This window comes from Rhodoferax sp. BAB1 (assembly GCF_013334205.1).
Lineage (GTDB): Bacteria > Pseudomonadota > Gammaproteobacteria > Burkholderiales > Burkholderiaceae_C > Hylemonella.
In genome coordinates this window covers 77,672-133,238 of sequence record NZ_CP054424.1, presented here as the reverse complement: position 1 = coordinate 133,238, position 55,567 = coordinate 77,672, and the positions used below count along the sequence as shown (strand labels likewise).

The 55,567-nt window shown below is 66.5% G+C and carries 53 protein-coding genes (2 of these 53 cut by a window edge); 18 read left to right on the top strand and 35 right to left on the bottom strand.

Going from position 1 to position 55,567, the window contains the following annotated elements:
• From HTY51_RS00595 to HTY51_RS00585, 3 genes are all read left to right on the top strand, one after another.
• On the top strand, positions 1-122 hold the end of the coding sequence (locus HTY51_RS00595; RefSeq protein WP_174250912.1) for a c-type cytochrome. The gene continues 205 nt to the left of window position 1, outside the view; only the last 122 of its 327 coding nucleotides appear in the window; the start codon falls outside the window, past its left edge; its stop codon occupies positions 120-122.
• A gap of 16 nt (positions 123-138) precedes the next feature.
• Positions 139-1,422: an NAD(P)/FAD-dependent oxidoreductase gene (locus tag HTY51_RS00590; RefSeq protein ID WP_174250911.1), complete on the top strand. Its 1,284-nt coding sequence runs from the start codon at positions 139-141 to the stop codon at positions 1,420-1,422.
• Positions 1,423-1,505: 83 nt separating this feature from the next.
• Complete coding sequence (locus HTY51_RS00585; RefSeq protein WP_174250910.1) at positions 1,506-1,943, top strand: DsrE family protein; 438 nt, start codon at positions 1,506-1,508, stop codon at positions 1,941-1,943.
• 63 nt (positions 1,944-2,006) lie between these two features.
• Here the strand turns inward: HTY51_RS00585 and HTY51_RS00580 are convergent, their stop codons facing one another.
• Complete coding sequence (locus HTY51_RS00580) at positions 2,007-2,381, bottom strand: metalloregulator ArsR/SmtB family transcription factor (protein ID WP_174250909.1); 375 nt, start codon at positions 2,379-2,381, stop codon at positions 2,007-2,009.
• A gap of 67 nt (positions 2,382-2,448) precedes the next feature.
• The gene (locus HTY51_RS00575; protein WP_174250908.1) at positions 2,449-4,086 is read right to left on the bottom strand and encodes an iron ABC transporter permease; all 1,638 of its coding nucleotides are present in this window, start codon (positions 4,084-4,086) and stop codon (positions 2,449-2,451) included.
• A gap of 97 nt (positions 4,087-4,183) precedes the next feature.
• Here HTY51_RS00575 and HTY51_RS00570 point away from each other — a divergent pair, with 97 nt between their 5' ends.
• Positions 4,184-5,320 carry an ABC transporter ATP-binding protein gene (locus HTY51_RS00570; RefSeq protein WP_174250907.1) on the top strand — a complete coding sequence of 379 codons (1,137 nt, stop codon included), beginning with the start codon at positions 4,184-4,186 and terminating at the stop codon, positions 5,318-5,320.
• Positions 5,321-5,324: 4 nt separating this feature from the next.
• On the opposite strand, the gene HTY51_RS00565 is transcribed toward HTY51_RS00570, so the two are convergent.
• From HTY51_RS00565 to HTY51_RS00540, 6 genes are read right to left on the bottom strand one after another with little or no spacing between them, the layout of a single operon-like run.
• Positions 5,325-6,098 (bottom strand): 1-acyl-sn-glycerol-3-phosphate acyltransferase, encoded by a 774-nt coding sequence (locus tag HTY51_RS00565; RefSeq protein ID WP_174250906.1) that lies wholly within the window; start codon positions 6,096-6,098, stop codon positions 5,325-5,327.
• Positions 6,079-7,374 (bottom strand): dihydroorotase, encoded by a 1,296-nt coding sequence (locus HTY51_RS00560; RefSeq protein WP_174250905.1) that lies wholly within the window; start codon positions 7,372-7,374, stop codon positions 6,079-6,081. Before HTY51_RS00560 ends, HTY51_RS00565 begins: the two co-directional genes overlap by 20 nt.
• Positions 7,375-7,390: 16 nt before the next feature.
• Complete coding sequence (locus HTY51_RS00555) at positions 7,391-8,353, bottom strand: aspartate carbamoyltransferase catalytic subunit (RefSeq protein WP_174250904.1); 963 nt, start codon at positions 8,351-8,353, stop codon at positions 7,391-7,393.
• Positions 8,354-8,381: 28 nt separating this feature from the next.
• Positions 8,382-8,879 (bottom strand): bifunctional pyr operon transcriptional regulator/uracil phosphoribosyltransferase PyrR, encoded by a 498-nt coding sequence (gene pyrR, locus HTY51_RS00550; RefSeq protein WP_174250903.1) that lies wholly within the window; start codon positions 8,877-8,879, stop codon positions 8,382-8,384.
• Positions 8,876-9,277 (bottom strand): Holliday junction resolvase RuvX, encoded by a 402-nt coding sequence (ruvX, locus tag HTY51_RS00545; RefSeq protein ID WP_371733845.1) that lies wholly within the window; start codon positions 9,275-9,277, stop codon positions 8,876-8,878. The genes pyrR and ruvX overlap by 4 nt, the downstream gene beginning before the upstream one ends.
• Before the next feature lie 14 nt (positions 9,278-9,291).
• Positions 9,292-9,891, bottom strand: coding sequence for a YqgE/AlgH family protein (locus HTY51_RS00540; RefSeq protein WP_174250901.1), 600 nt, complete (start codon positions 9,889-9,891; stop codon positions 9,292-9,294).
• A gap of 20 nt (positions 9,892-9,911) precedes the next feature.
• Between HTY51_RS00540 and HTY51_RS00535 the strand changes: the two genes are divergently transcribed.
• Positions 9,912-11,396 carry a deoxyribodipyrimidine photo-lyase gene (locus tag HTY51_RS00535; RefSeq protein WP_174250900.1) on the top strand — a complete coding sequence of 495 codons (1,485 nt, stop codon included), beginning with the start codon at positions 9,912-9,914 and terminating at the stop codon, positions 11,394-11,396.
• Positions 11,397-11,428: 32 nt separating this feature from the next.
• On the opposite strand, the gene HTY51_RS00530 is transcribed toward HTY51_RS00535, so the two are convergent.
• The 6 genes from HTY51_RS00530 to HTY51_RS00505 all read right to left on the bottom strand — a co-directional run bounded on the left by HTY51_RS00530 (position 11,429) and on the right by HTY51_RS00505 (position 21,200).
• The gene (locus HTY51_RS00530) at positions 11,429-17,368 is read right to left on the bottom strand and encodes an Hpt domain-containing protein (protein WP_174250899.1); all 5,940 of its coding nucleotides are present in this window, start codon (positions 17,366-17,368) and stop codon (positions 11,429-11,431) included.
• Positions 17,369-17,401: 33 nt separating this feature from the next.
• Positions 17,402-19,648, bottom strand: a complete 2,247-nt coding sequence (locus HTY51_RS00525; RefSeq protein ID WP_174250898.1) for a methyl-accepting chemotaxis protein — start codon at positions 19,646-19,648, stop codon at positions 17,402-17,404.
• Between the two features lie 35 nt (positions 19,649-19,683).
• Complete coding sequence (locus tag HTY51_RS00520; RefSeq protein WP_174250897.1) at positions 19,684-20,211, bottom strand: chemotaxis protein CheW; 528 nt, start codon at positions 20,209-20,211, stop codon at positions 19,684-19,686.
• Positions 20,212-20,221: 10 nt separating this feature from the next.
• The gene (locus HTY51_RS00515) at positions 20,222-20,587 is read right to left on the bottom strand and encodes a PleD family two-component system response regulator (RefSeq protein WP_057674732.1); all 366 of its coding nucleotides are present in this window, start codon (positions 20,585-20,587) and stop codon (positions 20,222-20,224) included.
• Positions 20,587-20,985 (bottom strand): PleD family two-component system response regulator, encoded by a 399-nt coding sequence (locus tag HTY51_RS00510; RefSeq protein ID WP_174250896.1) that lies wholly within the window; start codon positions 20,983-20,985, stop codon positions 20,587-20,589. The genes HTY51_RS00515 and HTY51_RS00510 overlap by 1 nt, the downstream gene beginning before the upstream one ends.
• Positions 20,986-21,047: 62 nt before the next feature.
• Positions 21,048-21,200, bottom strand: coding sequence for a rubredoxin (locus tag HTY51_RS00505; RefSeq protein WP_174254106.1), 153 nt, complete (start codon positions 21,198-21,200; stop codon positions 21,048-21,050).
• A gap of 135 nt (positions 21,201-21,335) precedes the next feature.
• Between HTY51_RS00505 and HTY51_RS00500 the strand changes: the two genes are divergently transcribed.
• Both HTY51_RS00500 and hemL read left to right on the top strand, forming a co-directional pair.
• A complete protein-coding gene (locus HTY51_RS00500) occupies positions 21,336-22,256 on the top strand; it encodes a bifunctional hydroxymethylpyrimidine kinase/phosphomethylpyrimidine kinase (protein WP_254606939.1) in 921 nt (306 codons plus the stop codon).
• Positions 22,240-23,550 carry a glutamate-1-semialdehyde 2,1-aminomutase gene (hemL, locus tag HTY51_RS00495; RefSeq protein WP_174250894.1) on the top strand — a complete coding sequence of 437 codons (1,311 nt, stop codon included), beginning with the start codon at positions 22,240-22,242 and terminating at the stop codon, positions 23,548-23,550. Before HTY51_RS00500 ends, hemL begins: the two co-directional genes overlap by 17 nt.
• 61 nt (positions 23,551-23,611) lie before the next feature.
• Here the strand turns inward: hemL and purH are convergent, their stop codons facing one another.
• The 3 genes from purH to dusB are packed head-to-tail and all read right to left on the bottom strand — an operon-like array spanning position 23,612 to position 26,485.
• A complete protein-coding gene (gene purH, locus HTY51_RS00490; RefSeq protein WP_174250893.1) occupies positions 23,612-25,192 on the bottom strand; it encodes a bifunctional phosphoribosylaminoimidazolecarboxamide formyltransferase/IMP cyclohydrolase in 1,581 nt (526 codons plus the stop codon).
• A gap of 7 nt (positions 25,193-25,199) precedes the next feature.
• Positions 25,200-25,436, bottom strand: a complete 237-nt coding sequence (locus HTY51_RS00485; protein ID WP_174250892.1) for a Fis family transcriptional regulator — start codon at positions 25,434-25,436, stop codon at positions 25,200-25,202.
• Complete coding sequence (gene dusB, locus HTY51_RS00480; RefSeq protein WP_174250891.1) at positions 25,433-26,485, bottom strand: tRNA dihydrouridine synthase DusB; 1,053 nt, start codon at positions 26,483-26,485, stop codon at positions 25,433-25,435. Before dusB ends, HTY51_RS00485 begins: the two co-directional genes overlap by 4 nt.
• Before the next feature lie 142 nt (positions 26,486-26,627).
• Here dusB and HTY51_RS00475 point away from each other — a divergent pair, with 142 nt between their 5' ends.
• Positions 26,628-27,110 (top strand): YqaA family protein, encoded by a 483-nt coding sequence (locus tag HTY51_RS00475; RefSeq protein ID WP_174250890.1) that lies wholly within the window; start codon positions 26,628-26,630, stop codon positions 27,108-27,110.
• On the opposite strand, the gene HTY51_RS00470 is transcribed toward HTY51_RS00475, so the two are convergent.
• The 3 genes from HTY51_RS00470 to HTY51_RS00460 are packed head-to-tail and all read right to left on the bottom strand — an operon-like array spanning position 27,107 to position 30,054.
• Entirely contained in the window at positions 27,107-28,603 is a 1,497-nt protein-coding gene (locus tag HTY51_RS00470; RefSeq protein WP_174250889.1) for a tripartite tricarboxylate transporter permease, read from the bottom strand. The two genes, HTY51_RS00475 and HTY51_RS00470, sit on opposite strands and share 4 nt — an antisense overlap.
• Positions 28,604-28,630: 27 nt before the next feature.
• Positions 28,631-29,095 (bottom strand): tripartite tricarboxylate transporter TctB family protein, encoded by a 465-nt coding sequence (locus HTY51_RS00465; RefSeq protein ID WP_174250888.1) that lies wholly within the window; start codon positions 29,093-29,095, stop codon positions 28,631-28,633.
• Entirely contained in the window at positions 29,092-30,054 is a 963-nt protein-coding gene (locus tag HTY51_RS00460; RefSeq protein WP_174250887.1) for a tripartite tricarboxylate transporter substrate binding protein, read from the bottom strand. The genes HTY51_RS00465 and HTY51_RS00460 overlap by 4 nt, the downstream gene beginning before the upstream one ends.
• Positions 30,055-30,200: 146 nt before the next feature.
• On the opposite strand from HTY51_RS00460, the gene HTY51_RS00455 reads away from it, so the two are divergent.
• Positions 30,201-30,920: a response regulator transcription factor gene (locus HTY51_RS00455; protein WP_254606938.1), complete on the top strand. Its 720-nt coding sequence runs from the start codon at positions 30,201-30,203 to the stop codon at positions 30,918-30,920.
• 2 nt (positions 30,921-30,922) lie between these two features.
• Positions 30,923-32,296, top strand: coding sequence for a sensor histidine kinase (locus HTY51_RS00450; RefSeq protein WP_174250886.1), 1,374 nt, complete (start codon positions 30,923-30,925; stop codon positions 32,294-32,296).
• Between the two features lie 9 nt (positions 32,297-32,305).
• Here the strand turns inward: HTY51_RS00450 and ychF are convergent, their stop codons facing one another.
• Both ychF and HTY51_RS00440 read right to left on the bottom strand, forming a co-directional pair.
• Positions 32,306-33,397 (bottom strand): redox-regulated ATPase YchF, encoded by a 1,092-nt coding sequence (gene ychF / locus HTY51_RS00445; RefSeq protein WP_174250885.1) that lies wholly within the window; start codon positions 33,395-33,397, stop codon positions 32,306-32,308.
• 221 nt (positions 33,398-33,618) lie between these two features.
• Positions 33,619-35,667: a 4-oxalomesaconate tautomerase gene (locus tag HTY51_RS00440; protein ID WP_174250884.1), complete on the bottom strand. Its 2,049-nt coding sequence runs from the start codon at positions 35,665-35,667 to the stop codon at positions 33,619-33,621.
• 95 nt (positions 35,668-35,762) lie between these two features.
• Between HTY51_RS00440 and HTY51_RS00435 the strand changes: the two genes are divergently transcribed.
• Positions 35,763-36,698 (top strand): LysR family transcriptional regulator, encoded by a 936-nt coding sequence (locus HTY51_RS00435; RefSeq protein WP_174250883.1) that lies wholly within the window; start codon positions 35,763-35,765, stop codon positions 36,696-36,698.
• Here the strand turns inward: HTY51_RS00435 and HTY51_RS00430 are convergent.
• Positions 36,683-37,597, bottom strand: a complete 915-nt coding sequence (locus HTY51_RS00430) for an MOSC domain-containing protein (protein WP_174250882.1) — start codon at positions 37,595-37,597, stop codon at positions 36,683-36,685. The two genes, HTY51_RS00435 and HTY51_RS00430, sit on opposite strands and share 16 nt — an antisense overlap.
• A gap of 63 nt (positions 37,598-37,660) precedes the next feature.
• Between HTY51_RS00430 and HTY51_RS00425 the strand changes: the two genes are divergently transcribed.
• From HTY51_RS00425 to HTY51_RS00415, 3 genes are read left to right on the top strand one after another with little or no spacing between them, the layout of a single operon-like run.
• Complete coding sequence (locus HTY51_RS00425; RefSeq protein WP_174250881.1) at positions 37,661-38,782, top strand: FAD-dependent monooxygenase; 1,122 nt, start codon at positions 37,661-37,663, stop codon at positions 38,780-38,782.
• A 14-nt stretch (positions 38,783-38,796) separates the two neighbouring features.
• Positions 38,797-39,510 (top strand): DsbC family protein, encoded by a 714-nt coding sequence (locus tag HTY51_RS00420; RefSeq protein WP_174254104.1) that lies wholly within the window; start codon positions 38,797-38,799, stop codon positions 39,508-39,510.
• Positions 39,511-39,531: 21 nt separating this feature from the next.
• Entirely contained in the window at positions 39,532-41,325 is a 1,794-nt protein-coding gene (locus HTY51_RS00415) for a M61 family metallopeptidase (protein ID WP_174250880.1), read from the top strand.
• Positions 41,326-41,327: 2 nt separating this feature from the next.
• On the opposite strand, the gene HTY51_RS00410 is transcribed toward HTY51_RS00415, so the two are convergent.
• Positions 41,328-41,807 (bottom strand): hypothetical protein, encoded by a 480-nt coding sequence (locus tag HTY51_RS00410; protein ID WP_174250879.1) that lies wholly within the window; start codon positions 41,805-41,807, stop codon positions 41,328-41,330.
• Between the two features lie 122 nt (positions 41,808-41,929).
• Entirely contained in the window at positions 41,930-43,168 is a 1,239-nt protein-coding gene (gene tyrS, locus HTY51_RS00405) for a tyrosine--tRNA ligase (RefSeq protein ID WP_174250878.1), read from the bottom strand.
• Positions 43,169-43,287: 119 nt separating this feature from the next.
• On the opposite strand from tyrS, the gene HTY51_RS00400 reads away from it, so the two are divergent.
• Complete coding sequence (locus tag HTY51_RS00400) at positions 43,288-44,688, top strand: M23 family metallopeptidase (protein WP_254606937.1); 1,401 nt, start codon at positions 43,288-43,290, stop codon at positions 44,686-44,688.
• A 7-nt stretch (positions 44,689-44,695) separates the two neighbouring features.
• Positions 44,696-45,802, top strand: coding sequence for an anhydro-N-acetylmuramic acid kinase (locus tag HTY51_RS00395; protein WP_174250877.1), 1,107 nt, complete (start codon positions 44,696-44,698; stop codon positions 45,800-45,802).
• A 16-nt stretch (positions 45,803-45,818) separates the two neighbouring features.
• On the opposite strand, the gene erpA is transcribed toward HTY51_RS00395, so the two are convergent.
• The 7 genes from erpA to HTY51_RS00360 all read right to left on the bottom strand — a co-directional run bounded on the left by erpA (position 45,819) and on the right by HTY51_RS00360 (position 51,873).
• Entirely contained in the window at positions 45,819-46,184 is a 366-nt protein-coding gene (gene erpA, locus HTY51_RS00390; RefSeq protein ID WP_057674712.1) for an iron-sulfur cluster insertion protein ErpA, read from the bottom strand.
• 63 nt (positions 46,185-46,247) lie between these two features.
• Positions 46,248-46,643, bottom strand: a complete 396-nt coding sequence (locus tag HTY51_RS00385; RefSeq protein ID WP_174250876.1) for a polymer-forming cytoskeletal protein — start codon at positions 46,641-46,643, stop codon at positions 46,248-46,250.
• 24 nt (positions 46,644-46,667) lie between these two features.
• Positions 46,668-47,396 carry a DUF6776 family protein gene (locus HTY51_RS00380; RefSeq protein ID WP_174250875.1) on the bottom strand — a complete coding sequence of 243 codons (729 nt, stop codon included), beginning with the start codon at positions 47,394-47,396 and terminating at the stop codon, positions 46,668-46,670.
• A gap of 104 nt (positions 47,397-47,500) precedes the next feature.
• A complete protein-coding gene (gene rpsI / locus HTY51_RS00375; RefSeq protein ID WP_174250874.1) occupies positions 47,501-47,893 on the bottom strand; it encodes a 30S ribosomal protein S9 in 393 nt (130 codons plus the stop codon).
• An 11-nt stretch (positions 47,894-47,904) separates the two neighbouring features.
• Entirely contained in the window at positions 47,905-48,336 is a 432-nt protein-coding gene (gene rplM / locus HTY51_RS00370) for a 50S ribosomal protein L13 (protein WP_174250873.1), read from the bottom strand.
• 244 nt (positions 48,337-48,580) lie between these two features.
• On the bottom strand, positions 48,581-50,086 hold the full coding sequence (locus tag HTY51_RS00365; RefSeq protein WP_174250872.1) for a serine/threonine-protein kinase: 1,506 nt from the start codon (positions 50,084-50,086) through the stop codon (positions 48,581-48,583).
• A gap of 95 nt (positions 50,087-50,181) precedes the next feature.
• Positions 50,182-51,873 (bottom strand): protein kinase, encoded by a 1,692-nt coding sequence (locus HTY51_RS00360; RefSeq protein ID WP_174250871.1) that lies wholly within the window; start codon positions 51,871-51,873, stop codon positions 50,182-50,184.
• Positions 51,874-51,942: 69 nt separating this feature from the next.
• On the opposite strand from HTY51_RS00360, the gene HTY51_RS00355 reads away from it, so the two are divergent.
• Both HTY51_RS00355 and HTY51_RS00350 read left to right on the top strand, forming a co-directional pair.
• Entirely contained in the window at positions 51,943-52,833 is an 891-nt protein-coding gene (locus HTY51_RS00355) for a 23S rRNA (adenine(2030)-N(6))-methyltransferase RlmJ (RefSeq protein ID WP_174250870.1), read from the top strand.
• A gap of 19 nt (positions 52,834-52,852) precedes the next feature.
• Positions 52,853-53,749, top strand: coding sequence for a DMT family transporter (locus HTY51_RS00350; protein ID WP_174250869.1), 897 nt, complete (start codon positions 52,853-52,855; stop codon positions 53,747-53,749).
• Between the two features lie 6 nt (positions 53,750-53,755).
• On the opposite strand, the gene metF is transcribed toward HTY51_RS00350, so the two are convergent.
• The 3 genes in view from metF to ahcY are tightly spaced (at most 10 nt apart) and all read right to left on the bottom strand, a layout consistent with a single transcriptional unit that may run on beyond the window.
• Positions 53,756-54,592, bottom strand: a complete 837-nt coding sequence (gene metF / locus HTY51_RS00345; RefSeq protein WP_174250868.1) for a methylenetetrahydrofolate reductase [NAD(P)H] — start codon at positions 54,590-54,592, stop codon at positions 53,756-53,758.
• A gap of 10 nt (positions 54,593-54,602) precedes the next feature.
• A complete protein-coding gene (locus HTY51_RS00340) occupies positions 54,603-55,361 on the bottom strand; it encodes a TlyA family RNA methyltransferase (protein ID WP_174250867.1) in 759 nt (252 codons plus the stop codon).
• A protein-coding gene (gene ahcY, locus HTY51_RS00335) for an adenosylhomocysteinase (RefSeq protein ID WP_174250866.1) crosses the window boundary here: on the bottom strand, positions 55,361-55,567 show its 3' end. Its footprint extends 1,224 nt past the window's final position; 207 of the gene's 1,431 nt are visible here — the last part of the coding sequence; the start codon falls outside the window, past its right edge — the gene reads right to left on this strand; its stop codon occupies positions 55,361-55,363. The genes HTY51_RS00340 and ahcY overlap by 1 nt, the downstream gene beginning before the upstream one ends.

The window sequence follows — 55,567 nt, the reverse complement described above, 5'->3', positions numbered from 1 at the left end:
CGCAGATGAAGGCCTTCCGTGAAGGCACGCGTCCGGCCACGGTGATGCACCAGCTGACCAAGGGACTGACCGATGAACAGATCGAGTCCGTCTCCACTTATTTCTCGACGCTCAAGCGCTGAGCAGGAGGCAAGAACCATGAAACGACGCAGTTTTGTACAAGCCTCGCTGGCACTCGGCACCGTGGGCTCCCTGTCCATGGTGGGTTGCGCCACCACCGCCCCCATCCCGACCAAGGCCAAGGTCGTCGTGATCGGCGGCGGCTATGGTGGTGCCACCGCCGCCAAATACGTGCGCATGCTCTCCAACTACCAGATCGACGTGGTGCTGGTGGAGCCCAACGACAGCTTCATCTCCTGCCCGATCTCCAACCTGGTGATCGGCGGCTCCAAGACCATGGGCGACATCACCACGCCCTATGACAACCTCAAGGGCAAACATGGCGTGATCCATGCGCGCGACCGTGTCATGGAAATCGACCGCGGCAAAAAGACGGTGGCGCTGGCTGGCGGGGCCACCATCGGCTATGACAAGCTGATCGTCTCGCCTGGCGTCGACATGATGTGGGGCAGCATCGCCGGCCTGAAAGACGCCAGCGCCTCGGGCCAGATCCTGCAGGCCTGGAAGGCCGGCCCGGAAACGGCGGCCCTGCGCCGCCAGCTCGAAGCCATGCCCGACGGCGGCGTCTACGCCATCTCGGTACCGCTGGCGCCCTACCGCTGCCCGCCCGGCCCCTACGAGCGCGCCAGCCAGGTGGCCAGCTACTTCAAGAAGGCCAAGCCGAAATCCAAGGTACTGATCCTGGACGCCAATCCGGACGTGACCTCCAAGGGCCCGCTGTTCAAGAAGTTCTGGGCCGAGAACTACGCCGGCATGCTGGAGTTCCGCGGCAACCACAAGGCCATCGCGGTCGACGCAAAAACCAGGACCGTCAAGTTCGAGACCTCGGATGACGTGAAGGCCGATGTGCTCAACGTACTGCCGGACATGAGCGCAGGCCTCATCGCCATGCAGTCGGGCCTGGCCAACGCCAACGGCCGCTGGTGCAACGTCAACTACCAGACCTTCGAGTCCACCGCTGCCAAGGACGTGCACGTGATCGGCGACTCGGTGCTGGCCGCGCCGCTGATGCCCAAGTCCGGCCACATGGCCAACTCGCACGGCAAGGTGGTGGCCGCCGCCGTGGTGGCCCAGCTCTCGGGCATGGAGGTCAACCCGCAACCGCTGCTGACCAACACCTGCTACAGCTTCGTCAACGACAAGCTGGTGGTGCACGTGGCATCCATCCATCAGTACGTGGCGGCCGAGAAGACCTTCAAGACCGTGGCGGGCTCGGGCGGCGTCTCCAGCGCCCCCAACGAGCTTGAGGGCATCTACGCCTGGAACTGGGCGCAGAACATCTGGGCGGATACACTGCTCTGATGCTGCCGGGCCCGGTCTCGCACCGGGCTCCGCCTTGCCGGCACTCGCCGGCTTTTTCTCGCCACCGAATTCAGGAGTTGCTCATGTACAAATTCATCACCACCCTCGCCCTGGTCTGCGCCGCCACCCTGGGTTTCGCCTCGACGGCCCAGGCGCAAGCCACGCAGCAGGTCAAGGCGGTCTACCACATCAACACCGATGTCAACACGGTGCCGGCCGTCCTGAACAACATCCGCAACCACATGGCCGCGGACCCGAAGGCCAAGATCGTGGTGGTGACGCACGGCGCGGGCATCAACTTCCTGCTGCAGGACGCCAAGGACAGCCAGGGCCGCGAGTTCAGCGGTGCCGTGAGCGACCTGGCCGGCAAGGGTGTCGAGTTCCGCGTCTGCAACAACACCCTGACGGTGCGCAACATCAACCCGGATCGCCTGCTGATGGAAACCAAGATCGTGCCCTCGGGCGTGGCCGAGGTGGCGCGTCTGCAAGCGCTGGAGGGTTACGTCTACCTGAAGCCCTGAGCGCAAAGATACGCAGCGAAAAGGGGCCTGTCAGGCCCCTTTTCTTTGGTCGTGTGCCAGCGCTCAGGTCGCCGGCGAGGCCGTAGGTTCGGCCATGGGAGACTCGAAGTCCGCATCCATGGCGATCTGGGTGCACACGGCACGGCACAGCGATGAAACGCGGTCGTCGATGATGCGGTAATAGATCTGCACACCTTCACGGCGCTTGCCCAGCACACCCGCCTGGTACAGCGTGGTCAGGTGCTGGGACATATTGGGCTGGGTGGTGTCGATCTTGCTCAGCAGATAGCTGACATTGCGCTCGCCATCACAGAGGTGGCTGATGATCTTGAGCCGCATGGGCGCCGACATGACACGGAAAACCTCCGCTGCCAGTTCGAAAACCTGATCCGGTTCGGTCACGGTGGCCGGGCTTGCCTGGATGGAACGCTTGCTCATGACTTGTCAGTTCCTAATATAAATACATTCTCATTTTATACAGGCCTACCCTTATGGATGTTGCGTTTTAACCCTCATCCTGCGCATTGCGGCTGCGCAGTGTGCGGCTGAGCAACAGTACCGGGATCAAGCCCACCAGCACCAGGGCCAGCGAAGGCAGCGCCGCCTCGCCCAGGCGCTCGTCGCGTGCCAGCTGGTAGGCCACCACGGCCAGGGTGTCGCTGTCAAAGGGCCGCAGCACCAGGGTGGCCGGCAATTCCTTCATGACGTCGACAAACACCAGCAGGGTGGCTGCCATGACCGAGCGGCGCAGCAGCGGCCAGTGCACCCGGTGCAGCAGGCCGAAGCCGCTGCTACCCAGCATGCGGGCACTGTCGTCCAGGCTGGCCGGAATGCGGGCATAACCGCTTTGCACCGACTGCAGGGCCACGGCCACGAAGCGCACCAGATAGGCCCAGACCAGGCCCAGCGAGGTAGCCGTGACCCAGTAGGCTGCACCGGCCTCGGGCCAGCGGGCCTGCACCCAGCCCACCGGCAGCAGCAGGCCCACCACGATGACCGCGCCGGGCACGGCATACCCCAGGCCGGCCAGCCAGACCACGGCGCGCGTCAGCACATCCGGCAGGCGCCGCAGGGCATAGGCCAGCAGCAGGGCCAGAGCCACGGCCAGCGCGGCACTGAGCAGGCCCAGGCGCACGCTGTTGCCGGCCCAGCCCAGGAAACGGTCCCAGGGCAGTTCGCCCCAGTCGGCCAGCAGGGGACGGAACATGAAAAGCACCGGCGCCACGAAACCCATGACGAGCGGCAGGCCGCAGACCCCCCAGGCTGCCGCCAGGCGCAGGCCGCGCAAGGGCACCGGCCGTGCTTCCGCACCGGCCTGGCGCGCGGTACGCGAGCTGACGAAACGCAGGCGCTGGCGCGAGCGGTGCTCCAGCCACAGCAGCCCGGCCACCAGTGCCAGCAGCAGGGTGGCCAGCTGGGCGGCGGCGATGCGGTTGTCCATGGCCAGCCAGGCCTTGTAGATGCCGGCAGTGAAGGTCTGGATGCCGAAGTAGCTGGCCACGCCGAAGTCGGCCAGCGTTTCCATCAAGGCCAGCGCCACACCGGCGGCCACGGCCGGCCGCGCCAGCGGCAGGGCCACCTCGCGGATGCGGCGCGACAGGGGCGCGCCCAGCAGGCGGGCCGCCTCCATGAGGTGGCTGGCGCGCTCGGCCAGGGCCGTGCGCGCCAGCAGGTAGACGTAGGGGTAGAGCGCGAAGGTCAGCACCCAGGCCGCGCCGGCGGTGTTGCGGATCTCGGGAAACAGGCGTCCCTGCAGGCCGGTAGCCGCGCGCAGCCAGCTCTGCAGCGGGCCGCTGTACTGCAGGAAGTCGGTATAGGCATAAGCCACCACATAGGCCGGCATGGCCAGAGGCAGCAGCAGCGCCCATTCAAAAAAACGCCGGCCGGGAAAGTCGAACAGCGTGACCGCGGCGGCCGAAGACAGGCCGACCGTGATGACACCGACCGTCACCAGCAGACAGAGCCAGAAGGTGGTGGCCAGGTAGTCAGGCAAGACGGTGCGGGCCATCTCGAGCAGGATCTCCGTGGCCTGGGTACCGGGCACGCCGCCGGGCAGCCAGGCCCCCAGCAGGGCCAGCACGGGGAGCATCAGGGCGGCGGTGAAGAGCAGCAGGAAAAGATGACGGAGCCGGCGCAGGGGCATGAAGTGACCCGGGAAGGGTTAAGAGGCGTAATGAGAATTGTAAGCATCTACAATAAGGCTCCGTCTCACGCACTCCAAGTGTGAACAGGTCCTCATCATGTTCCTCGAAGTCTCCCAGCTCGAAGTCCGTTATCCCGGCGCCGCCCAGGCTGCCGTACAGGGCGTGTCCCTGGGCCTGCGCGCCGGCGACATCGGTGTGCTGATCGGTCCCTCGGGCTGCGGCAAGACCACGCTCTTGCGCGCGGTGGCCGGGCTGGAGCCGGTCAGCGGCGGCGAGATCCGCCTCTCGGGCCAGGTGGTGGGCAGCGCCAGCACCCAGCTGGCGCCGGAAGAGCGCCGCATCGGCATGGTGTTCCAGGACTACGCCCTGTTCCCGCACCTGGACGTGGGACGCAACGTGGCCTTCGGCATCGCCCATCTGCCCAAAGCCGAGCGCGCGCTACGCGTGCGCGAGGTGCTGGCCCTGGTGGGCCTGGAAGGCAGCGAGTCGCGCTACCCGCACGAACTCTCGGGCGGCCAGCAGCAGCGCGTGGCCTTGGCGCGCGCCTTGGCCCCGCGCCCGCAGCTGCTGCTGCTGGACGAACCCTTTTCCAACCTCGACGTCGAGCTGCGCGAGCGCCTGGCGCACGAGGTGCGCAACATCCTCAAGGCCGCCCAGGCCACGGCCCTGTTCGTCACACACGACCAGCTCGAGGCCTTTGCCATCGGCGACACCATCGGCGTCATGCACCAGGGCCGCCTGCACCAGTGGGACGACGCCTACACGCTCTACCACCGGCCGGCCACACGTTTCGTGGCCGACTTCATAGGGCACGGCGTGTTCGCGCCGGCCACCATCCGCGAGGTAAACCGGCAGATCGTGGTGCAGACGCCGCTGGGTGAGCTGACCGACGTGGCCGAGTGTCCCCTGCCCTGTGCTTTTTCCGGCGGCGAATGCGACGTGCTGCTACGCGCCGATGACATCGTGCACGACGACGATGCCCCGGTGAAAGCCGAGATCGTGCGCAAGGCCTTCCGCGGTTCGGAGTTCCTCTACACCCTGCGCCTGGCCGGCGGCCAGACCGTGCTGGCCCATGTGCCCAGCCACCACGACCACCGGATCGGGGAATGGATCGGCATCCGCCCCGAGGTGGACCACGTGGTGACCTTCAACCGCTCATGCTCCCTGCGCGATGGTGCGATGTGCGAGAAGCCCTGCTCCGGGCAGACGGTCGCCTGCGAAGACTTGCGCTGAGTCCTCAGCGCGATGCCGGCGGCTGGCGCAATTGCGCGATGGTCTCGCGCAGACCGGCCGCCCAGGTCCGGCGCTCGCGCCCCTGAGCTGCCTGCGGCTCACCGAAGACGATGCGCACCGTGATGCCTCGTGCGCGCACGGTGCGCCAGACCGAACCCAGCAAGGTGTCGTCCCCCACATAACAGGGCGCCAGGCTGCGCTCGCCGCTACGGGTGTCGATGAACTGCAGGGCCACAGGCTGCACCGGCGCATCAGCCGCGATGGCCGCCTGCAGCAGGTTGGCATGGAAGGGCAGCAGCTCGACGCCTTCGCCAGTCGTGCCTTCAGGAAACACGGCCAGCACATCACCGGCACGCAGGCTGTCGGCCATGTGGTGCACCACGCGCATGGCGTCGCGGCGCGACTCGCGCTGGATGAAGAGTGTGCCCACGCCGCTGGCGAGGGCGCCGATCAGCGGCCAGGCCTGGACGTCGGCCTTGGAGACGAAGCGGCAGAAGCGCGCCGCATGCAGGGAAGTGATGTCCAGCCACGAGATGTGGTTGGCCACCAGCAGCAGCGGACCGGGCAAGGCGGCATTGCCCTGCACTTCGAGCCGGATGTCCAGGCGAGCGAGCATCGCGCGCGACCAGACCTGCACACGGAGGGCACGCTGCTCCTCACTCAGGCGCGGGAAACGCAGCAGGATGGTCAGCAGGCCCGCGACGATGTGCGTGAGCGCGCGCCCCAGGCGCCAGATGGCGCGCCAGACAGCGGCTTTTTCAGGCTGCCTGGTATGCAATCTGCCCACCGACGATGGTGCAGCGCACGCGCGCGGGCAATTCGTAACCGGCAAAGGGTGTGTGCTTGCCCTGGCTGCGCAGGGCCTGCGGCGACACCGTCCACTCGGCCTGCGGGTCGAACACGCAGACATCGGCCACACCACCCACCACCAGTTGGCCAGCGCTGGCCTGCAGGGTGCCCAGGGCACTGCCCAGCACGCGCGCCGGTTCGCTGGTCAGCACCGCCAGGGCGCGCGTGAGGCCCACGCCGCTTTCCTGGCCCCACTTGAGCGCCAGGCTCAGCAGCAACTCCACGCCGGTAGCACCGGGCTCGCTCTCGGCAAAGGGCAGCATCTTGGCGTCCTCGTCGACCGGCGTGTGGTCGGACACCAGCGCGTCGATCGTCCCGTCGGCCAGGCCCTCGCGCAAGGCGTCGCGATCGGCCTGTTGCCGCAAGGGCGGATTGAGTCGCATGCGGCTGTCGAAATAGCCGATGTCGTTATCGGTCAGGTGCAGGGAGTTGATGCTCACGTCGCAGGTCACGGGCAGGCCCGCGTCCTTGGCCCCTCTGACCAGGGCCAGACCAGCGGCGCTGCTGAGACGGCACAGGTGCACGCGCGCGCCGGTGCTGCGCATCAACTCGAAGATGGTGTGCAAGGCGATGGTCTCGGCCGCCACCGGCACGCCCGAGAGGCCCAGGCGCGTGGCCAGCGCGCCGCTGGCCGCCACGCCCTGGCCCAGGTAGTGGTCGTTCGGGCGCAGCCAGACGGCGTAACCGAAGGTGCTGGCGTACTGGAAGGCGCGCTGCAGGATCTGGGTGTTGACCAGGGGCACGTCGGCCTGGCCGAAGGCCACGCAGCCGGACTCGGTGAGCTCGACCATCTCGGTCAGGATCTCGCCCTGCAGGTTGCGCGTGAGCGCACCGATGGGGAAGACACGCGCCTGGTGCAGTTTCTCGGCGCGGAACTTGAGCATCTCGACCAGACCCGGCTCATCGAGCACGGGGTCGGTGTCCGGCGGGCAGGCCAGGCTGGTGACACCGCCGGCGACCGTGGCGGCCATCTCGGATTCGAGCATGCCCTCATGCTCGTGGCCGGGCTCGCGCAGGCGCACGGTCAGGTCCATCAGGCCGGGAGCCACGACGCAGCCGCCCGCCTCGACCACACGATTGGGCGCGAAATCGGCCGGCACCTTGCCGATGGCGACGATGCGGCCGGCGGCAATGGCCACATCGGCGATCTCGTCACGGTTGCTGGCGGGATCGATGACACGGCCGCCCTTGATCAACAGTTTCATTCTGGTTTTCTCCCGCTCACGCCTCGTTGCCGGCCACGATGCTCATCACCGCCATGCGCACCGCGATGCCGAAGGTGACCTGCGGCAGGATCACGCTCTGCTTGCCGTCCACCACATTGGAGTCGATCTCGACGCCACGGTTGATCGGGCCCGGGTGCATGACGATGGCGTCCGGCTTGGCCAGCTGCAGCTTCTCGGGCGTGAGGCCGAAGCTCTTGAAATATTCCTGGCTGGAAGGCAGCAAGGCCCCGCTCATGCGCTCGTTCTGCAGGCGCAGCATGATGATGACGTCCGCTCCCTTGATACCCTCCTCCAGCGTGTGGCAGACGCGCACACCCATGGGCGCCATGGTGGCGGGCACCAGGGTCTTGGGGCCGACCACACGCACTTCGGCGCAGCCCAGGGTGGTGAGCGCATGGATGTCGGAGCGCGCCACGCGCGAGTGCAGCACGTCACCGACGATGGCCACCGTGAGGTTGGAAAAATCCTTCTTGTAGTGCCGGATGGTGTACATGTCCAGCAGCCCTTGGGTGGGGTGGGCGTGGCGACCGTCGCCGGCATTGACCACGTGCACGTGCGGTGCGACGTGCTGGGCGATCAGGTAGGGCGCGCCGGACTCGCTGTGGCGCACCACAAAGAGGTCGGCCGCCATCGCGCTCAGGTTGGCGATGGTGTCCAGCAGCGACTCGCCTTTGGAGGCCGAGGAGCGCGCGATGTCGAGGTTGATGACATCGGCCGACAGGCGCGTGGCGGCGATCTCGAAGGTGGTGCGTGTGCGGGTGGAGTTCTCGAAGAACAGGTTGAACACGCTCTTGCCACGCAGCAGCGGCACCTTTTTCACTTCGCGGTCGCTGACGCTGACGAAGTTGGCCGCCGTGTCCAGGATGTGCGTGAGGATGTCGCGCGGCAGTCCTTCGGTGGACAGCAGGTGGATCAGCTCGCCGTGCTTGTTGAGTTGGGGGTTGCGTTTGTAGAGCATGGTGTGGGCCTTGTGTTCGATCGCCGGCTCAGGCAGCCTCTACCCGGAAGTGGAAACGGTCGTCCGCGTCGCGTGCCAGTTCCAGCAACTGGTTGGGCGGCAAGGCGACACGCGCCGCGGCATAGTCGGCCTGGATGGGCAACTCGCGGCCACCACGGTCCACCAGCACCGCCAACTGGATCGAGGCCGGACGGCCGTAGTCGAACAGCTCGTTGATGACGGCGCGGATCGTACGCCCGGTGTAGAGCACATCGTCAAGGATGATGATCTGCGCCGCGTTGACGTCAAAAGGCAGAACCGTCTGGCCGCCGCTGGCCAGGCCGCGCTGCGCGAAATCATCGCGGTGCATGGCTGAGGAGATCGTGCCGTGCTCACCCTCGAGCCTGAGGTCGCGCTGCAGGCGCTCGGCCAGCCAGGCCCCGCCCGAGGTCACGCCGACCAGGCGGGTTTCTGCGGAGCAAAGGCCACGCACGCCGCGTTGCAGTTCGCCGTAGAGGGCTTCGGCGTCCAGGGTGAGTACGCTCATTCCAGGTTCCTCAAGAATTGTTCCAGGATCACGCAGGCCGCACCCGCATCGGCGTCGGCTGCGCCAGCCGCCAGGGCCTCGGTGGTGCTGTAGCGTTCGTCGACCTCGTAGACCGGCAGGCCGAAACGGCCACGCAACTGGCGCGCGAATTTCTGCGCCCGTGCCGTATTCTCATGCGGCGCGCCGTCGGGGTGGAAGGGCACGCCAACCACCAGCGCATCGGGCTGCCACTCCTTGAGCCGCTCGGCAACGCGCTCAAAACGGGCATCCCCTTCGGCGCGGATGGTCGGCTGGGGCAGGGCCTGGCGCAGCATGCGGTTTCCGACCGCGACGCCAGTGCGCTTGAGACCGAAATCCAGGGCGAGAAAGCTTTGCTGAGTGAGAGGGACGGCAGTCATGGCTGCTACCGTGTTCATGCATGCCCCACATCGGGCGAGAGCATCCAGGCCTGCAAGCCCAGCAGGGACAGCGCCTTGTCGTAGCGTTGCGCCACCGGTGTCTCGAAGATCACGATGGGGTCGGCGTGGACGATCAGCCAACTGTTCTCCCCGATTTCCGACTCCAGCTGGCCCTGGCCCCAGGCAGAATAGCCCAACGAGACCAGCACACGGCTGGGGCCGGCACCGGTGGACAGGGCCTCGAGCACGTCGCGCGAGGTGGTCATCTCCAGCCCGCCGGGAATCATCATGGTGGAGGCATAGACCGGTTCAGGTTTTTCGGCCGCCGGCTCCTGCAAGGCTTCGTGCAACACAAAACCACGTTCGGTCTGCACGGGCCCACCGTGGAAGACGGGGGCGTCCTTGAGGTCGGCGCGTCCCAGCGGCAGCTCGACCTTGTCAAACAGGCCCTGCAGCTTGATGTCTGTGGGTTTGTTGATCATCAGGCCCAGCGCCCCGCGCTCGCTGTGCTCGCAGAGGTAGACCACACTTTTGGAAAAAGTCTCGTCGTCCAGGCCGGGCATGGCGATCAGGAAATGATTCGTGAGATTGATGGGTGCAGAATCATCGGCCATGCTTTGATTTTAACGGTGATATGCAAAAACCCCTGGATTCCGGTCTGGTCTGGTTCCGGCGCGACCTGCGGGTCGACGACCATCCGGCCCTGCACCTGGCCCTGCAACAGTGCCAGCGCGTCTATTGCGCCTTCATTTTCGACCGGGACATCCTGGATCCGCTGCCACGCAGCGACCGCCGCGTGGCGTTCATCCGCGCCTCCCTGGTGGAACTGGATACGGACTTGCGCGCGCTGGCCGGCCAGGATAATGCCGGCCTGATCGTGCACCATGGCCACGCCACCGAAGCCCTGCCCGCCCTGGCGCAGGCACTGGGGGTGCAGGCCGTGTACGCCGCACACGATTACGAGCCGCAGGCCCAGGGGCGGGATGCCCAGGTGCGTGGCACGCTGGCCAGCCTGGGCATCGCCCTGCACACCTGCAAGGACCACGTGATCTTCGAGGGCCGCGAAGTCCTCACTGGCGGCGGCACGCCCTACACCGTCTTCACGCCTTACAAGAAGGCCTGGCTGGCGCGGCTGGCTGCCACGCAGCTGCCGGTGTTCGACTGCGCCCCGCTGGCCGCTGGCCTGGCCCCGCGGCCCGAGTCCCTGTGCCATGCCGTGCCGACCCTGGCCGAACTCGGCTTCGAACCCAGCAACCTGACCCAGCTCAGGATACCCACCGGCAGCAGTGGCGCGCGCCAGCTGTTTGCGGATTTTTTCGAGCGCATGGACCAGTACCAGGACACCCGCGATTTCCCGGCCCTCAAGGGCCCGAGTTACCTTGGCGTGCACCTGCGTTTTGGCACGGTGTCCCTGCGTCGTCTCGTGAACGCGGCACAGCAGCGCAGCCAGCAAGGCAGTGCCGGCGCTGCGACCTGGCTCAGCGAGCTGGTCTGGCGCGATTTCTACTTCCAGATCCTGGCCAATTTCCCGCACGTGGCGGCGCAGGCCTTCAGGCCGGCCTATGACGCGATCCAATGGGAACAGGGCGCCCATGGCCAGGCCCTCTACGCCGCCTGGTGCGAGGGCCGCACGGGGTATCCCATCGTCGACGCGGCCATGGCGCAGCTCAACCAGAGCGGCTACATGCACAACCGCCTGCGCATGGTGGCGGGCAGCTTCCTGGTGAAAGACCTGGGCATCCACTGGCAATGGGGCGAGCGCTACTTTGCCGAAAAATTGAACGACTTCGAGCTGGCGTCCAACAACGGTGGCTGGCAGTGGGTGGCCTCCAGTGGCTGTGATGCGCAACCCTGGTTCCGGATCTTCAACCCGATCAGCCAGAGCAAGAAGTTCGACCCGCAGGGCCGTTTCATCCGCCGTTACCTGCCGCAGCTCGCGGCCCTGCCCGATGCCGCGCTGCACGCACCCTGGCTGGCTGGCCCGGTCGAGCTGGCCGCCGCCGGCGTGACCCTGGGCAGCGGCTACCCCCTGCCCCTGGTCGCCCACGACGAGGCGCGCGCGCAGACGCTGGCGCGCTACGCCGTGGTGCGCAAAAGCGGGGAGAAGGAAGAAGGCTGAGCCACGCAGCAACGCCGCGTGGCTCGCACGGATCAGGCCGGGACAGCCTGCGTGCAGTAGTGCTTCACGAGGCCCAGCAACTCGTCTTCGCCATAGGGCTTGCCCAGGTAGTGGTTCACACCCAGCTCCTTGGCATGCTCACGATGCTTTTCGGCAATACGCGAGGTGATCATGATGATGGGCAGGTCGCGCAGCTTGGCATCGGCGCGGATGTTGCGTGCCAGGTCGAAGCCGTCCATGCGCGGCATCTCGATGTCGGACAGCACCACCGCCGGACGCTCCTCGGCCAGGCGCTCGAGCGCCTGCAGACCGTCGGCCGCCATGGCCACACGGTAACCTTCGCGACGCAGCAGACGCTGCGTGACACGACGCACGGTGATGGAGTCGTCCACCACGAGCACGAGCGGCAGATCGCCACCGGTGCCCGGGGCCACCTGCTCGGCCACCGGCAGGCGGGGTTGACCCGCCGTCGACGGCTCGCTGCTGGCCTGTTGAAGCTCGTAGGCCTTGTCGCCGAACACGGTCGCCAGAGCCACCGGGTTGTAGATCAGCACCACCGCACCCGAGGCCAGCACGGACATGCCGGCCAGACCCGGCAGGCGCGACAGCTGCGGCCCGAGGTTCTTCACCACGACTTCCTGGTTGCCCAGCACTTCGTCGACGTGGATGGCCAGACGCTGGCCCGCACTGCGCAGCACCACCACCGGCTGGGTCTTGCCCACGTGTTCATGGCTGCGGGTTGACGCCTGCAGGAGCGCGCCGGACCAGAAGAACGGCACCGTCTCGCCGCCGTAGTCGATGCTGCCCTGGGCATAGGCCTGCTCCAGTTCAGCGTAGCTGAGACGGCGCACGATCTCGACCAGATTGGCCGGCACGCCGATGTTCAACTCGCCCATGCGCAACATGATCACCTGCGTGACGGCCGTCGTCAGGGGCAGGACCAGCTTGAAGCTGGTACCGGCGCCGGCCGTGCTGGCGGTCTCGATACGCCCGCCCAGGGCCTGCACCTCCGAACGCACCACGTCCATGCCGATGCCACGTCCGGACAGTTCGGTCACGCTGGACGCGGTGGAGAAGCCCGGCATGAAGATCATGTTGGCCGCGTCCGCATCGCTGAGTGGCTGGCCAGGCGCCACCAAACCCTGGGCCAGCGCCTTTTCGCGGATGCGCGGCAGGTTCAGGCCGGCACCGTTGTCGCTGAAGACGACCGAAACGTCATTGCCTTCCTGGTGCAGGCTGATGGTGATGGTACCGGCGGCAGGTTTGCCCGCGGCCTCCCGCTGCTGGGGAGGCTCGATGCCGTGCGCCACGGAATTGCGCAGCATGTGTTCGAAGGCCGGTGTCATGCGGTCCAGCACGCCACGGTCGATTTCCATCGAACCACCGGTGATGTCGAGCTTGACCTGCTTGCCGGCGTCCTTGGCCGCCTGCCGCACCACGCCGTAAAGGCGCTCGGAGATGCCTTCGAATTCCATCATGCGCGTGCGCAACAGGTCACGCTGCAACTCGCGCGTCTGGCGCGCCTGGGCGATCAGGTCGTCCTCGGTGCCGCTGATGGTCTGTTGCAGGTTGCGCTGCACGGTGGCCACGTCATTGACAGACTCGGCCATCATGCGGGTGAGTTCCTGCACGCGGGTGAAACGGTCGAATTCCAGCGGGTCGAAACCCTGCGCCGTGTCCTTGGCCTGCGCCAGGCGCGACTGCATCTGCGACTCCGCCTGCAGTTCGACGTCGCGCAGGTGGGTGCGCAGGCGGTCCAGGTTGGCCGTCAGCTCGGAGAGTGAGCCATTGAGCTGGCCCAGACGCTGGTCCAGGCGGCTGCGGGTGATCATGACTTCACCGGCCTGGTTGACCAGGCGGTCGAGCAGTTGCGAGCGCACACGCACGGTCTGGCCCGACGTGGATCGGGCCGTGGCCGACGGCAGCTTGGCCGGCAGGGCGGGTGCCGCCACGGCCGGCCGCGCAGCCACGGGCGGACGCTGAGCCACCTTGACCGGCTCGGGCGCAGGTGCCGCAGCCGGTGTGGCGACAGCGGCAGATACAGGGTGGGGCGCCGGGGCTTGCGGAACGTAGGCCTCTTCCACCGGTCCTCGGCAGAGCTCGTCAAATATCTGCTGCAGGCGGTCATACCGTGTGAGCAGGGGATCGATCTGCGCAGCCTGGATGAATTCGCTGCCCATCTGTTCGATGGCCGATTCCATGCGGTGCGCCATTTCGCCCAGGCGCATGGCGCCGGCCAGACGCGCACTGCCCTTGAGAGTGTGCAGCACACGCAGCACATCCAGGCGTGCACCACCATGGTCGGGCTGTTCCGACCACTGGCGCAGCGCGGCGGCCAGCTGGGGCATGAGTTCGGCGGCCTCTTCCTCGAAGATCGGGAACAGGTCGGCATCGATCACGTCGACGGCGTCGATTTCTTCGTCGCTGTCGTCGACCACGATCTTGGCGGCACCAGGCAAGGCCGAGACGGCAGGCATCGCTGCCGGCATGACCGGCGCGATGGACTTGGGCGCAGGGGCGCTTGCGGGCGGCGCTGGCTCGGCCGGCTCGAATTCGAAGTTCAGATCACCCAGATCCAGCTCGGGGACCTCGGTCACGGTGAGCGCCGGCCGACCGCTGTCGGACTCGAGGGTGTCGAGCTGGGCGAACTCGGTCGTGTGGATCGCATTCAGCGCCTCGACCAGGCCAGGCTCCGGCGCCTTCAGGAAACCAGCGGCGAACTGGTGTAGCAGATGGCGGATATTGTCGGCAGCCGCGACAAAAACCTGGGCATGCCCAGCCTGCCCCTGACCGTGCAGCTGCACGTGTTGCATGGCCTGCTCAAGTGCCCGGGCAATCTCGGACAGGGCGGAGAATCCGACCGTCGCGGAACTGCCGCCCAGCGAGTGCGCCAATGCAATCGCGGTGTCAGGAACCGGATTGTGCAACTCCAGCGACCACTCGTTGAGTTCGGTCAGCAGGCGTCGCGACCATTCGTCAGCCTCATTCAGGAAGACGTTATACAGCGGGATGCCGATGCGCAGCGTACCGATCACCTTGACCTGCTCGTCCGCCGTTTCAGCGGGCGTGGCGGTCGCAGGCAGTTCAAGTTCGAAACCTTCGATGTTCCCCGCACGGGTATCGGGCTCATCCGGCACATCGTGGATGGCGCCGGTGGATGTATCGGCCCAATTGTTCTGCAATTCCGGCAGTTCAAAAGCAGATAGTTCGGCCGGCTCGGCCATACGGGTCGCCGCCCAGTCCGGGTCCGTGCCTTTTTGAGGCGGCGCCAGGTCCTCGGGGCCAGCCATGCTGGTGGGCGCCCAATCCTGGCTCGCCCCTTTGCCCGAAAGCGGCATCCGATCTTCCGGGCCGGCCAGGCTGGTGGCCGCCCAGTCGATGGACAGATCAGCTGCCGGCGCGTCTTCACGCGCAGGCGTGGAAGCCACCGGAGGCACCCCGGCCAGACTGCTGAAATCGATATCACCGAAATCTGCCAGCGACGAAGGCTGCCTGACTTCGGCCGGCGCGGCCGGCTTGCTCAGGGCCTGGGCATCCGCCAACTCGAAGTCGAACATCTGGGTCGACTCGAAATCGATCTGGGGCAGCTCCTGGGCTGGCGCCGGCAGTTCCGGCACCGGGACAGACACGGGCGCAACCGGTTCAGGCACAGCGGCCTGTGTCGCCGGCGCTGCTGGCAGTTCCAGGGCGAGGAATTTGTTGTCCAGTCGCATCGCATCGGCTGACTGGCGGAAAGGCACGGCACTCCAACCGGCATCGCTGCCGGCAGCAATATCCTCGACCCACTGACCCAGGCCTTGCAGCGCGGCATTGGAGAGTTGCAGCAGTTCGGGGCGAGCCGGCTTCTGCTCGGCCAGCCAGCTGTTCATCATCTGCTCCATCGCCCATCCGGCTTCGCCGAACTCGGTGAAGCCGACCATGCGCGAGCTGCCCTTGAGGGTGTGGAAGGCGCGGCGCAATGTGGTCTGGTGCGACAGGTCGGCCGGATCTCCGAGCAAGGCCAGCACGGCATCCTGGCCGTTGTGGATCACCTCCCGGGCCTCATCGAGGAAGATGTCTCGCAGTTCGGCACCATCGTCCTCGGAGACATCGGCAGAGACTGCGGGCGCAGGGGCAGGTGTCGGTGCGGCCTGGGGCACGGGACGGGGGGTGGGAGCAGGAGTGGGTACCGGCGCGGCCGGTGGCTCGGGGGCCACAGCGGCAGCCTCGCGCTCCCGGCCCATCAGGGGCTTGAACTCCCCCAACTCCTCGTCGTAAACAAACAGCTTCTTGGCCAGGGTGCGCTGATAACTCAGCATGTCGATCAGGAAACCGAGGGCACCCAGGCTGTTGCCGAATTTCTCGAAGACACCAGTCCGCGCCGCATCTTCGTCGATGTTGTCGACCAGGAACTTCTCGACGGTATCGCGCATGCGCACGGTGGCCAGCGAGGCCTGGTCCAAACCCAGCACCGAGAACACACCGCGCATTTGCGCCAGCTGGTTGGGCACATCGTTGAGCGGCGCCTTTTCCTTGGGATTGCGGAAGAAGGTGTCGAGCGACTTCTCGATCTCGGTCAGGCTGGTGCGAAGTTCCTCGACCACGCTTCCCATGGTCTGGCGATCGCTCACGCGGCGATACAGCTCCTCCATCCAGGGCTCCAGCGCCTCGGGCTGCCCACCGGCCACGACGTGGTCCAGCCGGCGCGCCAGACGGTCGCTGCGCTCGCTCATGCTGGACTCGGTGGGATCCATGTCCTCGTAGGCCGCATCCAGATAGAGGATGGAGGTAGCCACTTCCATGGCCACCGGCGTGGTGGGCGGCTCACCCGAGCGCACCGTACCATCCACGGCCTTGAGCAGGGCACGTGCCAACGCCTTGTTCTCCGGATGCAGTTTCAGCAGCGACTCACCCACCAGGGTGAACTGCTCGGACACCACCTTGAGGCGGTTGGTGTCGCCACCGGAGAGGGCCGACCAGGTCTCGGTCGCCGTGGCGATACGCTTGCGCGCCTGAACCAGCACCGCCGGGTCGAAACGGCCATACTGCGGCGTTTCGTAGTTGACAGGTTTCTCCTGCGCCAGGCCATAAGCCTGCCTGACCGCGGCCAGCACCGGGGCCGCCTGGGCATCCGCCGGAACGGCCTGGGCACAGAAAAAAAGCAGATCCTGGGCCAGACGGTCCGAGACCTCGCTCTTGCCACGTGCCAGCGTGGTGAACTGCATCAGGATGCGCGAAGCCGCGCGCTTGACATAAACATCCGGCGCGCAAAGCTTGAGCGCCAGGGCTTCGAAATACGCCGCACAGATCTTCCAGAAGGAACGCGCATCCAGCGCCTGCTGGCCGGCTGCCAGGCCAAGGCAGAGGTCGCACAAGGTCTTGGCCGACGATACGCTGCCCGTCTTGACCACCTTGAGCACAGCCGAATCCAGCTGGGAGCGCACCGCCGGGTCATACCCCAGTGCCTCAGCCGGCACGGGGATGTCGGCATCGATCCAGCGCCAGGCATGTCCCCAAAGTTCGGCCGGGTGCACGCGCTCCTCGCCGACCAGTTCCAGCACGTCCCGGTACTGCGGAAACAGGGCTACTGCCGAGGCCGACTTTCCGCGCAGCACACTCTCCAAGTATTCGATCAAGGCAAAGCTGGCGCGCTCGACCTTGGTGGCAGCGTCTTCGCTGCATGACTCGGGGCGTTCGACGAATTTCTGCGCGAGCGCCTCCATGGCGCGCAGCACCTTGGCCGGCTCGGGCAGGCCCACCATCTCCAGGGCACCGACGGCCTGGTGCAGTTGCTGGCGTGCAATGCGCAGCTGGCTGGCATCAAGCGACTCCAGATCGGAGCCACGCGCGAGCTCGGCATCACGCACAAAACGGCGGATGGCCTTGCTGGCGCCATCGAGCGACTTGCGCAGTTCGTCCAGGACCCAGGCCAGGGGGCCCAGGTCGTTGACCGGCTGATCGTCGTTGCCGCTAGCGGCTGCGAGGGCTTGCATGGATACGTCGCTCCTGCGGATGACGGGCGGGGGTCAGGAAATCTTGAATCGTGCGACCGACTGGCGCAGCTCTTCAGCCATGCGCGAGAGTTCGCGCACCTGGGCGGCCGTGGCCCGCGTACCTTCACCGGTCTGCTCGGTCACGGCGAAGATGTGCTGGATGTTGTCGGCCACCACGTTGGCCATCGCGGCCTCCTTCGAGGTGGAGTCGGAAATCTGCTCGATCAGCTCGGCCAGTCGACGCGACACGCGGTCGATCTCGGTCAGCGCGGTACCGGCATTGTCGGACAGTCGCGCTCCCTCGACCACACCCTGGGTGGAGCGCTCCATGGCGGCCACGGCGTCCTGCGTGTCGGTCTGAATCGCCTTCACCAGCGCCGAGATCTGGCGCGTGGCGTCTGCGGAACGTTCAGCCAGTCGCTGCACTTCTTCCGCCACCACCGAGAAGCCGCGGCCAGCTTCACCGGCAGACGCCGCCTGGATGGCGGCGTTCAGGGCCAGCACGTTGGTCTGCTCGGTAATGTCCGAGATCAGCTCGGTGATTTCACCAATCTCCTGCGAGGATTCACCCAGGCGCTTGATCCGCTTGGAGGTGTCCTGGATCTGGTCACGGATGGAGTTCATACCGCCGATGGCGTCCTGCACGGCCTTGAGGCCGGACTCGGCAGCCTGCAGGGACTGGCGCGCCACCGCGGCCGATTCCTGCGCCTGATGCGAGACCTGGTTGATGCGGGTCGACATGTCCACCACGGAGCGACCGGTTTCGCGAATCTCGTGCAGCTGTTCGTTCGATGCGGCCAGCAGTTCCGTGGACGTCTGGTCCACCTCGGCCGTCGTCTGCGCCACCTGGGCCGCGGTGTTCTGCACGTTGCCCACCAGCAGTCGCAGCTCTTCCACCGTATAGTTCACCGAGTCGGCGATGGCACCCGTGATGTCCTCGGTCACCGTGGCTTCCTGCGTCAGATCGCCTTCGGCCACCGTCTGCAGTTCGTTCATCAGTCGCAGAATGGCGGCCTGGTTGGCGTCGTTGACACGCTTGGCCTCCTGTTCCTGGCGCTCGGCTTCCAGTCGTTGCGCTTCGGCCATCACCTGGCGGCGACGGCTGTCCATCAGCTGCACACGCGCCAGACCGGCAGCGCAGAGCAGGGCGAAGATGGCGGCGCCGATCAGGGACAACAGGGAGGTCGGGCCCAGACCGGTACGCGTGGCCAGTTGCCCCTGCAACTCTTCCAGGTCGCGGCGCATCGGCTCGCTGTCGTTGATGATGGTGATCTGCGCGCTACGCGCCGAGACCAGGCCCTGCAGGTTGCCCAGAATGGCACCGGCCTGGGTGCGGGTCAGTTCATACAGCTTGATCAGCGCCTCGATCTGCTCGCGCGTCTGCGCATCCTTGGAGGCGTTCAGGCGCAACTCGGGGCTGCCGTCGAGCAGACCCTGTGCAATTTCCTTGAAGGAGTTCAAGTCCTTGCCCAGCAGGAACACGGCTTCCGGGCTCACACCCTCGGCCGTCAGGAACTCGTTGGACGACTTGCCGATGCGCTGGGTCAGCATCACCAGCTGACCGGCCGCGGAAATTTCGGCGGCGCTGGCGTTCTGCTGCAGCTTGAGCGAAGACACCGTCTCGGCGATCTCCAGCAGGTCGGACGACTGGCGGTTGATGGTACGTAGGGCGGCGCCGACCTGGGTCAGGATCTTCTCCTGCGCCACGATGGCAGCGGCACTTTTCTCGGCACGCTCCATCAGGGGGATGATCTTCTCGAGCTGCGGCAGCAGGTCGGCATCGATGGGCTCCAGGCGCAGGGCGTAATCGCTGTCGCGCAGGCCCTTGACGGAGCGCACCAGGTAGCTGGAACTCTCCTTGACTTCGGCGAAGGCCTGGGGCACACCCACCAGGGCCTGCGACACCGACTTGGCCAGGCGCTGCGACTGCATCAGGGACTGGCCAGTGGCATTCAGCTGCTGCGCCACGCGGTCGGCGGCCGTCAGCGCCACGAAGGCGATCGCGCCCAGCACCACCAGCGCCAGACCCAGCAGCCACCACAGCAGACGCTGCTGCTCGGCAATCGGACGGCGCCCCAGCAGGGGCACGCTGACCATGTCGTCCTGGTCCAGCGGCACCGGCGCAGGCAAGTCTTGCAGCTGGGTGTCCGCCGATTTGCCAGGGGCCGCGGCGCGCGGCGCATGCAGGGCAGACAGATCGTCGGGCATGGCCAGACTCAGGCCAACACTCTGCTCCGTATCGGGCGCCTTCTTGCCAAAGAGTTTGTTGAGGACGGACATGATGCAACCTTCAGGATTGTTAGGGTGGCCTGTCTTCAGGCACTGATGCTCAAAAACTCGCTCATCTGCGACAGTTGCTGGAGGTTGATCTCCTGCCAGCGGCTGCCGTCAGCATCGACGTAACGGTTACCGAAATAGGGAGGCGCGCCTTCGGGCGGCGGCTCGGAACCCGAGAACGCCCCGACATGGCGCAGGCCCGCCAGGGAATCGATCAGCAAGGAGCAATTGATCTCCAGGGCGGCATTGAGCGTGACCACACTGGCCTCGGCCCAGTACTGCTCCGTGCGCACCGGCGCCTTACCGGCAATGTAGGACGCCAGGTCCACCACGCCATACAGGCCGCCACGCAAGTTGACGACCCCCAGAAACCATGGCTGCGAGTAGGGCACCGCCTGCACCGCAGGCAGAGGGAAAATCTCACCCGACTGGGCTAGGGGCAGCAGGTAATCCAGCCCCCCCGCACGCACCGCCAGCCACGAAATGGAGAGACCTTCGGCCTTGGCCGCTTGCAAGCGGCTGGCAAGTCGTGACTGCAGGTCCCTTAGAGCTTCGCGATTGGCCATGGGGTGTGAGTCAGCCCAGTGCCTTGATCTTGCCCAGCAATTCGGCTTCGTCCACCGGCTTGGTCACGTAGTCGCGCGCGCCCTGGCGCATGCCCCAGACACGGTCGGTTTCCAGGTTCTTGCTGGTGCAGATGATGATCGGGATCTCGGCGTACTCGGGCGTGCGGTTGATGGCGCGCGTGAGCTGGAAGCCGTTCTGCCCCGGCATGACCACGTCCATGAGGATCAGGTCGGGCTTGTCTTCGGCCAGGCGCCGGAAAGCATCGTCGGCATCCTCGGCAGTCTTCACGGCCATCCCGTTTTTCTGGAGCAAATCCGTCAGAAACATCAATTCCGTCTTGGAATCGTCCACGATCAAAACTTTGCGTATCGGCATCAATTCACTCCTTGCGAGACTATGCCAAACTGCTGCACGGCCTGCAACAGCTGGTCTTTGGTAAACGGTTTGGTCAGGTAGTCCTGGGCCCCCACCATGCGACCGCGCGCCTTGTCGAACACCCCGTCCTTGGACGACAGCATGACCACCGGCACCGAGGTGAACTTGGCATTGCGCTTGATGATGGCGCAGGTCTGGTAACCATCGAGGCGCGGCATCAGGATGTCGCAGAAAATCAGGTTGGGCTGGTAGTCGTTGACCTTGGCCAGGGCATCGAAGCCGTCTTCGGCCAGCATCACCTCATGCCCGCCCTGCTTGAGAAAAATCTCGGCACTGCGGCGGATGGTGTTGCTGTCATCGATCACGAGGACCTTGAGGGGCGATTCTTGAGTGCTCACTGAACCCTACTCCTGATTACGGCCGGCTGAAGCGATGCAGACGCCATCACTCAGACCCGACCTCAGATCTGGACCATTTCGAAATCTTCCTTGCGCGCACCGCATTCAGGACAGGTCCAGTTCATGGGCACATCTGCCCAAACGGTTCCCGGCGCAATGCCGTGCTCCGGATCGCCAGCCGCCTCATCATAGATCCAGCCACAGATCAGACACATCCAGGTTTTCTTATCACTCACAGCTTACGAGACCTTCGAATAGAATGCAACATTGTACAAAGCGAAAACCACTCTCAGCCGGCTTTCGCGCAACGACTTGTCGTATTCTGCCTGATGACCGCCACAGGCCAGCCCATGCAAACCCCAGCCCCCGAGGAAACCGCGCACGATCCGAGCCAGCCGCCGTGCGTGCTGGTATTCAATGCCAACGACCCCAGCGGCGCCGGCGGATTGTCTGGCGACGTGTCTGCCATCGCCTCGGCCGGCGCGCATGCCTTGCCCGTCATCACCGGCACCTACGCGCGTGATACCGCAGAAACTTTCGACCACTTTCCCTTCGACGAAGAGGTGGTAGCCGAGCAGGCGCGTTGCCTGCTGGAAGACGTCACCGTGCAGGCCATCAAGGTCGGGTTTGCCGGCACGCCGGAGAATCTCAGCGCCATCGCCGAGATCGCCACCGACTACCCGGACATCCCGCTGATCGCCTACATGCCCAACCTGTCCTGGTGGAACGAGGTGCAGATCGACCTCTACCTGGACGCCTTTCAGGAACTGGTTTTGCCCCAGACCACAGTGTTGGTCGGAAACCACAGCACCCTCTGGCGCTGGCTGCTGCCCGACTGGGAAGGCGAGCGCAGCCCGAGCGCTCGCGACATCGCCCGCGCCGCCGGCGAGTACGGAGTGCCTTACACCCTGGTGACCGGCATCCCTGCCCCCGAACAGCACATCGACAATGTGCTGACCTCGCCGCAATCCGTGCTGACCAGCGAGAAGTTCGAGCGCTTTGAAGCGGTGTTCTCCGGTGCCGGCGACACCCTGACGGCCACACTCACCGCCCTCATCGCCAGCGGCTGCGACCTGACGGAAGCCTTCACCGAGGCACTGGGCTATCTGGACCACTGCCTGGACGGCGGCTTTCGCCCCGGCATGGGTCACGTGATCCCGGACCGCCTGTTCTGGGCCCAGGCCGACCTTGACGACAGCGACCCTTCCGAAGATGAGCCGCAGAGCCCTGCCTCCCCACTGGAACTGCCCCCCCATGACACCCAGCACTGACCGTAACGAGATCCTGTTCGAGCGCGCCAAGCGCGTCATTCCCGGCGGCGTGAACTCGCCTGTACGCGCCTTCCGCGCTGTCGGCGGCACCCCCCGTTTTGTCCAGCGCGCGCAAGGCGCCTATTTCTGGGACGCCAACAACCGCCGTTACATCGACTACATCGGTTCCTGGGGCCCGATGATCCTGGGACATGGTCACCCGGCTGTGGTCGAAGCCGTGCAGAAGGCCGTGACCGAAGGCTTTTCCTTCGGCGCCCCGACCGAGCGCGAGATCGAGCTGGCCGAAGAGATCCTGAAATTCGTGCCCTCCATGGAGATGGTGCGCCTGGTCAGTTCGGGCACCGAGGCTGGCATGAGCGCCATCCGCCTGGCGCGCGGCGCCACCGGGCGCAGCAAGATCATCAAGTTCGAGGGCTGCTACCACGGCCACGCCGACGCCCTGCTGGTCAAGGCCGGCTCGGGCCTGGCCACCTTCGGCAACCCCACCAGCGCCGGCGTGCCGGCCGAGGTGGTGCAGCACACCCTGGTGCTCGAGTACAACAACGTGCAGCAGCTCGAGGAAGCCTTCGCCCTGCACGGCAAGGAACTCGCCTGCCTGATGATCGAGCCCATCGCCGGCAACATGAACTTCGTGCGCGCCTCGGTGCCCTTCATGCAGCGCTGCCGTGAACTCTGCACGCAACACGGCGCCCTGCTGGTGTTCGACGAGGTCATGACGGGTTTCCGCGTGGCCCTGGGCAGCGCGCAAAGTGTCTACGCCCAGGCCATCCCGGGCTTCAAGCCGGACATCACGGTACTGGGCAAGGTCATCGGCGGCGGCATGCCGCTGGCGGCCTTCGGCGGGCCGCGCGCCCTCATGGAGCAGATGGCCCCGCTGGGCCCGGTCTACCAGGCCGGCACGCTCTCCGGCAACCCGGTGGCCACGGCCTGCGGCCTGGCGACCCTGCGCGAGATCAGCAAGCCGGGCTTCTTCGAGGCCCTGTCACGCAAGACGCGTTCGCTGGTCGAGGGATTGAAAACCGCCGCGGCAGCCGAAGGCGTGGCTTTCAGCGCCGACTGCCAGGGCGGCATGTTCGGCTTCTTCCTGATGTCCGAGCTGCCGCAGAACTACGCCACGGTCATGAAGACCGACAACGCCCGCTTCAACACCCTGTTTCACGGTCTGCTGGACCGTGGCGTCTACATCGCCCCGGCCCTCTATGAAGCAGGTTTCGTGAGTGCCGCGCACAGCGAAGAAGATATCGCCGTGACCGTAGCTGCCGCCCGCGAAGTCTTCAAGCTGCTGGCGAAATAGATCGCCAGCGCCCATGAGAAAAGCGGCCTCGGGCCGCTTTTCTCATTCGTGTCTTGCCATTTCAGTGGCGGAAATGCCGGATCCCACTGAACACCATGGCCACGCCGCGCTCGTCGGCCGCATCGATGACTTCCTGGTCACGCATGGAGCCACCGGGCTGGATCACGCAGGTCGCACCGGCATCCACCACCACATCCAGGCCGTCGCGGAAGGGGAAGAAGGCGTCGCTGGCCACCACCGTGCCCTGCAGCGACAGATTGGCGTGCTGGGCCTTGATGCTGGCAATGCGCGCCGAGTCCAGGCGGCTCATCTGGCCGGCGCCCACGCCCATGGTCATGCCGTCCTTGCAGAAGACGATGGCATTGCTCTTGACGAACTTGCCCACCTTCCAGGCGAAGAGCAGGTCTTCGAGTTGCTGCGGTGTTGGCGCCTTCTTTGTGACCACTTTCAGGTCGCTGCGCTGCAGCTCGTGGTTGTCGGCGGTCTGGATCAGCAGGCCCGAGCCCACGCGCTTGACGTCGTGCGAGTTCTGTCCGCGCTCCCAGGCCGTCTTGCCGTCGCGCTTCACGCCGTCCAGGGAGATCTGCAGCACACGCACATTGGCCTTGACCTTGAAGAGTTCCAGCGCCTCGGGCGTGTAAGCTGGCGCCATCAGCACCTCGACAAACTGCTTGCTCACTGCTTGGGCGGCTGCAAGGTCCACCGTGCGGTTGAAGGCGATGATGCCGCCGAAGGCCGAGGTCGGATCGGTCTGGAAGGCCTTGCTGTAGGCCTCCAGCGCGTCCTTGCCCATGGCGACGCCGCAGGGGTTGGCATGCTTGACGATTACGCAGGCCGGCACCTCGAAGCTCTTCACGCACTCCCAGGCCGCGTCGCCGTCCGCGATATTGTTGTAGCTCAGCTCCTTGCCCTGCAACTGCCTGGCCGTCACCAGTGAACCCGGCGCCGGATAGAGGTCGCGGTAGAAGGCGGCCGACTGGTGCGGGTTCTCGCCGTAACGCAGGTCCTGCAGCTTGACCATATTGCTGTTGGCCTGGGCCGAGAAGGCGGCGTGCGTACCGTCCTCGTTGATCGCCGACAGATAGTTGCTGATGGCCGCGTCGTAGTTGGCAATGCGGTTGAAGGCCGCCACCGACAGCGCGAAGCGCAGCTTGTCGGACACCTTGCCGTTTTTCTTCAGTTCATCCAGCACCGCCGGGTACTGCGAAGCGTCGGTCAGCACACCCACGTCCTTCCAGTTTTTGGCCGCGCTGCGCACCATGGCCGGGCCACCGATGTCGATGTTCTCGATCGCGTCCTCCAGCGTGCAGCCGGGCTTGGCCACCGTGGCTTCGAAGGGGTAGAGATTGACCACCAGCAGGTCGATGGTGTCGATCTGGTGCGCCTTGAGCGCGGCCATGTGCTCGGGCAGGTCGCGCCGGGCCAGCAGGCCGCCGTGCACCAGCGGGTGCAGGGTCTTGACCCGGCCGTCCAGCATCTCGGGGAAACCGGTCACCTCGGCCACCTCGGTCACGGGCAGTTTGGCCTCGGCCAGCAGCTTGGCGGTGCCGCCGGTGGAGATCAGCTTGATGCCCAGCGCATGCAGGGCCTGGGCGAATTCGACGATGCCGGTCTTGTCGGAAACGGAGAGGAGTGCGTTCATGCCTTGTTTACTTGAGTAGTTTGTGTTCGACCAGTTTCTTGCGCAGGGTGTTGCGGTTCAGGCCCAGCCAGAGCGCAGCGCGCGACTGGTTGTGTTCCGCCTGCTGCATCACCACTTCCAGCAGCGGCTTTTCGACGATGCGCACCAGCATCTCGTACATGCCGTCGGGCTCGGTGCCGCGCAAATCCTTGAAATAGCCTTCCAGGCTGGTACGCACGCATTCTTCGATCTGTTTTTTGCTCATGCGGCAAGCTCCATCTGCTCTTCATCCCTGTTTTCAAAGGCATCCGCCACGGCCGCGGGCATGCGGTCCATGTGCGTGCCCAGTTCGTCAAAAAATTCCGCCACGGCCTGCACCTGGGCCTGGCTGTCTTCCAGCGTGTTCATGCGGGCACGGAAAGCCTCGCCACCCGGCAAGGCCTTGAGGTACCAGCCTATGTGCTTGCGCGCGCTGCGCACGCCCGTGTATTCGCCGTAGAGCGCGTAATGGTCTTCCAGATGCTCGAGCAGCAGACGCCGGACCTCGACCACCAGTGGCGGGGCCAGGTGCTCTCCCGTGGCGAGGTAGTGGCCGATCTCGCGAAAGATCCAGGGCCGGCCCTGGGCAGCACGGCCGATCATCAGCGCGTCGGCACCGGTAGCGCGCAGCACGGCCAGGGCCTTTTCGGGCGAGTGGATATCGCCGTTGGCCACGACCGGGATACGCAGAGCGGCCTTGACGGCAGCGATGGTGTCGTACTCGGCCGCGCCCTTGTAACCCTGCTCGCGGGTGCGGCCGTGCACCGTGACCATCTGGACGCCGGCGCTCTCGGCCGCGCGCGCGATGGTCAAGGCGTTCTTTTCGGTCTGGCACCAGCCCGTACGCATCTTCAGCGTCACCGGCACATTGCGCGGTGCGCAGGCGGCCACCACGGCCTCGACGATCTCCAGCGCCAGCACCTCGTCCTGCATCAGGGCCGAGCCGGCCCACTTGTTGCAGACCTTCTTGGCCGGGCAGCCCATATTGATGTCGATGATCTGGGCACCGCGGTCGATGTTGTAGGCGGCGGCCTCGGCCATCATGGGAGCGTCGGTCCCGGCGATCTGCACGGCGATCGGCCCGGCTTCGCCCTCGTGGTTGGCGCGGCGCGAGGTCTTGAGGGTGTTCCACAGGTCCTTGCGCGAGGTCACCATCTCGCTGACCGCATATCCCGCGCCCAGCGCCTTGCACAGGCTGCGGAAGGGCCGGTCCGTCACGCCCGCCATCGGGGCCACGAACAGGGTGTTCGGCAGTTCGAAGGAACCGATGTGCATGCGGGTGTGGAAAAGTAAGGCGCCAATGAGAAATGCCACCGCCAGAACTGGCAGCAGCCGGGCCGGGTATTCTAGCTGCACAAAATTTCAGCAATTGAAATCAAGCGCCATCCGCCGCAAGCGCTACCTATACTCGCAGTCTATGGAGTCCTGGATCGCCCATCTGCTGGAGCTATTGGCCCTGCCCCAGTACGGGCTGGTCACACTGTTCCTCATCGCCTTCGTCTCGGCCACCCTGCTGCCGCTGGGTTCGGAGCCGGCGCTGTTCGGCCTGCTCAAGCTCAACCCGGAATTGTTCTGGCCGGCCATCCTGGTCGCAACCGCCGGCAACACCCTGGGCGGCGCCGTCAGCTGGGCCATGGGCTGGGAATCCCACAAGCTGATCGACAAGTACAGACACTCGGACACCCACTTGCGCGCGCTCGACTGGCTGGAACGCATCGGCCCCAGGGCCTGCCTGCTGAGCTGGCTGCCCCTGATCGGCGACCCGCTGTGCGCGGTGGCTGGCTGGCTGCGCCTGCCCTTCTGGCCCTGCCTGCTCTACATGGCCATCGGCAAGCTGGCGCGTTACCTCACGATGACGGTGGCGCTGCTCTGGCTCTTTCCGGGCGGCTTCAGCTTCTAGGCCAGTGCCCGGCGACGGTAGCGCCGGACCAGCGGCGGCAACACCAGCAGCAGCATGGCCACGGCCATCAGCGAGCCGGACAGCGGACGCGTGAAGAAGGTGAACCAGTCGCCCTGGCTGATGGTCAGCGCCTGCCGCATGGACTGCTCGGCCATGGGCGCCAGGATCATGCCCACGATCAGGGGCGCCGCCGGGAAGTCGAAACGCCGCATGACAAAACCGATGAGGCCGAAGAAGAACAGCAGGCCCACGTTGAACACCGAGTTGCCCGCGCCATAGACCCCGGCGGTGGAGATCACGATGATGCCGGCGTAGAGCCAGGGCGGCGGGATCTTCAGCAGCCGAACCCACAGGTGCACCAGCGGCAGGTTGAGCACCAGCAGGATGACGTTGCCGATGTAGAGGCTGGCGATCAGCGTCCACACCAGGGCGCCCTGCTGGCTGAACAGCTGTGGCCCGGTCTGGATGCCATAGCCTTCGAAGGCCGACAGCATGATGGCCGCCGTGGCCGAGGTGGGGATGCCCAGCGTGAGCAGGGGCATGAGCACGCCGGCCGCCGCCGCATTGTTGGCCGCCTCCGGCCCGGCTACGCCTTCGATCGCGCCGTGGCCGAACTCCTCGGGGTGCTTCGAGAGCTTTTTCTCGGTGTAGTAGGACAGCATGGTGGGCAGCTCCGCGCCACCCGCCGGCAGCGCGCCGATGGGAAAACCGAACAGCGAGCCGCGGATCCACGGTTTCCAGGAGCGCGCCCAATCCTGCTTGCTCAGCCACAGGCTGCCCGACATCTTCATCACTTCGCCGCTGCGCGACTCGCGCCCCTGCCAGGCCAGGTACAGGGCCTCGCCCACCGCGAACAGGCCCACCGCCACCACCGTCACCTCCAGCCCATCAAGCAGCTCGGCGCGCCCGAAGGTGAAGCGCGGCTGCCCCGTCTGCAGGTCGATGCCCACCAGGCCGCAGAGCAGGCCCGCGCACAGGCTCAGCAGGCCGCGCAGCACCGAGCTGCCCAGCACCGCCGACACCGCCACCAGCGACAGCACCATCAGGCTGAAATACTCCGCCGGCCCGAAGGCCAGCGCCGCCTCCACCACCCAGGGCGCAAAGAAGGTCAGGGCCACCGTGCCGATGGTGCCCGCCACGAAGCTGCCGATGGCCGCCGTCGCCAGGGCCTGGCCGGCGCGGCCACGCCGCGCCATCTTGTTGCCTTCGAGCGCCGTCACCACCGCACCCGACTCGCCCGGCGTGTTGAGCAGGATGGAGGTGGTGGAGCCGCCGTAGGCCGCCCCGTAGTAGATGCCGGCGAACATCACGAACATGCTGGTGGCCGGCACCTGGTAGGTCAGGGGCAGCAGCAGGGCGATGGTCAGCGCCGGGCTGATGCCCGGCAGCACCCCCACCAGGGTGCCGAGCAGGCAGCCCGCGAAGCCCCACATGAGGGTCATCGGTTGCAGGGCGCTGCCGAAACCGGCCAGCAGGGCGTTGAAAGCTTCCATGCTCACTCCACTCGCGAGATCAGGACATCAGAAAGGCCAGCGCAGCGCCGGCCCCAGGCCGATGCCCAGCAACTGCGCAAACACCAGCCAGAACACGGTGGCGATGGCGCCGCAAACCCCCGCCGACTTCAGGCCCAGCGGGGCATCAAAGGCTCGCGCCACGCCCATGCCGCACAGGGTGGCCGGCAGCACGAAGCCCAGCGGCGCCACCAGCGCCATGAAGGCGACGCCACCGCCCAGCAGGCTGGCCAATCGCCGCTGGCTCCCCGGCAGGGGCTCCTGCCCGGGCACGTGGCTCTCGTCGACCTGGCGCCCACGCCAGGCGCTCACGCCGTAGAGCAGGGCCAGCACGGCCAGCCCCCCCACCACCACGGCCGGGGCCAGCACGGGCCCGACCGTCATCTGCATGAGGGATTGGGGAATGACCGACACCTGCCAGATGGCAGCAGCAGCGATAGCCAGCAGCAGGACGGCCAGGCGCAAGGGCGTCATGCCAGCCCCAGGTCCTTCATGACTTCTTCGGTGTCACGGATGTTCGCCTCGATTTCGCGTTCGAAGGCCTGGGCCGCCAGGAACACATCGGTCCACTTGCGCGTCTCCAGTTCCTTGCGCCAGGCCTCGGAGGCATGCACCCTGCTCATGAATTCCACCAGGGCATCACGCTGGGCCGGGTTGATGCCCGGGGGCGCGAACACCCCGCGCCAGTTGGCCGCGGTGACCCGCACGCCCAGTTCGGTCAGGGTGGGTACCTCCACGCCGGGGATGCGGCGGTTGCCCGAAACCGCCAGGGGCAGCAGGCGGCCCGCCTTGATCTGCTCCTCGAACTCCGAATAACCGGAAATCCCCGCCACCACCTGCCCACCCAGCAGCGCCGCATTGGCCGGGCCACCGCCGGCGAAGGCCACGTAGGCCGCGTCGCGCGGGTTGCGCCCCAGCGCCTTGATGATCAGCCCGAGCAGCACGTGGTCGGTGCCGCCGGCGCTGCCGCCGGCCACGGACACCGCCTTGGGATTGGCCTTGATCGCCGCTTCCAGGTCCTTCCAGGTCTTGATCTTGCCGCCGGCCGGCACGGCCACCACACCGGCCTCCTCGGTCAGGCGCGCAATCGGTGTCACGTTGCGCATGGTCACCGGGCTCTTGTTCGCAATCGCCGCGCCCACCATCACCGAGCCGCCCACCATCAGGCTGTTGCCCATGCCCTTGCGCTGGTTCACGTAGCGGGGCAGGCCCACCATGCCCCCGGCGCCGCCCACGTTCTCGAAGGCCATATTGCCCACCAGGCCGGCAGCCTTGGCCGCGCGTTCGATGGCGCGCGCTGTGCCATCCCAGCCGCCGCCGGGCGCGGCCGGCACGAACATGTTCAGGGTCTCGAACAGGGGCTTGCCCTGTGCCCAGGCCGGCAACACCAGGGCGGCGCCCAGGCCCAGAAACTCACGCTTGTTGATTTGCATCGCCATCTCCTGTGTAAGAATGAAAATCGCAGGCGCCTAGGCCTGACCAGAGGCATTCTGGCCCCCGCTGCGGCGCCAGGCTTTCAAACAGCTGTCAATCCGGCTCGGTGGAAACCCTAGGCCTGTACCCAATCGAGGAATGCGTGTTGCCCGGCTCCACACCCCACATCCTGCTGGTCGAAGACACGCCTGACCTGGCCCTCTGGCTGGGCACCGCCCTGCGCCAGGCGGGTTTGGCCGTGAGCTTTGCGCGCGACGGGCACGAGGCCCTGGACCAGCTGGCAGCAGGCCATGGCATCGACGCCGTGCTGCTGGACCTGCAACTGCCCGGCCTCGATGGCCTGTCCGTGCTGCAGCGCCTGCGTGAGCGTGGCGACACGGTGCCGGTGCTGGTGCTCACCGCCCGGGCCAGCGTGCCCGACCGCGTGCTGGGCCTGAACCTGGGCGCCGACGACTACCTGCCCAAACCCTTCGACCTGAGCGAGCTCGAAGCCCGGCTGCAGGCCCTGCTGCGCCGGCCCGGCCGCAGCAGGAACACCCGACTGCGCCTGGGCCCGCTGGAGATGGACCGCGATACCGGCCAGGTCAGCGTGTTTGACCAGCCCCTGGCCCTGACCCCGCGGGAAGCGGCTGCGCTGCGGGTGCTGCTGGAGCAAGCCCGGCAGACCGTGAGCAAGGATGAATTGCACCGCGCCGTTTTTGCCGGGGAGGCCGTGGAACTGGAAGCGGTCGAGGTGCTGATCCACCGCCTGCGCAAAAAGCTGGAGTCCGCGCCCGTCCCACCGGCACAGGCCGGCCTGCCCGCCGTCCACACCATCCGCGGCCTGGGCTACATGCTGATGCCGCCCGCCGAGCCGGGGCCCTGAAGATGGCACGTGCCGCGGCCTCCTTGCGCACCCGCCTGCTGGGCTGGATCCTGCCGCCACTGGCCGGGCTCATCGCCATCAACGCCTGGGTGGCCTATGGCAACGCTGTCGAGGCCAGCAACGAGGCCTATGACCGGGCCCTGTACCTGGCCAGCCGGGCCCTGGCCGAAGAACTGGTCTGGCGCCAGGGCGCGCTGCAGGTCAACGTGCTGCGCGCGGCCGGTTACCTGCTGGAGAACCACACCGGCTCGCGCCTCTACTACCGCATCAGCGATGCCAGCGGCCGGCAACTGGCGGGGGAACCGGCCCTGCCCGCGCCCACCCCCGACCCCGCGGCCAGCGTCCGGTATTACGCCCTGGTGCAGTTCGAGGACGGGCAGTTCCGCGGGCGCCCGGTGCGGCTGGCCCACCTCACCCACGTGCTGGAAGACGAGCAGGACCAGACCCACATCCTCAAGATCAGCGTGGCGGAAACCCTGGAGACGCGCCAGCAGATGGTGCAGCAGCAATTGCGCGAGACCCTCACCAGCCAGGGCCTGCTGCTGCTGGCCGCGGCGCTGCTGGTGATCGTGGGGGTGCAGCGCGGCATCCGGCCCCTGGAACATTTCCGCCAGCGCCTGGCCGAACGCGGGGATGACGACCTCTCGCCCATCGACCCCCCGGGCCTGCCGCGCGAACTGCGCCCGCTGGTGGAAACGCTCAACAGCTACCTGGCACGCCTGGGCCGCCTGATCGACCTGCGCAAACGTTTTCTGGACAATGCCGCCCACCAGCTGCGCACGCCGCTGACCGTGCTCAAGACCCAGCTGGCTTTGGCAGACCGCGATCCGGCCGCGGTGGCGGCGGCCCGTCAGACGACCGACGACGCCGTGCACCTGACGGAGCAGTTGCTGGCCATGACACGCGCGGAACACGCCAGCGAAATGCAGGCCCAGTCCATGGCGAACGTGGACCTGGTGACACTGGCGCGGCAGGTGATCCACGAATACCTGCCGCGCGCCGTGCAGCGCGGTGACGACCTGGGTTTTGAAGCCGGTCTGGACAGCTGCGAGGTCCCCGGCACGGCCGCCCTGCTGCACGATGCGCTGGGCAACCTGATCGATAACGCCCTGCATCACAGCCCGGCCGGCACGCGCATCACCGTGCGCGTAGGCTCATGCTGGGTGGAGGTGGAAGACAGCGGCCCCGGCATCGCCCCCGAGCACCAGGCCCACGTGTTTGAACGTTTCTACCGGGGGGCGCCGCCTTCCGTGCGCGGCAGCGGCCTGGGCCTGGCCATCGTGCGGGAGATCGCGCAGCAGTGCGGGGCCCGGCTCACGCTGCGCAGCACCCCGGGCCAGGGCTCGGTGTTCCGGCTGGAATGGCCGGCCCGCTGAAGCGCCGGTTTAAGAGCTGAAAAGGAAGTTCATCACGTCGCCATCCTTGACGACGTATTCCTTGCCCTCGGCGCGCATCTTGCCGGCATCCTTGGCGCCCTGCTCGCCCTTGCAGGCGATGAAGTCCTCGAAGGCGATGGTCTGGGCACGGATGTAGCCCTTCTCGAAATCGGTGTGGATCACGCCCGCGGCCTGCGGCCCGGTGTCGCCCACATGGATGGTCCAGGCGCGCACTTCCTTGACGCCAGCAGTGAAGTAGGTCTGCAGGCCCAGCAGCTTGTAGGCCGCACGGATCAGGCGGTTCAGGCCCGGCTCCTCCTGGCCCAGTTCCTTGAGGAAGTCCAGGCGGTCGGCATCGTCCATCTCGGACAGCTCGGCCTCGATCTTGGCGCAGATGGCCACCACCGGTGCATTCTGCGTGGCGGCGTATTCCTTCAGGCGGTCCAGGTAGGGGTTGTTCTCGAAACCGTCCTCGCTGACGTTGCCCACGAACATGGCGGGCTTGGCCGTGATGAAGAAGAACTGCTTGAGCAGGGGCTGCTCTTCCTTGCTGAACTCGATCGTGCGCACCGGCTTGCCTTCGTTGAGCGCGGCCTGGCATTTCTCCAGGATGGCCACCAGCTTGATCGACTCCTTGTCGCCCGAGCGCGCCGTCTTGGTCACGCGGTGCAGGGCTTTCTCGACCGCGCCCAGGTCGGCCAGGCAGAGTTCGGTCTGGATCACCTCGATGTCGGAGATAGGGTCCACCTTGCCCGATACGTGGATCACGTTGTCGTCGGCAAAACAGCGCACCACGTTGACGATGGCGTCGGTCTCGCGGATGTGCGCCAGGAACTTGTTGCCCAGGCCCTCGCCCGTACTGGCGCCAGCCACCAGGCCCGCGATGTCGACGAACTCGACGATGGCCGGCACCACACGCTCGGGTTTGACGATCTCCGAGAGCTGCGCCAGGCGCGGATCGGGCACCTCCACCACACCCACATTGGGCTCGATGGTGCAGAAGGGGTAGTTCTCCGCCGCGATGCCCGCCTTGGTCAGGGCGTTGAAGAGGGTGGATTTGCCGACATTGGGCAGGCCGACGATGCCGCACTTGAGAGACATGGGTTTCCTTTGAAATCACCCCCCTGCGCACCAACTGACCCATGTGGGTGTGGTGGAGGTGCCGGGCGAACAGCACCGGCCGGACAGTTCAGGAAACCGGGGCGCCAGGGCCCTGGTCCCGCAACGCTCTGTCCTCGTTTGGCCTGGGGGAAACTGGTGCCAATTGTACTGAGCGCGGAATCCCGGGCTTTTGACAGCGCCGGGCACCCGCGGACGCCGCCTCAAAGCTCCTGGGCCAACTCCAAAGCCTGCGCCTGCAACAGGCCCGTGGTCCGGACCAGCCCCTGCCAGCGCTCCAGTTCGGTCCTGACATGCCGCAGCAACTGTTCCGGCGTGCTGGTCTGAACCTGGGCACCATCCTGCTCCATGCGCGCGCGCACCTCCGGGTCTTCCAGCACCTGGTTGAGAACCTGGTTGAGCTTCCTCACGATGGGCTCGGGCGTCCCGGCGGGTGCGAACAGCGCATACCACTGCGTCAGGTCCAGATCCGGGATGCCCGATTCCGCGAGGGTGGGCACCCCGGGCCAGGCGCTCAGGCGCGTGGCGCTGGCGACGGCCAGCGGCCTGAGCTTGCCGCTCTTCAGATAGGGCAGGGCGCTGAACAGGCTGGGGAACATCCAGTGCGACTGGCCCCGCACCGTGGCGCTGATGGCCGGCGCCGCACCCGCATGCTGGAAGCCCTGTTGCCCCTGCACACCCAGGGTGCGCAGGAACATCTCGGCGGCCAGGTGCGGGATGGTCCCCTCGCCCGCCGCGGCATAGTGCAGGCGCCCCGCCGGGGAGCTTTGCAACAGGCGGATGAAGGACGACACATCCCGCACCGGCAATTCCGTGTTGACGACCAGCACCGTCGGCGAATACCCGACCAGGCCCACCGGCGCAAAGTCCCTGATCGGGTCATACCGCAAGGTCTGCAGGACCGGATTGATGCCATGGGTCGCGATGTAGCCGAACATCAGTGTGTGCCCGTCGGGCCGCGAGGCTGCCACGTACTCGGCGGCCACACTGCCGTTGGCGCCCGTGCGGTTCTCCACGCTCACGACATGCCCCAGGCCAGGCCCGAGTTTTCGCGTCAGGATGCGCGCCATCGTGTCGTTGCCACCGCCCGCGCTGGTCGGCACGATGATCCTCACCTCCTCCTGGGGGAAGTGCTCGGCAGATCGCTCCGTGTCCACCTCTTGCGCCGTCCTGGCCGGGAAGACATAGTCCGGCAGGTGCAATTCGCCCTGCATGATCTTGCGGGCCGTGCGCACCAATGCCGCCCGGACCACGGCAACCTCCTCGCCCTGGGCCGCCACCTCGACCTCCACGTCGATCTGGCCCTGGGGATGTACGACCGACAGCCGATGCCGCCCCGGCGCGCGGGCCACGCCGCTGGCCACCGTGCCGGGCAGCGCAAAGGCTGTGCTGACACCGATGGCCCCGGTCACCGCATGCGAGGCATGGCACTTGTGGGGCGTGAAATAACGCGAGACGATGCTGTCCGGATGGTCACCCGGGCTCACCAGCACGGGCTTGGGGATCACGCTGTGGGTGACATCACCCAAGCCCATGCGGGCACCCATCAGGATGCGCAGCTTCTCGATGCGTTCGAGCAGGGCGGTGTTGGCGTCCAGTTCCGCCGGGCGCTCCCTGCCGCCCACCCCCAGGTCACTCGCGCGCAGGATCATCAGCGGCATGGCCGCATCGATGCAGGTCACCTCCAGACCATCCACCACGTCGATGCGCCGGCCCGTGGGGAAGACCTGGCCCGTGACGGCACCCCAGGCGTCCAGGAAATTCAGCAGGATGGGCGCCGCCGTACCCGCCACACCGTCGATCCTGGCCTCACCTTCGTAGGTGACCTGGCGGCCCGGTGTGCACACGGTCGACTCGATGGTCGCGCCCGTGTTGACGTTGTGGATGCGCACCGTGGTGCTGCCCTCCTGCGCCGGCACCAGGCCCTGCTCAATGGCGAAGGGCGCCACCCCGGCCAGCATGTTGCCGCAATTGGGCCGGGTGTCCACCGACTGGTGGCCGACCCCGACCTGGGCAAACAGATAGTCCAGGTCGCAACCGGGCCGCGTCGAACGCGACACGATGGCCACCTTGCTGTTGAGTGTGCTGTTGCCCCCCAGGCCGTCCAGCTGCAGGGGATCGGACGCGCCGATGGCGCCGATCAGGGCCTGGTCGCGCTCCTGCTCGTCCAGCGGCAGCCACTCGCGCAGGAAAAACGGTCCCCGGGACGTGCCTGCGCGCATCAGGACACAAGGGATCTTTCGGTTCGGCATGCGGCGCACTCCATGTCAGGATCTGGTGATCGATGCCACGCATGGTGCAAGAAATCCCGGTTTTTTTGAAGTGCAACTTTTAATATGATTGATGCATGCAACACATCAATTTCGATCTGCATCAGCTGCAGGCCTTCATCGCGGTGGCCGAACGCGGCAGTTTCAGGGCGGCCGCCGAACACATCCACCTGTCACCGCCGGCCCTGAGCCGGCGCATCGAGAAGCTGGAATCCATCCTGGGCACGAGGCTGTTCAACCGCACGACCCGCGAGGTCGAGCTCACCAGCCTGGGGCGCATCTTCCTGGAGCGCGCCCGGTCCGCCGTCGATGATCTGGAAGCGGCGATGCTGGGCATTGCCGACATCGCCGCCACCCGCAGCGGACGCGTTACCGTGGCCTGCGTGCCCTCGGCCGCGCTGTACTTCCTGCCCCAGGTCATCAGCAGCTTTTCACGCCAATACCCGGCCATCCGCATCCGGGTCATCGACGAGTCCATGAACCAGACCTTGCAAAGCGTGCTGTCCGGCGAGTCCGACTTCGGCATCGGCTTCATGAGTTCCTTGATGCCTGAAATCAAATTCGAGGACATCCACGACGACCCCTTTGTCATCGCCATGCGGCGCGACCATCCCTTGACGGCCCGCAAATCGGTCAGCTGGTCGACCATCGCCAACGAACGGCTGATCTCGGTGGCCCGCAGCAGCGGAAACCGGCAGTTGCTGGACGACGTCCTCACCAAGGCCGGCATCCAGCCCGATTTCGCCTTCGAGGTCAGCCACATCGGCACGCTGCTGGGCATGGTGGAGGCCGGCCTGGGACTGGCCGCCGTACCCCGCATGGCCTTGCCCGCCCAGCACAGTGCCGTGGTCGGGCTGCCACTGAAGAACCCCACCATCTCACGCAGCCTGGGCCTGCTCACGCGCCAGGGGGCCACCCTGCGGCCGGCAGCGGCCATGTTCCACGCGCACCTGTCCGAAGCCCTCAGGCGGCGCCGGCCTGCGCCGGACACGCCGCTTCAGTCGAAGCGGTAGCTGGCGCGGACCGGCTGCCCGACGCGCAGCACATGGTCCACACCCGCCATGACGATGCTGTTCATGCCGAAGGTCAGGGCGCCTTTGACGCGCGCGTCCTGGCGGTAGGTCTGCAGGGTGTCGTTCACCTCGGGACTGCTCTGGGCCGTGTCGGGGTTGATGTTGGGAATGGGGCAGCGCGGGCAGGGTTTGACCGGCGTGAGCACAGCCTCCCCTTCGGCCGTGGCGATCTGCAGCGGACCCACGCGGTCTTCGTCGTGGGCCTCCAGACCCTCAAGCACGATGTTGGGCCGGAAGCGCCGGATGTCCACGGGCGCATGTCCACGAGCCTGCAGACGCTCGTTGAGTCCTTCGAGCGCAGGCTGGCCCAGCACCAGCACCGGGTAGCCGTCGCTGAACTGGTTGAGCGCCTCGGCATCACCCGTCCACTTCCGGTCGGACAGGCGACGATGCTCGGGATCGAAGCGCACCAGCCGGTACTTGGGCGCATCGGTACGCGGCAAGCCCTGTTCGTTCAGCCCCAGGAAATCGGTGAACCACTGGGCCGCGATGTCGCCCATGTCGTAGGCGGGGACCTCGTCGTCCCAGACGCGCACACGGGTCGGCGCCTCGACGGCGTCCACCCGCAGGTGCAGGGCCAGCATGCCGGGCGCGCGCAGCTGCAGCTCGGTGCCGCCGCGCTTGAAGGCCGGCTGGATCAGCGCCATGCGTGGCGCCTCGCGCTGGCTCAGGAACTCGCCCTCGCTGTCCACCACCATCCAGGCGCGGTCCAGGTCCAGGCCGGTCTCGGTCAGCAGGGCCTCGGACAGCTCGATGCCCGCGCAGGATTTGACGGGGTAGACAAAAAGACGGGCGATGCGGGCCTGCACGTCGGCAGGCGTGGTCGGGAGGGCACTCACGGATCGATTTCCTCGGTTGACTGGGAACAAGGTCAATTCTGCCCTGCCTTCTACAATCCCCCCATGCCCCAAGCCCTGGACATCTGCATACGCGGCAGCGGTATTGTCGGCCGCACCCTGGCCCTGCTGCTGGCGCGCGAACGCCTGCGTGTCGGCCTGGTGGAACAGCCCCTGCCCGCGGGCGCTCCGCCGGCCGCCGACGTGCGCGCCTACGCCCTGAACCGGGCCTCGCGCGACATGCTGGAGAGCGTGCGCTGCTGGCCGGCGGACGAGGCCGCGGCCACCCCGGTCCAGCACATGCAGGTCTGGGGCGACCGCGGCAGCGAGCTGCATTTCGATGCCGGTGAACTCGGCAGCCCGGCCCTGAGCTGGATCGTCGACGTGCCGGTGCTGGAACGCCAATTGGCCGATGCCGTGCGCTATCAGCCCCAGATCGAGGTGCTGGACGCCCCGGCACCGGCCCGGCTGACCGTGGTCTGCGAAGGCCGGGCCAGCAGCACGCGGGCCGAGTTCGGCGTGGACTTCGAGGTCACCCCCTACCCGCAGCACGCCCTGGCCACCCGCATCCAGTGCGAGAAAACCCATGGCCAGGTGGCCCGCCAGTGGTTTGCGCAGGATGGGATCCTGGCTTTTTTGCCCCTGGGGGGCGCCCAGGGGAACTCCGTGGCCATCGTCTGGTCTGTCTCACCTGAGCAGGCATTGCGTCTGCAGCAACTGGAGCCGGCCGCATTCTGCCGCGAACTGGAAGAAGCAAGTGCCCACACACTAGGAGCGCTCACGCTGATCAGCGAACGCCGGACCTGGCCGCTGCAGAAAGCGCAGGCGCGACAGTGGACCGGCCGCACCAGCGGTGGCGCCTGGGTGCTGGCCGGCGATGCGGCGCACAACGTGCACCCGCTGGCCGGCCAGGGACTCAACCTGGGCCTGGCCGATGTGGCGGAACTCACGCGTGTGCTGCACGGGCGCGAGTACTGGCGCGGCGTGGATGACGCCAAACTCTTGCGTCGTTACGAGCGCGCCCGCAAGGCCGGCATGCTGGCCCTGGATGCCGGCATGGACGGCTTGCAACTGCTGTTTGCACGCGAAGGCGAAGCCTGGAGCGCGTTGCGCAACTGGGGCCTGCAAGGCGTGGAACGCAGCGGGCTGCTGAAGAACTGGCTGGCGCGCCGCGCCATGAATTTTTGAAAGTCGATGTGATGATGAATCTGTCCAAACACCTGCTGGCGGGCCTGCTGGCCCTGCTGACCCTCGGCGTCCACGCCCAGGAAGCCACGATCCGCAAGAACCTGGGCGAACGCCTGCCGCAGCTGCCCAAAATTGACGAGGTCAGCAAGACGCCGCTGCCCGGCATCTACGAGATCCGCGTCAACGAGAACGACATCTACTACACCGATGCCGAAGGCAATTACCTGATCCAGGGCAGCCTGATCGACGTTCGCCAGCGCCGTAACCTGACCGAGGAACGTGTCGAGCAGCTGACCGCCATCGAGTTCAAGGACCTGCCCCTGAAGGACGCCTTCACCGTGGTGCGCGGCACCGGCAAACGCAAAGTGGCCGTGTTCGCCGACCCCAACTGCGGTTACTGCAAGCGTTTCGAGCGCGACCTGGCCAAGATCGACAACGTCACGATCCACACCTTCCTCTACCCCATCCTGAGCCCGGATTCGGCCGAGAAATCCAAGAACATCTGGTGCGCCAAGGACAAGAACAAGAGCTGGCAGGACTGGATGTTCAACGACCAGATCCCCACGGTGGCCAGCTGCGACACCACGGCCCTCACCCGCAACCTCACGCTGGGGCGCAAGCACAAGATCACCGGCACACCGACGCTGATCTTTGCCGACGGCTCGCGCGTGCCGGGTGCCCTGAGCACGCAGCAGATCGAAAAACAGCTCGCCAGCGTCACCCGCTGATTCCATCCAACCGACAGCCCCATGCCCCGCACCTCCGGCCGCACGCCCCCTGCCCCCGTGCACTACCAGGTCCAGGCGGCCGACCTGCACGCCCACCTGTACCGCGTCACTCTCACGATCGCCCATCCCCAGGCACAACAGCGCGTCGCATTGCCGGTCTGGATACCGGGCAGCTACCTGGTGCGCGAATTTGCCAAGAACCTGCAGCAACTGAAAGCACGGCAAGGCCGGCGCGCCCTGGCCGCGGTCCAGTTCGACAAATGCAGCTGGCAGATCGACTGCGACCCGCAGCAGCCGCTGGAACTGAGCTACGAGGTCTACGCCTTTGACAATTCGGTGCGTGCGGCCTGGCTCGATGCCACGCGCGGTTTTTTCAACAGCACCAGCCTGTGCCTGCGCGTCGAAGGCCAGGAAGACACGCCCCATGGGCTCAGCCTGCTGGCGGGCGCCGCCCCTGCCAACTGGTCGGTGGCGACTGGCCTGCCAGCCGTCAAGACCGACAAGCGCGGATTGGGCCACTACCGCGCCGCCAACTACGACGAACTGGTCGACTGCCCCTTCGAACTCGGCGCTTTCTGGAGCGGTGACTTCAAAGCCGGCGGCGTGAGCCATCGTTTCGTCTTGGCCGGTGCCCCGCCCAGCTTCGACGGCACGCGCCTGCTGGCCGATACCCAGCGCATCTGCGAGACCGCCATCCGCTTCTGGCACGCGGGTGGCCAGGCCACCGGCCGCAGCGGCAAGCCGCCCTTTGCCAGCTACCTCTTCATGCTCAACGCCACCGACGACGGCTACGGCGGCCTGGAACATCGCAACTCCACCGCGCTGATCTGCGCGCGCCGCGACCTGCCGCGCACCGACAGCAAGCCGGGCGAGGGTTACACCACGCTGCTGGGCCTGATCAGCCACGAGTATTTCCACAGCTGGAACGTCAAGCGCCTGCGTCCGGCCGAGTTTGCCCGCTACGACTATTCTCAAGAGAACTACACCGAGTTGCTCTGGTTCTTCGAAGGTTTCACCAGCTACTACGACGACCTGCTGCTGCGCCGCGCCGGCCTGCTCGACGATGCGGCTTACCTGCGCCTGCTCAACAAGAGCGTCAACCAGCTGCAGCAGACGCCGGGGCGACTGGTCCAGTCGGTGGCGCAGGCCAGCTTCGATGCCTGGGTCAAGTACTACCGCGTTGATGAAAACACACCCAATGCCACGGTGAGCTACTACGGCAAGGGCGCGCTGGTGGCCCTGTGCCTGGACCTGACGCTGCGCACCGGGGGTCAGGGCTCCCTGGACGACGTGATGCGCGCGCTGTGGCAGCGCTGCAAGGCGGGCCCCATGGCCGAGAGCGATCTGCTGGCCGTGCTGCAGGAACTCAGCGGGCGCTCCTGGTCGCGCGAGTTCAGGCAGTGGGTGCACGGCACGGCCGAGCTGCCGCTGCGTGAACTCCTGGAACAGCACGGCGTGGCCATCCACGAAGAGCCGGCCCAGCTGGCGCAGCGTCTGGGCTTGCGTGTCAGCGAGTCGGGGGGAGCGGTCCAGATCAAGACCGTGCTGCGTGGCGGGGCCGCCGAACAGGCGGGTTTTGCGGCCGGTGACGAATGGCTGGGCCTGGAGGTCGGCAGTGGCAGGTCACGCAGCAGTTGGCGGCTGAACAAGCTGGACGATCTGCTGCTGTATGCCGGCGGACAAGGCCGGGTCCAGGCCCTGGTGGCACGCGACAAGCGCCTGCTGGGCTTGACCCTGAACCTGCCACGCCATGTCAGCACCTGGCGCCTGTCGGTACAGGCCAAGGAGCGGGTCAGCGCCTGGCTGGGTGCCTAGGCTCAGGCCGACGGCATCTGGGCTTCGATCTCCGCGCCGAAGCGATCGGCAGTTGCCTGGCCCTTGACGTCGCGCACCACGGCATAGGCGCGCTTCACGGCTTCGACGAACTGGGGCAGGTCCTTGCTGGCTTCCAGCCTCATGGCCAGTTCATCGGCCAAGGGGCCCAGCTGTTCGATCAGCAGACGGGTCGCCAGGGACTTGAGCTTGCCCAGATCGCCCCCCGCCGGCATCGACGGAGTCGCCGACCCCGGGGCTGCCGCCCCTGTGCTGACCGCTTCGATGAGCCCCTGGTCTTCCAGCGTTTGCAGCAACTGGGCCGACTCGCCCATGCCTGCGGCCAGACGGACCAGTTCTTCAGCGTTCTTCTTGCCGTCGACCAGGATCAGCAGCATGCGCAGCTTGCCGCCCACGCCATGGCCGCGGGTGGCGATGGCTTCTGCCCCCTTGTCGGATTTCCGGTATACAGCTTGCGCTTCCATGCCGCCCAACCTTGCTTTATTTATTTAATCTGCGGATTATTTCACCACAGTCAGCATACCCAGCCCCGTGTTTCCACTAGGGATCCGCTGCATTGCAGCAAGCCGGCAAACCGGGCTCCGGATCACAGCAGCGTGACTTTCTTGAACTTGCGCTTGCCCACCTGCAACACATAGGTGCCGGTACCGAGCTTGAGACCCTTGTCGCTGACGACAGCCGAATCCACGCGCACGCCGCCGCCGTCGATCAGGCGGTTGCCTTCGCCGCTGGACGCCGCCAGGCCGGCCTGCTTGAGCAGCGCGGCGATGCCGATGGCGCCACCGTCCAGCTGCACGGCCTGCTCCTCGATCTCGTCGGGGATGCCGCCCTTGCTGCGGTTGATGAAATCCTGCTCGGCCGCCTCGGCGGCGGCGGCCGAATGAAAGCGCGCCGTGATCTCCTTGGCCAGCATCACCTTGGCATCCTTCGGGTTGCGGCCCTGCACCACGGCCTGCTTCAACTGCTCGATCTCTGCCATGGAGCGGAAGCTCAGCAAGGTGTACCAGCGCCACATCAGCTCGTCGCTGATGGACAGCACCTTGGCAAACATGGTGTTGGCGTCCTCGGCGATGCCGATGTAGTTGTTCTTGGACTTGGACATCTTGTCCACGCCGTCCAGGCCCTCGAGCAGGGGCATGGTCAGGATGCACTGCGGCTCCTGGCCATACTCGGCCTGCAGATGCCGGCCCATCAGCAGGTTGAACTTCTGGTCGGTGCCACCGAGTTCCAGGTCGCTCTTGAGTGCCACCGAGTCGTAACCCTGCATCAGCGGGTAGAGGAACTCGTGCACCGAGATCGGGTTGCCGGCCTTGAAACGGTCGTGAAAATCGTTGCGCTCCATCATGCGCGCCACGGTGTACTTGGCCGCCAGCTGGATCATGCCCATGGAGCCCAGGGGCATGCACCATTCGCTGTTGTAGCGGATCTCGGTTTTAGCCGGGTCCAGCACCAGACTGGCCTGCCTGTAGTAGGTCTCCGCATTGGCCTTGATCTGCTCGGGCGTCAGGGGCGGGCGGGTGCTGTTGCGCCCGGAAGGGTCGCCAATCAGGCTGGTGAAGTCGCCGATCAGGAAGATCACCTGGTGCCCCAGGTCCTGCAACTGGCGCATCTTGTTGAGCACCACGGTGTGGCCGATGTGGATGTCCGGCGCGGTCGGGTCCAGGCCCAGTTTGATGCGCAGCGGGGTGCCCGTGGCCTCGGAGCGCGCCAGCTTCTGCACCCAGTCGGCCTCGGGGATCAGTTCCTCGCAGCCGCGTCGGGTCACGGCCAGCGCCTCGCGCACCCGGTCGGTGAGGGGAAAAGTCGACACAGACGCTTGATTCATAAAGATTTTTCGAATGAGCCCGAACATGGGCCGATATACTTGGAATACCCTTGAGGCCACGATTTTAAGTGGCACCCGTCGGCCGGCCTGAGCGGCTTGCGAAGCCTGGGCCCGCATCCTTGAAATACACCCTGCCACCCGCCCTGTCCGCTGCTCTGGCCACCCTGTCCCGGGCCGCCAGCCAGCACCCGCGCGCGTTCAAGACCACGCTACTCTCCCTGGTCCTGCTGGGCGGCGGCGCCTACGCGCTGGCCGCGGCGGTGGTCACGCTGGCGCCCGACGTGGCGCAACTGCCGGTGCGCGAGGTCAGCGAAACCGTCACCCCCCTGCCTGTGCCGGAGCAGACCGCAGCGCTGGAATCCCACAGCTACCGCCTCTACCGCACCGACCTCTCCCGCGCCAATGACACCCCCGACGCACTGCTGCGCCGCTTGGGCATGGACGATGCGCAGGCGGCCGACTTCATGCGCCGGGACACCCTGACCCACCGCCACCTGCTCGGTCGCACCGGCCGCCACCTGAGCGCCGAGGCCAGCGAGCGCAACACCCTGCTCAAGCTGGTGGCGCGCTGGAGCCCGGACGACGACGGCAGCTTCAAGCGCCTGGTGATCGAGAAATCCGGCACCGGCTTCCAGTCCCGGCTGGAAACGGCACAGCTCACGGCCTCCATCCGCATCGCCGGCGCCACCATCGACAGCTCGTTGTTCGCCTCGGCCGACGAAGCCAACATCCCGGACGCCGTGGCCATCCAGATCGCCGAGATCTTCTCCGGCGACATCGACTTTCATCGCGAACTGCGCAAGGGCGACCGCTATTCGGTCGTCTACGAGGTGCTGGAAGGCGACGGCGAGCCGCTGCGTGCCGGGCGTGTCCTGAGCGCCGAGTTTGTCAACGGCGGCAAAACCTATCAGGCCGTGTGGTTCCAGGAGCCCACCGCCACCCATCCCCTGCCTGTCGAACAAGGCCGCCCCACACGGACCCAGGGCCGCAGCGGCTATTACACGCTCGAAGGCAAAAGCCTCAAGCGCGCCTACCTCGCTTCGCCGCTGGCTTTCTCGCGTGTGACCAGCGGCTTCAAGATGCGCTTCCACCCCATCCTCAAGAAGTGGGCGGCCCACCTGGGCGTGGACTACGCTGCCCCCACCGGCACCCCGGTACGCAGCGTGGGCGACGGTGTGGTCGAGACCGCCGGGGCGCAGGGCGGCTTCGGCAATGTGGTCTTCATCCGCCACCGCAACAACCACGTCACGGTGTATGCCCACCTGAGCCGCATCGCCGTGCGCCGCGGCCAGCGCGTCGAGCAGGGCCAGCATATCGGCTCGGTCGGCGCCACCGGCTGGGCCACCGGCCCGCACCTGCATTACGAATTCCGCATCAACGGCCGGCACCAGAACCCGCTGGCCATTGCACGCAACAGCGAGTCCATTCCCGTCTCGCCCGCCGCCCGCCCGGCTTTCGACCGCCTGGCTGCCGTGGCACGCCAGCAGCTGGCGGCCGCGCAATTGCTGGCGATGCGCTGAACCCGGCATGTCCGAGCGCTACATCGGCCTCATGTCCGGCACCTCGCTGGACGGCGTGGACGGTGTGCTGGCCCTGTGCGATGCCGCCCACACCCGCGTCCTGCAGCACGCCTATCGCCCCTTCCCCGCCGAACTGGCGGCCGAACTGCTGGCCCTGAACAGCCCGGGTGACAACGAGTTGCATCGTGCAGCCCTGGCCGCCAATGCGCTGAGCCGTCTCTACGCCCAGGTCGTGGATGAGCTGCTGCGCAGCGCCGACCTGCCGGCCAGCGCCATCTCCGCCATCGGCGCCCATGGCCAGACCGTACGGCATCGCCCCGGCGCCTTCGACGGCACCGGCTACACCCTGCAGCTCAACAACCCGGCCCTGCTGGCGGAATTGAGCGGCATCACGGTCGTGGCCGATTTCCGCAGCCGCGACCTGGCCGCCGGCGGCCAGGGGGCCCCGCTGGTGCCGGCGTTTCACCAGGCCCTGTTCGGCCGCCGCGGACAAACTGTCAGCGTGCTCAACATCGGGGGCATCTCCAACCTGTCGGTACTGCAGGATGATCATGTCCTGGGCTTCGATTGCGGCCCCGGCAATGCCCTGCTGGATGCCTGGTGCCGGCAGCACACGGGTCAGCCCTACGATGATCAGGGGCGCTGGTCAGCCAGCGGCCAGGTCCAGGCCGCCTTGCTCGAACGCCTGCTGCAGGAGCCATTTTTCAGCCTGCCGCCACCCAAAAGCACCGGGCGCGACCTGTTCAATCCTGGATGGATGGCCGATCGCATGGCCGGCTTCGGTGAACTGGCGGCAGCGGACGTCCAGGCGACCCTGGTCGAACTGACCGCACTCAGCTGCGCCACCGAACTGCAACGCCATGGTGCGGACAGTTCGCGCCTGATCGTCTGTGGCGGTGGCGCGCTGAACCTGCACCTGATGCGCAGGCTGCAGGCGCTCTTGCCCCAACTGAGCGTGGTGGATTCGGAAGCGGAAGGCCTGCCGCCACTGCAGGTGGAAGCCGCCGCCTTTGCCTGGCTGGCGCGCAAGACGCTGCAGCGGGAAACCGGCAGCCTGCAAAGCGTCACGGGCGCACTAGGCGCCCGTGTGCTGGGTGCGATCTACCCGGCCTGAGCCGGAGAGACCCCACTTAAACGGAGAAGGAGGAACCGCAGCCGCAGGTGGTGCTGGCGTTGGGGTTCTTGATGACGAACTGGGCGCCCTGCAGATCTTCCTTGTAGTCGATCTCGGCACCCAGCAGGTACTGGTAGCTCATGGCGTCGATCAGCAGCGACACGCCATTCTTGGTCATGGTGGTGTCGTCCTCGTTGGCCACTTCGTCGAAGGTGAAGCCATACTGGAAGCCCGAACAACCGCCGCCCTGCACGAAGACGCGCAGCTTGAGGTCGGGGTTGCCTTCCTCGGCGATCAGGTCGGCCACCTTGGCGGCCGCGCTGTCGGTGAACAGGATGGGGGCGGGCATCTCGGTCTGGATGGATTCGGCAACAGCGCTCATGGAAGACTCCAGGGAAAAATAGGCTGGATCAATACTACACCAGCTTGCTCGGGAATTCCGGGCTCAGTTATTTGCCGCCAGCTTCAGTGTGGGCTTTTCCTCCATCATGGCCGGCGTCGGGCGCAGCAGGCCGGCAATGATGGCCCCCTGGTGCATTTCCAGGGAGGTGTAGTAGACATCGCCCTCGATGCGCGCCTTGGGCTGGAGTTCCAGCATACGACGGGCATACACCGGTCCCTTGACCGTGCCGTTGACGATGACATGGTCGGCATGCACCTCGCCTGTGATCGAGGCGGTCTCGGAGATCACCAGGATGCTGTTCTTGTCATCGCTGGACCGCACATCACCGACCACCGAACCATCGACACGCAGTCCATCGGTGAAATGAATGTGCCCTTCGATATGGTTGCCATCGGCAATCAGGCTGCGGATGGCGGGCTGCTTTTTCTTGCTGAACATCTGGTTTTCCCCATCAGACTTGAATTACAACTTGATCGACTGCACGGCCTTGACCAGGGTGCCGTCCATGACCTTGACACTGACCCCCTTGACCAGGGTCTGGGGCGGCAAGTCGAACACCCCCTCGGCGCGTGCGTACTGGCGCAGCTTAATCGTTTGCGGCCCACCGGGCAAGGTTGCCACCCAGGGCCGCCCCGCCTGCAAACCCGTGAAGCTGATCTCCAGCCGGCCCGAGAACTCCGGGGCATTCTTCAAGGGTTGGATCACCAGCACCTGCCACTTGACCTGGCGGCCGTCCTGCACCTCGGCCTGCAGTCCACGGATGGCCAGGGCTTCCGTGCCGACGGTGGGAATGAGTTTTTCGAAGAAACCGAGGTCGTCGCGCAGGCGCTGGTTGTCGACCTCCAGTTGCTTGTTGAGGGTGCTGAGCCGCTCCTGGGCCGCCTTTTCCGCGGTCATCAGCGTGGTCGAGGTGTTGGCCAGGGACAGCGCCTTGTTGCGCTCCTCCTTCATGATCTCCAGCTCCTGCTGCAGATCCGCCACGTCACGCTCAAGCCGGGCAAGGTACTCGATGCGCCCGTCATCGATGCCGGCAATCTCCTTGCCGAACTCGAAGGCCCACAGCCCGAGGGCCGCACAGAAACCGAGCACGACGGCCGCACCGATCCAGCGAAAGGGCCAAGGGAGAGCACTGCGCACGGACATGCGCGGTGCACTGACCGTCAGGCGGCGGAGAAGCAGTCGCAATCGCATAAGCCAATGAGTCTAGCAGCCACAAAGACAAGGGCCGCCAGAATTTCCATCCTGGCGGCCCCGGTTTTGCAACAGTTTGTTGCCCTTGCGGGCAACCGGCAGGCTTAACGCTTGCTGAACTGCTTGCGACGGCGTGCAGAGTGCAGACCGACCTTCTTGCGCTCGACCTCGCGGGCGTCGCGGGTCACGAAGCCGGCTTGCGACAGCACGGGCTTCAGGGAAGCGTCGTAGTCGATCAGCGCGCGCGTGATGCCGTGGCGGGTAGCGCCGGCCTGGCCGGACTCACCGCCGCCGTGCACATTGACCTGCACGTCGAAGGTCTCGCCGTGGTTGGTCAGCAAGAGCGGCTGCTTGGCAATCATGATCGAGGTTTCGCGGCCGAAATATTCCTGGATATCCTTGCCGTTGACCGTGATCTTGCCAGTGCCTTTTTTCAGAAACACGCGGGCGACGCTGGATTTGCGACGGCCGGTGCCATTGTTCCATTCACCAATCATCTCAAGGCTCCTTAGAGTTCCAACACTTGCGGTTGCTGGGCGGTGTGCGGGTGCTCAGCACCACCGTACACCTTGAGCTTCTTGATCATGGCGTAACCGAGCGGGCCCTTGGGCAGCATGCCCTTGACGGCCTTCTCGAGTGCGCGGCCGGGATGCTTGGCCTGCATGTCGCGGAAGTTGGTGGCGTAGATGCCGCCGGGGAAACCGGAGTGGCGGTAATAAACCTTGTCGAGTTCCTTGGTACCGGTCACGCGCAGCTTGGCTGCGTTGATGATGACGATGAAGTCACCGGTATCGACGTGAGGCGTGTAAATGGCCTTGTGTTTGCCGCGCAAACGGAGAGCAACTTCGCTGGCTACTCGTCCGAGGACCTTGTCGGTCGCGTCAATCACAAACCACTCGTGCTTCACGTCAGCGGGTTTCGCGCTGATCGTTTTGGTCATGAGTTTTTCTCTGCAAAAGAGGGTTTGGGCAGCCCTTTTCCACGGTCGGTTTTCCTCTGTCGGGAATCTCTTAGGTGGGATGTAAGCCTTCGCCGCGGGGCCACAAAAGCGCTGCGAAGCCCGCCATTATACGAGTTTTGGCCCGCTGGCGGGCCCGGGCCAGATTGGGCTCAGGGCGATTGGGCCGGCTGATTGACCGAGCGGCGACTTTCGACGCAGACCGGATGGTTGAAGTTCTCTTTCTTCAGGCATTCCCGGAACAGGCACAGGGGCCGGGCAAACAAGTTAGCGTCCACACACAAATTCTTGGGGGCCGGTTTGGCGGAACGCGCCACAGCCCGAGGGGCAGGGGCCGGGGTGGCGGCTGGGGCTGCGGGGGGGAGGATGGGCGCATCTCGCCGGTCTGCGCTGCAGGCGCCTCCCCCTCGGTGGCCACAGGCCAGGGGTCCGTGGGGTCAGATGCCACCGGCTCCGGCACGGACGAACGGGCCACGACAGGCGCCGGCATCGGGGCCGGATCCGGCGCAGCCACCAAGGGTGCGTCAGCGGACAAGCCCCAGTAGATACCCAGGACCGTCAACAGGGCCGCCGCGCCCATCAGGCCCCAAGTCCGCCCACGCCGGCGCCGCTCGGGCGGGCTGACCGCCACCGGCTCGGTCTGCGTCTGCGTCTGCGTCTGCGTCTGCGTCTGCGTCCGCGTCTGCGTCTGCGAGTCTGAGTCCGGGGAGGCCTTGAGATCAGGCAGCAGATCGACCCCCAGCGCGGAACGCCAGTCGAACTTGCCCAGCCCCGCCGGTGCCTGCAAGCCCATCTCCTGCACGAATTCATGCACGCTCTGCGGCCGCCCGGCCGGCTGCAGGGCCAGCGCATGGCTGATGGTCTGCACAAAAGCGGCCGAATACGCCTGTCCGAAGTGCTCCTGCACCGTGTCGGCCACGCTGGCCACGGAAGGCATGCTGTCACGCACCACGCGCGCCGTGGCCGGCAGTGGCGGGTCGTTGCGCAGGCAGCCGTAGACCACCGCCGCCAGGGCGTAGAGATCGGTCCAGGGGCCCTGCTTCAGGTCCTCGGCCTCGGCGTACTGCTCGATCGGCGCGTAGTTGACCTTGAGGATGGCGGTGAGCTTGCGTGACCGGTCGCTGATGGCGCGCCGCGCCGCGCCCAGGTCCAGCAGCACCGGCGGCCCGATGTCCTGCAGGAAGATGTTGTCGGGCGAAACGTCGCGGTGCAGCATGTTCTGCTCGTGCAGCACCTGCAGGGCCTGCAGGATGGACCACAACATGGTGCGCAGCCAGTCTTCGGGCGGCGGCACCGCCATCTGGGTGCGCGCCTGCTTGAGCGTCATGCCGCTGTACAGGGGCATGGCCATATAGGCCGTGTTGTTGGCCTCCCAGAAACGGTAGACCTTGACCAGCGAGGGATGGTCGAACTGCGCCAGCAGGCGCGCTTCAGCAATGAAGGACTGCAGGCCCGCCTGGTAGGTGGACTGGTCGGCCGAGGAGCGGATCGACAGCAGCAGGCCATCCTGGCGCGCCGCCAGCGCCGACGGCATGTACTCCTTGATGGCCACCAGACGATGCAGCGAATGGTCGTAGGCACGGTAGACCAGGCCGAAACCGCCCACCCCCAGCAGGCCCTGCACCTCGAACTCGGCCAGGCGCGTACCGGGTGGCAGCGCGTCCAGATGCACCACCGGCTGCGCCGGTTGCGGCGCAGCCGGTGGAGCGGTATCAAGCGGGATGTCGGCCATAGGAAATGATTCTTGCATGGAATGCCGGCCTCACGGCCAGGGCACGGGCTTGCTGCGGCCGGCACGACAGCAGCGGGCACCCGCGGTCAGGCCCGTCACTGGTTCGGGCCGGCGCCGTCCGGATAACGCTGCCGGTTCTCGATGCATACCGGCAACTGCAGGTTCTCCGCCTTCTGGCATTCGAGATGGATGCACATGGGGCGGGTGAAAAAATTGGCGTCCGTACACAAGGCCTTGTTCGTGATCGGGGCCGTTTCCTGGGCTGCGGGCGTACTTGCTGCCTTGGGCGGCGCTTCCGGCACAGCAGGCCGGGCCGGGGAACGGACGACAGGCGGGGCCTCCCTGGGCACGGCCCTGGCGGCCGGACGCGGCTGGGGCGCCGGTGAGGTCGTGACCGGGCTGACCGGCGCCTTCGGTGCCGGGGTCGCCACCGCTACAGGCGCAGCGGGCGGCTGGGGTGGGGGCGTCGCTTCGCCCGCAGGCCCGGACGATGAGGGCACATCCGCAGGCGCAGGCGGGGCCACCGGCACCGGCGCGGCGGCAGGCTCCGGACGGGCCATCACCAGGCGATCACGCCAGCCCCCCTCACCCGCCAACCAGCCCCAGAGGAGCGCCCCCCCGATCAGCAAAACCAGCCCCAGGCCCATGGGCTTGACCCAGCGCGCAAAACGGCCACGGCGCTCACCCGCCTTCGCGGCCCGTGCCGACGAGGCAGGATCCCGTATCGTCTGCGGCTGGGTATGCCAGAACTGGCGGGAGTTGTATTCCTCTTCGTCGGTGCGCAGGGAGGTTCCGAGCTCCGCGCGCCAGTCGAATTTGCTCAGCCGGGGCGGGGCCTTGAGCTTCATCTCGGTCACAAAGGCCGCCAGGTTCTGCGGCCGATCGGCGGGTTGCACGGCCAGGGCGTGCTGGATGGTCCGCACGAATTCGTCCGAGTAGCTCAGGCCGAAATGTTCCTTCACCGTCGCCACCACGCTGCGCACGGACGGCATGCTGTCACGCACCACGCGCGCCGTGGCTGGCAGCGGCGGGTCGTTGCGCAGGCAGCTGTAGACCACGGCCGCCAGGGCGTAGAGATCGGTCCAGGGGCCCTGCTTCAGGTCCTCGGCCTCGGCGTACTGCTCGATCGGCGCGTAATTGACCTTGAGGATGGCGGTGAGCTTGTGCGACTTGTCGCTGATGGCGCGCCGCGCCGCGCCCAAGTCCAGCAGCACGGGAGGACCCATGTCCTGCAGGAAGATGTTGTCGGGCGAGATATCACGGTGCAGCGCATCGTTGCGGTGCAGCACATGCAAGCCCTGCAGGGCAGACCAGAGCACGGTACGCAGCCACGCTTCAGGCGGTGGCGCCGCCATCTGGGCCCGCGCCTGCTTGAGCGTCATACCGCTGTACAAGGGCATGACCATGTAGGCCGTGTTATTGGCTTCCCAGAAGCGGTAGACCTTGACCAGCGAGGGGTGGTCGAACTGCGCCAGCAGGCGCGCTTCAGCAATGAAGGACTGCAGGCCGGACTGGTAGGTGGACTGGTCGGCCGAGGAACGCACCGAAACCGTGGTGCCGTCCAGCCGGGCGGCCAGCGCCGCCGGCATGTATTCCTTGATGGCCACGGCCCGCTGCAGGGAGGTGTCGTAGGCGCGGTAGACCAGGCCGAAACCGCCCACCCCCAGCAGACCCTGCACCTCGAACTCGGCCAGGCGCGTGCCGGGCGGCAAGGCGTCCACGTGCGACACCGGCTGCGCCGGTTTGGGCGCCGCAGGCTGGGCAGGATCAGGGAGAATATCGGCCATAACGGATGATTCTTGCATGGAACGCAGGCGTCCCGGACACGGCCGCCCCGTCATTAACATCCTCTTACCATGTTCAGCTACCGCCACGCCTTCCATGCCGGCAACCACGCCGATGTGCTCAAGCACACCGTGCTGATTGCCATGCTGCGCCACCTGACGCAAAAAGAGGCCGCCCTGACGGTGCTCGACACCCACGCCGGCGCCGGCCTGTACCGGCTCGACAGCGAGTTTGCCGAGACCAGCGGCGAGGCGGTGGACGGCATCCAGCGCCTGCTTGCCGCCCCCGACAGCGAGCCGCTGGCGCCCGCCCTGCAGGAGTATCTGGATCTGGTCGCCAGCTTCAACAGCAAGGGCAGTTCACGCGTCTACCCTGGCTCGCCCTTCATCATCCAGCGCCTGCTGCGTGAACACGACCTGCTCAAACTCTATGAGCTGCACCCCACCGATGCCAAGACCCTGGACGCCAATGTGGCGCAGCTCCATGCAGGGCGTCAGGTGGTTGTGCTGCGTGAGGACGGCTTTGGCTGCGTGAACAAATTCCTGCCGCCGCCTGCACGCCGCGCGCTGCTGCTTTGCGACCCGAGCTACGAGATCAAGAACGACTATCCGCGCGTGGCGGCCATGGTGGCCGATGCACTCAAGCGTTTTGCCACCGGCACCTATGCCGTGTGGTACCCCATCATCCCGCGACCCGAGGCGCACGACCTGCCGCGCCGGCTCAAGACCCTGGCCACCAAGGCCGGCAAGCCCTGGCTGCACGCCACGCTGACGGTCAAGTCCAGCAAGCTCACCAGCGATGCCACGGGAGAGACCAAACGCCCTGGCCTGCCGGCCAGCGGCATGTTCGTGATCAATCCGCCCCACACCCTCAAGGGCGCACTGCAACCCGCGCTGCCACAACTGGTCAAGCTGCTGGGCCAGGACCGCAACGCCGCTTTCACGCTGGACAGCGGCGGCTGAGTCCGCGCCGGTCCCTCGCATGAGTGCCCTCTCCCGCCGCCGCCTGGCCCTGGCGCTGCTTTTCATCACGCCCGCGCTCTGGGCCGTCAACGCCCTGATCGCACGCCAGGCCACAGGCGTGATCGAACCGCACCTGCTGGCCATGCTGCGCTGGCTGCTGGCCAGCGGGCTCTTTGCCCTGGGCACCCACGCCGAGATCTGGACGCACCGGCGCCAGGTGCTGGCCGACTGGAAACATTACCTCGTGCTCGGCGCCCTCGGCATGTGGATCTGCGGCGCCTGGGTCTATATCGGCGGACAGACCACCAGCGCCGCCAACATCGGCCTGATCTACGCGATCTCTCCCATCCTCATCGTGCTGGCCTCGGCGCTGTGGCTGGGCGAGCGTTTTCAGCCGCGCCAGGCCCTGGGCGTGGGGCTCGCCCTGACGGGTGTCCTGCATGTGGTGTTCAAGGGGCAATGGAGCGCGCTGGCCGAGGTGCAGTTCGTCCCGGGGGACGGCTGGATCCTGGCCGCCACGCTGGCCTGGACAGGCTACGCGTTGCTGCTCAGGAAATGGCCCAGCCCGCTGGGCGCTGCGGCGCAGCTGGCCGTCATCAGCCTGGCCGGCGCACTGGTCAACCTGCCCTTTGCCCTGTGGGAAATCGCGCACAGCCCGCTGCCCGCCTTGTCAGGCACGGGCCTCACGCTGGCCGCCCTCGCCGCAGTCATTCCCGGCTTCGGCGCCTACCTGGCGCACTCGGTCATGCAGCGTGAACTGGGGGCAGCACGCGTGAGTGTGGTGCTCTACCTGGGCCCCATCTACACCGCCGCCATGGCCTGGCTGGTCCTGGGCGAAGGCCTCAGCAGCTTTCACTTCTGGGGGCTGGCGCTGGTGCTGCCGGGCATCTACCTGGTGACGCGGACCAACCGGTAAACGCGCTCAGAGCCCCAGGCGCTTGCAGATCTCCAGCGTGGCCACGCTCTGGTTCATGCTGTAGAAGTGCAGGGCCGGCGCGCCACCGGCGCGCAGCTGTTCGCACAGTTCCGTCACCACGTCCAGGCCGAAGGCCTTGATGGACGCCGTGTCGTCGCCAAAGGCCTGCAGGCGCAGGCGGATCCAGCGCGGGATCTCGGCGCCACAGGCGTCCGAAAAACGCATCAGTTGCGTGGAACTGGTGATGGGCATGATGCCCGGCACCACCGGCACCGTCACACCCAGCGCGTCCGCCTCTTCGACGAAGCGGAAATAGGCGTCGGCGTTGTAGAAATACTGCGTGATGGCCGAATCGGCGCCGGCTTTCACCTTGGTGACGAAGGCCTGCAGGTCGGCCGCCGGCGACTTGGCCTGCGGATGGATTTCCGGATAAGCCGCCACCTCGATGTGGAAGTGGTCGCCGGTCTCGGCGCGGATGAAGGCCACCAGATCGCTGGCGTACTGGAACTCACCGCCGGCACCGTAGCCGCTGGGCAGGTCCCCGCGCAAGGTGACCAGGCGTTTGACGCCCATGGCCTTGAGCGTGGCCAGGTTCTCGCGCATGGTGGCCTGGGTGGCGCCAATGCAGGAGATGTGCGAGGCCGCGTCCATGCCCTCGGCCAGGATCTCGCGCACGGCGGCAAACGTGCCTTCCTGCGTGGAGCCACCGGCACCGTAGGTGACCGAGCAGAACTCGGGCTTCAAGGCCTTGAGCTGCTGGCGCACGACGCGCAGCTTCTCCACGCCCTCGGGCGTCTTGGGCGGAAAGAATTCGATGCTCAGGGGCAGTTGTTGCAGGCTCATGGCGGCCTCTTCACTTGATGGCGTGGATGAAAAATTCGCGGTTGCCGTCGCCGCCCTCGATGGGCGAGTCGAACCAGTCCTGCACCGCCAGGTCCAGGGCCGCGCAGGCATCGCGCAGGCGCTGCTCGACAAAGGCGTAGAGCGAGGCATCGCGCACGATGCCGCCCTTGCCCACCTGGCCCGGCTGCAGTTCGAACTGCGGCTTGACCAGCATCAGCAGGTGGCCGCCGGACTTGAGCAGCGGCACCACGGCCGGCAGCACCAGGGTCTGCGAGATGAAGGACAGGTCCCCCACCAGCAGGTCGAAGCCTGTCTCGAGCACCTCGTCCCCAGCCAGGGCCTCGGCGATCGCCTCGGGGTCACGCGCATTGACCTTCTCGATGCAGAGCACGCGGGGATCGTCGCGCAGGCTGGCGTGCAATTGCGCCTGCCCCACGTCCAGCCCCACCACGCGCTCGGCCCCTGCCTGCAACAGGCAATCGGTGAAGCCGCCGGTGGACTGGCCGACATCCAGGCAGGTGCATCCCTGCACCGACAGGCCGACGCGCTGGAGCGCGGCCTCCAGCTTGAGGCCACCACGCGAAACGTAGCGGGCTTCGGCGTCGTCGAGCAGGCGCAGCTGCGCGTCGTCCGGCACCTCATCGCCGTTCTTGGCGACACGTTTCCACGCCTCGCCCTGCAGCCACTCCACCCCACCCGCGATCAGGCGCTGGGCCTGGGAACGGGTGCTGGCGAGTTGGCGCTGGACCAGCAGTTGATCAATGCGCATCAATAACGATACGTATCCGGCTTGTACGGGCCCTGCTTCGGCACGCCGATGTAGGCCGCCTGCTCGTCGCTCAGCTCGGTCAGCATGGCGCCGACCTTCTTCAGGTGCAGGCGCGCGACCTTCTCGTCCAGGTGCTTGGGCAGCACATAGACCTTGCCCTGTTCGTAGAAATCGCTGTGCGTGAACAGCTCAATCTGGGCAATGGT

Bases quoted from the DNA above. Each gene is read 5' to 3' on its own strand.
- HTY51_RS00590 (WP_174250911.1), top strand. From the start codon at position 139: ATGAAACGACGCAGTTTTGTACAAGCCTCGCTGGCACTCGGCACCGTG.
- HTY51_RS00585 (WP_174250910.1), top strand. From the start codon at position 1,506: ATGTACAAATTCATCACCACCCTCGCCCTGGTCTGCGCCGCCACCCTG.
- HTY51_RS00580 (WP_174250909.1), bottom strand. From the start codon at position 2,381: ATGAGCAAGCGTTCCATCCAGGCAAGCCCGGCCACCGTGACCGAACCG.
- HTY51_RS00575 (WP_174250908.1), bottom strand. From the start codon at position 4,086: ATGCCCCTGCGCCGGCTCCGTCATCTTTTCCTGCTGCTCTTCACCGCC.
- HTY51_RS00570 (WP_174250907.1), top strand. From the start codon at position 4,184: ATGTTCCTCGAAGTCTCCCAGCTCGAAGTCCGTTATCCCGGCGCCGCC.
- HTY51_RS00560 (WP_174250905.1), bottom strand. From the start codon at position 7,374: ATGAAACTGTTGATCAAGGGCGGCCGTGTCATCGATCCCGCCAGCAAC.
- HTY51_RS00555 (WP_174250904.1), bottom strand. From the start codon at position 8,353: ATGCTCTACAAACGCAACCCCCAACTCAACAAGCACGGCGAGCTGATC.
- pyrR (WP_174250903.1), bottom strand. From the start codon at position 8,879: ATGAGCGTACTCACCCTGGACGCCGAAGCCCTCTACGGCGAACTGCAA.
- ruvX (WP_371733845.1), bottom strand. From the start codon at position 9,277: ATGACTGCCGTCCCTCTCACTCAGCAAAGCTTTCTCGCCCTGGATTTC.
- HTY51_RS00540 (WP_174250901.1), bottom strand. From the start codon at position 9,891: ATGGCCGATGATTCTGCACCCATCAATCTCACGAATCATTTCCTGATC.
- HTY51_RS00535 (WP_174250900.1), top strand. From the start codon at position 9,912: ATGCAAAAACCCCTGGATTCCGGTCTGGTCTGGTTCCGGCGCGACCTG.
- HTY51_RS00530 (WP_174250899.1), bottom strand. From the start codon at position 17,368: ATGCAAGCCCTCGCAGCCGCTAGCGGCAACGACGATCAGCCGGTCAAC.
- HTY51_RS00525 (WP_174250898.1), bottom strand. From the start codon at position 19,648: ATGTCCGTCCTCAACAAACTCTTTGGCAAGAAGGCGCCCGATACGGAG.
- HTY51_RS00520 (WP_174250897.1), bottom strand. From the start codon at position 20,211: ATGGCCAATCGCGAAGCTCTAAGGGACCTGCAGTCACGACTTGCCAGC.
- HTY51_RS00515 (WP_057674732.1), bottom strand. From the start codon at position 20,587: ATGCCGATACGCAAAGTTTTGATCGTGGACGATTCCAAGACGGAATTG.
- HTY51_RS00505 (WP_174254106.1), bottom strand. From the start codon at position 21,200: ATGTGTCTGATCTGTGGCTGGATCTATGATGAGGCGGCTGGCGATCCG.
- HTY51_RS00500 (WP_254606939.1), top strand. From the start codon at position 21,336: ATGCAAACCCCAGCCCCCGAGGAAACCGCGCACGATCCGAGCCAGCCG.
- hemL (WP_174250894.1), top strand. From the start codon at position 22,240: ATGACACCCAGCACTGACCGTAACGAGATCCTGTTCGAGCGCGCCAAG.
- purH (WP_174250893.1), bottom strand. From the start codon at position 25,192: ATGAACGCACTCCTCTCCGTTTCCGACAAGACCGGCATCGTCGAATTC.
- HTY51_RS00485 (WP_174250892.1), bottom strand. From the start codon at position 25,436: ATGAGCAAAAAACAGATCGAAGAATGCGTGCGTACCAGCCTGGAAGGC.
- dusB (WP_174250891.1), bottom strand. From the start codon at position 26,485: ATGCACATCGGTTCCTTCGAACTGCCGAACACCCTGTTCGTGGCCCCG.
- HTY51_RS00475 (WP_174250890.1), top strand. From the start codon at position 26,628: ATGGAGTCCTGGATCGCCCATCTGCTGGAGCTATTGGCCCTGCCCCAG.
- HTY51_RS00470 (WP_174250889.1), bottom strand. From the start codon at position 28,603: ATGGAAGCTTTCAACGCCCTGCTGGCCGGTTTCGGCAGCGCCCTGCAA.
- HTY51_RS00465 (WP_174250888.1), bottom strand. From the start codon at position 29,095: ATGACGCCCTTGCGCCTGGCCGTCCTGCTGCTGGCTATCGCTGCTGCT.
- HTY51_RS00460 (WP_174250887.1), bottom strand. From the start codon at position 30,054: ATGCAAATCAACAAGCGTGAGTTTCTGGGCCTGGGCGCCGCCCTGGTG.
- HTY51_RS00450 (WP_174250886.1), top strand. From the start codon at position 30,923: ATGGCACGTGCCGCGGCCTCCTTGCGCACCCGCCTGCTGGGCTGGATC.
- ychF (WP_174250885.1), bottom strand. From the start codon at position 33,397: ATGTCTCTCAAGTGCGGCATCGTCGGCCTGCCCAATGTCGGCAAATCC.
- HTY51_RS00440 (WP_174250884.1), bottom strand. From the start codon at position 35,667: ATGCCGAACCGAAAGATCCCTTGTGTCCTGATGCGCGCAGGCACGTCC.
- HTY51_RS00435 (WP_174250883.1), top strand. From the start codon at position 35,763: ATGCAACACATCAATTTCGATCTGCATCAGCTGCAGGCCTTCATCGCG.
- HTY51_RS00425 (WP_174250881.1), top strand. From the start codon at position 37,661: ATGCCCCAAGCCCTGGACATCTGCATACGCGGCAGCGGTATTGTCGGC.
- HTY51_RS00420 (WP_174254104.1), top strand. From the start codon at position 38,797: ATGAATCTGTCCAAACACCTGCTGGCGGGCCTGCTGGCCCTGCTGACC.
- HTY51_RS00415 (WP_174250880.1), top strand. From the start codon at position 39,532: ATGCCCCGCACCTCCGGCCGCACGCCCCCTGCCCCCGTGCACTACCAG.
- HTY51_RS00410 (WP_174250879.1), bottom strand. From the start codon at position 41,807: ATGGAAGCGCAAGCTGTATACCGGAAATCCGACAAGGGGGCAGAAGCC.
- tyrS (WP_174250878.1), bottom strand. From the start codon at position 43,168: ATGAATCAAGCGTCTGTGTCGACTTTTCCCCTCACCGACCGGGTGCGC.
- HTY51_RS00395 (WP_174250877.1), top strand. From the start codon at position 44,696: ATGTCCGAGCGCTACATCGGCCTCATGTCCGGCACCTCGCTGGACGGC.
- erpA (WP_057674712.1), bottom strand. From the start codon at position 46,184: ATGAGCGCTGTTGCCGAATCCATCCAGACCGAGATGCCCGCCCCCATC.
- HTY51_RS00385 (WP_174250876.1), bottom strand. From the start codon at position 46,643: ATGTTCAGCAAGAAAAAGCAGCCCGCCATCCGCAGCCTGATTGCCGAT.
- HTY51_RS00380 (WP_174250875.1), bottom strand. From the start codon at position 47,396: ATGCGATTGCGACTGCTTCTCCGCCGCCTGACGGTCAGTGCACCGCGC.
- rpsI (WP_174250874.1), bottom strand. From the start codon at position 47,893: ATGATTGGTGAATGGAACAATGGCACCGGCCGTCGCAAATCCAGCGTC.
- rplM (WP_174250873.1), bottom strand. From the start codon at position 48,336: ATGACCAAAACGATCAGCGCGAAACCCGCTGACGTGAAGCACGAGTGG.
- HTY51_RS00365 (WP_174250872.1), bottom strand. From the start codon at position 50,086: ATGGCCGACATCCCGCTTGATACCGCTCCACCGGCTGCGCCGCAACCG.
- HTY51_RS00360 (WP_174250871.1), bottom strand. From the start codon at position 51,873: ATGGCCGATATTCTCCCTGATCCTGCCCAGCCTGCGGCGCCCAAACCG.
- HTY51_RS00355 (WP_174250870.1), top strand. From the start codon at position 51,943: ATGTTCAGCTACCGCCACGCCTTCCATGCCGGCAACCACGCCGATGTG.
- HTY51_RS00350 (WP_174250869.1), top strand. From the start codon at position 52,853: ATGAGTGCCCTCTCCCGCCGCCGCCTGGCCCTGGCGCTGCTTTTCATC.
- metF (WP_174250868.1), bottom strand. From the start codon at position 54,592: ATGAGCCTGCAACAACTGCCCCTGAGCATCGAATTCTTTCCGCCCAAG.
- HTY51_RS00340 (WP_174250867.1), bottom strand. From the start codon at position 55,361: ATGCGCATTGATCAACTGCTGGTCCAGCGCCAACTCGCCAGCACCCGT.